The organism is Paraburkholderia sp. CNPSo 3274 (assembly GCF_024206475.1).
Classification (GTDB): domain Bacteria; phylum Pseudomonadota; class Gammaproteobacteria; order Burkholderiales; family Burkholderiaceae; genus Paraburkholderia.
On the sequence record NZ_JAMBPR010000072.1, the window covers coordinates 1 to 45,431 of the forward strand.

The 45,431-nt window shown below is 57.0% G+C and carries 38 protein-coding genes and 6 pseudogenes; 29 read left to right on the top strand and 15 right to left on the bottom strand.

Features of this window, described 5'->3' with window-relative positions; translation table 11 throughout:
- From M3I54_RS34765 to nifB, 5 genes and pseudogenes are all read right to left on the bottom strand, one after another.
- Window positions 1-205, bottom strand: a pseudogene (locus tag M3I54_RS34765) (IS630 family transposase); the annotation flags it as partial.
- Between the two features lie 23 nt (window positions 206-228).
- A complete protein-coding gene (locus tag M3I54_RS34770; protein WP_254344000.1) occupies window positions 229-678 on the bottom strand; it encodes a nitrogen fixation protein NifZ in 450 nt (149 codons plus the stop codon).
- A complete protein-coding gene (locus tag M3I54_RS34775) occupies window positions 675-1,079 on the bottom strand; it encodes an iron-sulfur cluster assembly accessory protein (protein WP_254344002.1) in 405 nt (134 codons plus the stop codon). The genes M3I54_RS34770 and M3I54_RS34775 overlap by 4 nt, the downstream gene beginning before the upstream one ends.
- A 64-nt stretch (window positions 1,080-1,143) precedes the next feature.
- Window positions 1,144-1,338: a 4Fe-4S binding protein gene (locus tag M3I54_RS34780; protein ID WP_133189644.1), complete on the bottom strand. Its 195-nt coding sequence runs from the start codon at window positions 1,336-1,338 to the stop codon at window positions 1,144-1,146.
- A gap of 67 nt (window positions 1,339-1,405) precedes the next feature.
- Window positions 1,406-3,007, bottom strand: a complete 1,602-nt coding sequence (nifB, locus tag M3I54_RS34785; RefSeq protein WP_375541820.1) for a nitrogenase cofactor biosynthesis protein NifB — start codon at window positions 3,005-3,007, stop codon at window positions 1,406-1,408.
- 407 nt (window positions 3,008-3,414) lie between these two features.
- Between nifB and nifV the strand changes: the two genes are divergently transcribed.
- From nifV to M3I54_RS34815, 7 genes and pseudogenes are all read left to right on the top strand, one after another.
- On the top strand, window positions 3,415-4,551 hold the full coding sequence (nifV, locus tag M3I54_RS34790) for a homocitrate synthase (RefSeq protein WP_254344005.1): 1,137 nt from the start codon (window positions 3,415-3,417) through the stop codon (window positions 4,549-4,551).
- 68 nt (window positions 4,552-4,619) lie between these two features.
- A pseudogene (locus M3I54_RS45485) lies at window positions 4,620-4,841 on the top strand (nitrogenase-stabilizing/protective protein NifW); the annotation flags it as partial.
- Window positions 4,842-4,929: 88 nt separating this feature from the next.
- The gene (locus M3I54_RS34795) at window positions 4,930-5,781 is read left to right on the top strand and encodes an electron transfer flavoprotein subunit beta/FixA family protein (RefSeq protein WP_254344007.1); all 852 of its coding nucleotides are present in this window, start codon (window positions 4,930-4,932) and stop codon (window positions 5,779-5,781) included.
- Entirely contained in the window at window positions 5,778-6,890 is a 1,113-nt protein-coding gene (locus M3I54_RS34800) for an electron transfer flavoprotein subunit alpha/FixB family protein (RefSeq protein ID WP_254344009.1), read from the top strand. Before M3I54_RS34795 ends, M3I54_RS34800 begins: the two co-directional genes overlap by 4 nt.
- Before the next feature lie 11 nt (window positions 6,891-6,901).
- Complete coding sequence (locus M3I54_RS34805; RefSeq protein WP_254344011.1) at window positions 6,902-8,215, top strand: FAD-dependent monooxygenase; 1,314 nt, start codon at window positions 6,902-6,904, stop codon at window positions 8,213-8,215.
- Window positions 8,212-8,511: a ferredoxin family protein gene (locus M3I54_RS34810; RefSeq protein WP_254344013.1), complete on the top strand. Its 300-nt coding sequence runs from the start codon at window positions 8,212-8,214 to the stop codon at window positions 8,509-8,511. The genes M3I54_RS34805 and M3I54_RS34810 overlap by 4 nt, the downstream gene beginning before the upstream one ends.
- A gap of 76 nt (window positions 8,512-8,587) precedes the next feature.
- Window positions 8,588-9,073 (top strand): hypothetical protein, encoded by a 486-nt coding sequence (locus M3I54_RS34815; protein ID WP_254316852.1) that lies wholly within the window; start codon window positions 8,588-8,590, stop codon window positions 9,071-9,073.
- Window positions 9,074-9,185: 112 nt separating this feature from the next.
- Here M3I54_RS34815 and M3I54_RS34820 read toward each other — a convergent pair.
- A pseudogene (locus M3I54_RS34820) lies at window positions 9,186-9,403 on the bottom strand (IS66 family transposase); the annotation flags it as partial.
- A gap of 551 nt (window positions 9,404-9,954) precedes the next feature.
- Between M3I54_RS34820 and M3I54_RS34825 the strand changes: the two are divergent.
- Window positions 9,955-10,143, top strand: a complete 189-nt coding sequence (locus tag M3I54_RS34825) for a hypothetical protein (protein WP_254344037.1) — start codon at window positions 9,955-9,957, stop codon at window positions 10,141-10,143.
- Between the two features lie 340 nt (window positions 10,144-10,483).
- On the opposite strand, the gene M3I54_RS34830 is transcribed toward M3I54_RS34825, so the two are convergent.
- The 8 genes and pseudogenes from M3I54_RS34830 to M3I54_RS34865 form a co-directional block, all read right to left on the bottom strand.
- Window positions 10,484-11,050 carry a nitrogen fixation protein NifQ gene (locus M3I54_RS34830; protein ID WP_254344015.1) on the bottom strand — a complete coding sequence of 189 codons (567 nt, stop codon included), beginning with the start codon at window positions 11,048-11,050 and terminating at the stop codon, window positions 10,484-10,486.
- A gap of 16 nt (window positions 11,051-11,066) precedes the next feature.
- Window positions 11,067-11,372 (bottom strand): ferredoxin III, nif-specific, encoded by a 306-nt coding sequence (gene fdxB / locus M3I54_RS34835; protein ID WP_254344017.1) that lies wholly within the window; start codon window positions 11,370-11,372, stop codon window positions 11,067-11,069.
- Window positions 11,373-11,387: 15 nt separating this feature from the next.
- Entirely contained in the window at window positions 11,388-11,588 is a 201-nt protein-coding gene (locus M3I54_RS34840; RefSeq protein ID WP_254344035.1) for a CCE_0567 family metalloprotein, read from the bottom strand.
- Between the two features lie 75 nt (window positions 11,589-11,663).
- Window positions 11,664-12,077 (bottom strand): annotated as a pseudogene (nifX, locus tag M3I54_RS34845) (nitrogen fixation protein NifX); the annotation flags it as partial.
- 55 nt (window positions 12,078-12,132) lie between these two features.
- Window positions 12,133-13,488 (bottom strand): nitrogenase iron-molybdenum cofactor biosynthesis protein NifN, encoded by a 1,356-nt coding sequence (nifN, locus tag M3I54_RS34850; protein WP_254344019.1) that lies wholly within the window; start codon window positions 13,486-13,488, stop codon window positions 12,133-12,135.
- Between the two features lie 22 nt (window positions 13,489-13,510).
- Window positions 13,511-15,004: a nitrogenase iron-molybdenum cofactor biosynthesis protein NifE gene (nifE, locus tag M3I54_RS34855; RefSeq protein ID WP_254344020.1), complete on the bottom strand. Its 1,494-nt coding sequence runs from the start codon at window positions 15,002-15,004 to the stop codon at window positions 13,511-13,513.
- 229 nt (window positions 15,005-15,233) lie between these two features.
- Window positions 15,234-16,880: a nif-specific transcriptional activator NifA gene (gene nifA, locus M3I54_RS34860; protein ID WP_254344022.1), complete on the bottom strand. Its 1,647-nt coding sequence runs from the start codon at window positions 16,878-16,880 to the stop codon at window positions 15,234-15,236.
- Between the two features lie 439 nt (window positions 16,881-17,319).
- Window positions 17,320-18,252 carry a LysR family transcriptional regulator gene (locus tag M3I54_RS34865; RefSeq protein ID WP_254344024.1) on the bottom strand — a complete coding sequence of 311 codons (933 nt, stop codon included), beginning with the start codon at window positions 18,250-18,252 and terminating at the stop codon, window positions 17,320-17,322.
- A gap of 456 nt (window positions 18,253-18,708) precedes the next feature.
- On the opposite strand from M3I54_RS34865, the gene M3I54_RS34870 reads away from it, so the two are divergent.
- From M3I54_RS34870 to M3I54_RS34890, 5 genes and pseudogenes are all read left to right on the top strand, one after another.
- Window positions 18,709-19,422: a hypothetical protein gene (locus M3I54_RS34870; RefSeq protein ID WP_133189674.1), complete on the top strand. Its 714-nt coding sequence runs from the start codon at window positions 18,709-18,711 to the stop codon at window positions 19,420-19,422.
- Window positions 19,419-19,820: a hypothetical protein gene (locus M3I54_RS34875; RefSeq protein ID WP_254344025.1), complete on the top strand. Its 402-nt coding sequence runs from the start codon at window positions 19,419-19,421 to the stop codon at window positions 19,818-19,820. Before M3I54_RS34870 ends, M3I54_RS34875 begins: the two co-directional genes overlap by 4 nt.
- Window positions 19,821-19,882: 62 nt before the next feature.
- Window positions 19,883-20,641 (top strand): ATP-grasp domain-containing protein, encoded by a 759-nt coding sequence (locus M3I54_RS34880; protein WP_254344026.1) that lies wholly within the window; start codon window positions 19,883-19,885, stop codon window positions 20,639-20,641.
- 14 nt (window positions 20,642-20,655) lie between these two features.
- Window positions 20,656-21,969: an acetyl-CoA carboxylase biotin carboxylase subunit family protein gene (locus M3I54_RS34885; protein ID WP_254344027.1), complete on the top strand. Its 1,314-nt coding sequence runs from the start codon at window positions 20,656-20,658 to the stop codon at window positions 21,967-21,969.
- Window positions 21,970-22,020: 51 nt separating this feature from the next.
- Window positions 22,021-22,791: pseudogene (locus M3I54_RS34890) on the top strand (IS5 family transposase).
- An 8-nt stretch (window positions 22,792-22,799) separates the two neighbouring features.
- Here the strand turns inward: M3I54_RS34890 and M3I54_RS34895 are convergent.
- Window positions 22,800-23,708 carry a LysR family transcriptional regulator gene (locus M3I54_RS34895; RefSeq protein WP_133189678.1) on the bottom strand — a complete coding sequence of 303 codons (909 nt, stop codon included), beginning with the start codon at window positions 23,706-23,708 and terminating at the stop codon, window positions 22,800-22,802.
- 245 nt (window positions 23,709-23,953) lie between these two features.
- On the opposite strand from M3I54_RS34895, the gene nodB reads away from it, so the two are divergent.
- From nodB to M3I54_RS34975, 16 genes and pseudogenes are all read left to right on the top strand, one after another.
- Window positions 23,954-24,619: a chitooligosaccharide deacetylase NodB gene (gene nodB, locus M3I54_RS34900; protein WP_254344028.1), complete on the top strand. Its 666-nt coding sequence runs from the start codon at window positions 23,954-23,956 to the stop codon at window positions 24,617-24,619.
- A 427-nt stretch (window positions 24,620-25,046) separates the two neighbouring features.
- On the top strand, window positions 25,047-26,282 hold the full coding sequence (nodC, locus tag M3I54_RS34905; protein ID WP_133189682.1) for a chitooligosaccharide synthase NodC: 1,236 nt from the start codon (window positions 25,047-25,049) through the stop codon (window positions 26,280-26,282).
- Between the two features lie 64 nt (window positions 26,283-26,346).
- Window positions 26,347-27,261 (top strand): nodulation factor ABC transporter ATP-binding protein NodI, encoded by a 915-nt coding sequence (gene nodI / locus M3I54_RS34910; protein WP_254316860.1) that lies wholly within the window; start codon window positions 26,347-26,349, stop codon window positions 27,259-27,261.
- Between the two features lie 3 nt (window positions 27,262-27,264).
- Complete coding sequence (locus tag M3I54_RS34915) at window positions 27,265-28,053, top strand: ABC transporter permease (protein WP_254316861.1); 789 nt, start codon at window positions 27,265-27,267, stop codon at window positions 28,051-28,053.
- A gap of 107 nt (window positions 28,054-28,160) precedes the next feature.
- On the top strand, window positions 28,161-28,892 hold the full coding sequence (locus M3I54_RS34920; protein WP_254316862.1) for a sulfotransferase: 732 nt from the start codon (window positions 28,161-28,163) through the stop codon (window positions 28,890-28,892).
- 218 nt (window positions 28,893-29,110) lie between these two features.
- A complete protein-coding gene (locus M3I54_RS34925; protein ID WP_254316863.1) occupies window positions 29,111-29,701 on the top strand; it encodes a NodA family N-acyltransferase in 591 nt (196 codons plus the stop codon).
- 85 nt (window positions 29,702-29,786) lie between these two features.
- Window positions 29,787-30,416: a nodulation methyltransferase NodS gene (gene nodS / locus M3I54_RS34930; RefSeq protein WP_254344029.1), complete on the top strand. Its 630-nt coding sequence runs from the start codon at window positions 29,787-29,789 to the stop codon at window positions 30,414-30,416.
- Between the two features lie 13 nt (window positions 30,417-30,429).
- Window positions 30,430-32,148, top strand: a complete 1,719-nt coding sequence (gene nodU, locus M3I54_RS34935) for a nodulation protein NodU (protein ID WP_254316865.1) — start codon at window positions 30,430-30,432, stop codon at window positions 32,146-32,148.
- Between the two features lie 77 nt (window positions 32,149-32,225).
- Window positions 32,226-32,843: an adenylyl-sulfate kinase gene (gene cysC, locus M3I54_RS34940; protein ID WP_254316866.1), complete on the top strand. Its 618-nt coding sequence runs from the start codon at window positions 32,226-32,228 to the stop codon at window positions 32,841-32,843.
- Window positions 32,844-33,029: 186 nt separating this feature from the next.
- The gene (locus tag M3I54_RS34945; protein WP_375541821.1) at window positions 33,030-34,529 is read left to right on the top strand and encodes an efflux transporter outer membrane subunit; all 1,500 of its coding nucleotides are present in this window, start codon (window positions 33,030-33,032) and stop codon (window positions 34,527-34,529) included.
- Between the two features lie 94 nt (window positions 34,530-34,623).
- The gene (locus M3I54_RS34950; RefSeq protein ID WP_254316868.1) at window positions 34,624-35,775 is read left to right on the top strand and encodes an efflux RND transporter periplasmic adaptor subunit; all 1,152 of its coding nucleotides are present in this window, start codon (window positions 34,624-34,626) and stop codon (window positions 35,773-35,775) included.
- An 11-nt stretch (window positions 35,776-35,786) separates the two neighbouring features.
- The gene (locus tag M3I54_RS34955) at window positions 35,787-38,831 is read left to right on the top strand and encodes an efflux RND transporter permease subunit (RefSeq protein ID WP_254344031.1); all 3,045 of its coding nucleotides are present in this window, start codon (window positions 35,787-35,789) and stop codon (window positions 38,829-38,831) included.
- A gap of 661 nt (window positions 38,832-39,492) precedes the next feature.
- Window positions 39,493-41,181: an NAD(P)/FAD-dependent oxidoreductase gene (locus M3I54_RS34960; RefSeq protein ID WP_133189702.1), complete on the top strand. Its 1,689-nt coding sequence runs from the start codon at window positions 39,493-39,495 to the stop codon at window positions 41,179-41,181.
- Window positions 41,182-41,216: 35 nt separating this feature from the next.
- The gene (locus M3I54_RS34965; protein WP_133189704.1) at window positions 41,217-42,557 is read left to right on the top strand and encodes an amidase family protein; all 1,341 of its coding nucleotides are present in this window, start codon (window positions 41,217-41,219) and stop codon (window positions 42,555-42,557) included.
- A 71-nt stretch (window positions 42,558-42,628) separates the two neighbouring features.
- Window positions 42,629-43,975: a carboxyl transferase domain-containing protein gene (locus tag M3I54_RS34970; protein WP_254344033.1), complete on the top strand. Its 1,347-nt coding sequence runs from the start codon at window positions 42,629-42,631 to the stop codon at window positions 43,973-43,975.
- A gap of 558 nt (window positions 43,976-44,533) precedes the next feature.
- A pseudogene (locus tag M3I54_RS34975) lies at window positions 44,534-45,431 on the top strand (IS5 family transposase); the annotation flags it as partial.

The following is a 45,431-nucleotide window of genomic DNA, read 5'->3' on the forward strand; positions in this document are numbered from 1 at the left end:
TGAGGAAGCGCCCCGACCAGCGCGAGATGAAGCGCGAGTCACAGCAAAGTATGCGCATGATGCTGTCGCGCGATTCGCCGTCCTCGAGCATCAGGATCAACTTTGCGCGTCGCACGTCCGCTGCGCGTACCGTCCGGCTGCGCGCAGCAGACAGAAGTTGTTCGCGTTCGGTATCCGTCAGATTCATTTTTCCCATGACCGATATCTGAGCACAGATGGGGTGCCAATTCAATGACGCAATGGACTAGTACGCACGGCGCTTAGCGTCGGCATCTGCACGCAGTTCTCCTTCTCCATATCGGCGTGCCACGAACCGATCCAGCGAAGCGCGTCGGCGCGCCTCCCCAGTTGTGCGAGCACGTCCTGCGGCAGGCGGTCGAGCGTGCAGAGCTCCTTCGCGCGCATTCCGACACGGCGGTCTCCTTCGAAAAAGTGAACCGCATAGACGTAGAACCGCTGCAGAAACGTGCCGATTGCGCTGACATAACCGGCATCGCCTTGGCTCACGAGCAGTTCCCCCATAGCCTTACCGTTGTATGTACCGTCGTTACGAATCACGGCGCGTGAAATCACTCGCTCGCCAACGGCGAACCGCGGTGGAAAAGCGAGTTCGACTGCATCGTCGCTCTCAACGTCCCTCACGCCCAGCTCATTTAAATACAGGGATGCACGCTTCATGACACCTCCCGCGGCAATGAGTTAAGTCCGCGCCCGATCGCACTCGCGTCGATGCGAGAGACGCTCGACTTGCCTGCGCCATCGCGCGCGGCGACGCCAAATGCTTGATTGCCGTTGTTGAATGCAAGACCACACCTGTCTTGTGTTTCGACGAAGTCGACGGTAAAGCCGTCGAGCAACAGCCGACTTTCTGCCGACAAGAAAATCCGCAGTCCATTGATCTCCGTAGTCTCATCACCGGGCTGCGCATCGTCGGCGGCGCTAAGTTCGGCTTCGTATCCGGAGCAACCGCCGGTACTCACACAAATACGGACGCCCGCACCGGATGGCAGCCCGGAAAAGCGCACGATACGGTGCAGGAACTTTTCGGCGGCAGGTGTCACTGCAAAATTTGGCAACATGATTTAGAAATCGTCGAATTGAATAATCGTCGGGAACACTGCGCAAAGCAGCGGAACCGCAGCGCTAGGCCGGCACGATGCACCCGTCCACAGGGCACGCTGCCACGCATTGCGGACTTTCGAATTGCCCTTCGCACACGGTACATTTCCGCGGATCGATTGCGAAGACGCCGCCTTTCTCGATGATGGCGACGTTTGGGCATTGCGGCTCGCACGCCGAGCAGCCAGTGCAGGCGGAGGCAATGATCTTTAGGGCCATACCAGGCACTCCTTGTGATGATTTCCTGTGTAACCGAGCACGTCGTGACGACTACGCTACCTGCCGCTCAAACAGGGGCATCTTCGCCCACCCTAGTCAATCCGATCTGTGGTATTGCCGTGTCGCCGCGGCCCGTGTGGTCAATTTCGCCAGTCGCGAGACGGCCACAATAGTCGGTGAGCCATGCAAGCGCGGCTTTTTCGATTGGTTCGTGGGCGTACATATCCACGGGTTCGATTCCCGCTTCTAATAGCGACTTCCGTGGACACAAGCCAATCTTTGCAACCAGCACAGCATGGCAATCGTTGATCGCGTGTATGATCGGCACCAAGTCATCCTCAGCGCCATCGCCGCCGCGGCAATAAGCGCCCACGCGGCGGTGCGCGACAAACAGGGCTCCAGCGGCGCTGACTTGGAAAATCTGGAACTCGGAAACATGGCCGAAATGTGCGTTGACGAGCCCGCCTCCCTTCGTCGCAACGGCAATCCGCACCTCGACATCGCCTAGCACCCGGGTCGCTCCTGACAAGCCTCGTGTCTTATGTTTCATCTTGCACTCTCCATCGCATTCGGCGTCGACGCGGTGTCGACGTGTACGGCCAAGCTCAAGCGTGTCCACGGCGTCCAGGTGTTCGATGCTTGCGAGCGAAAACTCGTGATGGCGGTCTTCGCCCAGAAGGCCTACGGCATCTGCACGACATTGCCGGCAATGGCGCATTAGGGCCGCGCCGCCCATGCAGGCGTCCTGCACGGCCTTCAACTCGCCAGCGGTAGGCTCGCGCTGGCCACGGCCACCGAAATACGTGCCGTGCATAGGATCCGAGATCAGCGGCATGATGTTGTGCAAAAATGCCCCCCGCCTCTTTACTTCATGATTCACTTCGACCAGGTGCTCGTCGTTGATGCCAGGGATGAGTACCGAGTTGATCTTCGTAAGTACGCCACGCGCGCTCAACATGTCGAGCCCTAGCATCTGACGCTCGTGCAGAATTCGCGCGGCCTCTTCACCCGTGACTCTTCTGTGATCCCAAAAGATCCACGGATAGATCTTTTCGCCGATGACAGGGTCGACCATGTTGATAGTGATCGTCACGTGATCAATGCCGTAATCGCAAATTTCGTTGACATAGTCAGGCAGCGAAAGCCCGTTCGTCGAAAGACATAGCTTAATGTCCGGCGTGAGTTCGCGAAGCATACGAAAGGTGTCGAACGTTTTGTTCGGATTGGCCAGTGCATCCCCCGGGCCCGCGATCCCGACGACAGTCAATTGCGGAATCCTCGAGGCGACGGTCATCACCTTTTTCACGGCCTGATCCGGCGTGAGCTTCTCTGATACCACACCAGGCCGCGACTCGTTCGAACAATCATACTTTCGGTTGCAGTAGTTGCATTGGATATTGCAGGCGGGCGCCACTGCGACATGCATGCGCGCATAATGGCGATGCGCTTCTTCCGAATAACACGGGTGATCTCTAACCTTTTCCCACACCTCCACACTGATGTTTTTTGGTGCGTCGGTCGAACAGCAACTTGACCCGCCTGGTGCGCCATTTGAATCAGAGCGGCCGTATCGGGCAATTGGATCCGCGGCCGACACCGATGGCATGATGTGTGTGACTCTGGCGCCGTCGGCCAAGATCAGAGCGCCGGCATTTGCGCAATCGTGCATGGATATCTCTCCGCAATGAACAGTGTGCGTGCCATCGCTCACAGCGAAATCCATGCCAACGCGAAAACGCACGATGTGCGAGCGGACGATACTTGAAGCCGAGAGCATCGCCGTGCTCCGTCGCCATGACACATGGGTAGTCCAGCTGCGCTGGCGCTGTGTCTCAGTTCTTATTCATTTGAATTACTCGCGATAAAAGCAACCGCTTCTGCGTGCGCCGATAACCCGATCGGCCAGGTTCAAGCGCGACACTGTTGGGAATGGGACATTCCCGACGCGACTTATCACACCACGTACTCAGATTCCCGACATGACGCATTTCAGGGTCAAACAGAACCGCACTCCGGCCGTAGCATCCCATTGGCACGATGTTTGCAGCGCTATCGACATCTCTCGGGAGACTTGACATGCATGTTCCAATTATTAATGATACGACGCTCCGCGATGGTGAGCAGACTGCAGGTGTTGCATTTCGCGTCGAGGAAAAATGCGCGATCGCGAGCGCCCTGTCTCAGGCCGGCGTGCCGGAACTCGAAGTCGGGGTTCCCGCAATGGGCGACGAGGAAATGGCGTGCATAGCGGAAATTGCCGGGTTAAATCTCGACTCCCGTATAATCGTTTGGGGACGCCTCACCGAAGGCGACCTCGCGGCGGCATTGCGTTGCAATGCCGACATCGTTCACCTCTCCATCCCTGTTTCGGATATTCATCTGCGCCACAAGCTGCAGCAGTCGCGTACGTGGGTTCTGAGTCAAATTGCGCGAGTTGTCAACATAGCAATCGGAAGTCGCGCAACGATTTCTCTCGGCATGGAAGACGCCTCGCGCGCGGATCCTTCATTTGTCATCGAAGTGGCTCAATGCGCACAGCAGCACGGGGTTCAGCGCTTGCGTTTCGCAGACACGGTTGGCGTGCTGGATCCGTTTGAGACATACCACGCGATTGCGGCGCTGCGCGTTGCCGTGGACCTCGAGATCGAAATCCATGCGCACGACGATCTCGGGCTGGCCACAGCCAACACGTTAGCGGCCCTTGCGGCAGGCGCAACACATGCCAGCACCACAGTCAACGGTCTTGGCGAGCGAGCCGGCAACGCGGCGCTAGAGGAAGTCGTGATGGGAGCACGTCATCTTCTGCGACGAGATACGGGGGTCGACACTCAAGCGCTGCCCGCTATTTCGTCGCTGGTCGAACATGCGTCGGGCCGAGCCGTCTCCTTTGGAAAAAGCATCGTCGGTAGAGGCGTTTTTACTCACGAAGCGGGAATTCACACGGACGGCCTTTCCAAACACGTCGCAACCTACGCAGGATTCGATCCCGCAGAGGTGGGCCGGCAACGGTCTACGGTGCTCGGCGAACATTCTGGGTCTCAAGGCGTGCGTGACGCATATGACGCTTTGGGCCTGAAGGTATCGGAGCGGCTTGTGCCGCTACTGCTACCGCGCATCCGCGCCTTCGCCACGCAACATAAGCAGCCGCCTAGCGCAATCGATCTCCGCCGCTTTTTAAGTGAGTCACGGAGCACGCTAGTCAGAGCGTCCTGAAGGCCGCTCATAGCGAAAAACGGACTTAGGAGGAGCAAACCCATGGAAGAGCTTATTCGAAACTTCGTCCACTTTCATCTATGGAGGATTTCCGAGTCTTTTGCATTGCCCTCGACGAAAGAATAGTGAAGTTGAACCGCCTGCACATCATGAAACGCTTCCTTCGGTACATCAAATATCAGAACGACACGCCGCCCCCGCGACGGCTTACCTATCACGGCTTGCTGCGGAAGGCCTGCGACGACTTCGTTGTATCCAGGCCCCCTGAACAACGAGTGTTTAAAGTCGTTAGAAGGCCGCAGACCGGCATGTCGTCTTCCTCAAAAGCCTGTGCGCGTTGCTGTCGGCACGCAGCGGCCTCTGATCAGGAGAGCCTCAATGCATATTGTCGTTTGCATCAAACAAGTACCGGATTCTGCTCAGATTCGGGTTCACCCTGTGACCAACACCATCATGCGGCAAGGCGTGCCGGCAATCGTCAACCCTTACGATCTCTTCTCGCTAGAAGAAGCGTTGCGGCTAAAAGACCGCTTCGGCGCATGGGTCACGATACTTTCTATGGGACCACCACAGGCCGAGGACGCACTGCGTAGATGCATCAGCTACGGTGCAGACGACGCCGTGCTCATCACCGACCGGTCGTTCGCCGGCGCCGACACGCTCGCCACTTCTTATGCGTTGGCCGCCGCGACACGCCAGATCGCGAGTGAACGCTCAGTGGATATGATCTTTACGGGCAAACAAACGATCGACGGTGATACAGCCCAGGTCGGCCCGGGCATCGCGACGCGCATGGGCATCCAACTGCTTACCTACGTGTCGAGAATCCTCGAGATCGACCTCGTCAGACGCACGATCATGGTCGAACGCCGTGCTGAAGGGGGCGTTCAGGTACTCGAGACTGCGTTGCCGTGCCTTGTTACGATGCTTGAAAACACGAACGATCTGCGTTTCGCAACACTGCCCAGAGTAATCCATGCCGCTCGCTTCCCCGTACGCAAGTGGAACCGCGAGCAGGCCGGGATCAATGACGTCAGCAAGATCGGGCTGAAGGGTTCACATACCGTCGTACGTAAGGTGTTCGGCGCAACGCCGCGTGAAGAAGATGCCGAGATGATCGAATTCGACGAGTCGAGTCTCCACGACGCGGCGGCTCAACTCGTGCATAAGATCTTCACTCGCCATCCGACGCTGGAGGCGGACCTGCGGCTCACGGAGAGGAATGCATGAATTCGCTTGTTGCTTGGAAAAAAAAACCGGGTGCGCCGATCGCACAGGCTAACGGCTGCAACGTGGAACTTCCCGACCGTATGAAAGACTATCGGGGCGTGTGGGTCTTCATCGAGCACGACCGTGGCCGAGCGCACAGCGTATCGTGGGAACTGATCGGTGAGGCTCGCAAGCTCGCCGACAAACTAGGCAGCAACGTCGCTGTAGCGGTACTCGGCGGTACTGAAGAGCCACTCGAGCAGTTTGCCGCTGAGGCGTTCACCCTGGGCGCGGACAAAGCGTATGTCATCCACGATCCGGTGTTGCGCGGTTATCGCAATGAACCGTTCACGAAAGGCCTGTCAGATCTGGTTAGCAAGTATTGCCCCGAGATACTGTTGCTCGGTGCGACTTCAATGGGCCGAGATCTCGCGGGCTCTGTCGCAACACGGCTTCTGACTGGCCTTACAGCCGACTGCACCGAGTTGAATATCGATCCCGCCTCGCGTGCACTAGCTGCGACGCGGCCGACCTTCGGCGGCTCTCTGCTATGTACGATCATGACGCTCGAATCTCGCCCTCAGATGGCGACTGTGCGCCCACGAGTCATGTCCATGCCGCCGGCGCAGCAAGGCCGCAGTGGCGAGATCGTGCAGGAAACGCTCGGGATGATCGAGGCCAATATAGTAACTAAATTGCTTGACTTCATCCCCGACGAAACGAGCGATCAAATCAACCTCGCCTACGCGGACGTGATCGTGAGCGGCGGCAAGGGACTCAAGAATCGCGAGAACTTCAAGCTGCTATTCGAGCTGGCGCAGGTGCTCGGTGGCGAAGTCGGCGCCAGCCGCCCATGCGTTCAGGCGGGTTGGGTCCGAGCCGAACGCCAGATCGGACAAACCGGCAAAACTGTCAGGCCCAAGCTTTATCTCGCCGCGGGAATCTCTGGTGCGATCCAGCATCGGGTCGGAATGGAAAGCTCTGACGTCATCGTCGCAATCAACACCGACCCAAACGCCCCGATTTTTGACTACGCACACTACGGGGTTGTGGGGGACGCAATGCGCGTACTACCAGAACTAACACAGGCCTTTAAGCAGCACCTGACACCGCAGCGGCTAGACTCGTAAGGAAAACAAACATGATAACCTCCCCAAAATTCGATGCCATTGTGGTCGGAGCTGGACCATCAGGCAACGCCGCAGCCTACGTTATGGCGAAAGGCGGGCTGAAAGTGCTTCAGATTGAACGCGGCGAGTATCCCGGAAGCAAAAACGTTCAGGGCGCGATTCTTTACGCCAATGCACTGGAAGAGATCATTCCAGACTTCCGCGACGATGCCCCTCTCGAGCGCCACATCATCGAGCAGCGCCTGTGGATGCTCGATGATACCTCGTTTGTCGGCACGCACGCGCGCAGCGAAGACTACAACAATCCCCCATATAACCGCTACACGATCATACGGGCACAGTTCGACAAGTGGTTTTCATCGAAAGTACGTGAAGCAGGCGCTTTGCTGATCTGCGAGACCACGGTAAATCGCCTGATTGTGGACGGAGACCAGGTTGTCGGTGTGCAATGCGACCGCGAACACGGCGAAGTCTATGCGGACATCGTGGTCCTCGCGGACGGCGTCAATTCGACATTGGCGCGTAAGGCAGGCTTTCACGGCGAAATCAAGGCGGGCAATGTCGCGCTGGCTGTGAAGGAGATTCTCTTTATGCCTGAGGAAATAATTTGCCAGCGTTTTAACGTTGCCGATAACGAGGGCGTTGTCATTGAGATGGTCGGCCGAATCACCGACGGCATGGCTGGAACCGGCTTCTTGTACACTAACAAGGAGTCGCTGACAATCGGCGTCGGCTGTATGCTGAGCGACTTCAAAAACAACTCGAACCGTACAAGCCCGTATGTGTTGCTCGAAAAAATGAAGCGTCATCCGTCCATCGCCCCGCTCATCGCCGGCGGTGAAATGAAGGAGTACTGTGCGCATCTGATCCCCGAAGGGGGCTTCAATGCAATCCCGGAAGTGTACGGCAATGGCTGGATGATCGTCGGCGATTCCGGTGGCTTCGTCAATTCCGCACATCGCGAAGGTTCTAATCTTGCCATGACGACAGGACGTCTCGCCGCGGAGACCGCGATAGCCGCAAAAGCCAGCGGAGGCCACAGCTATCGGGCTTGCGCCCTCTCCGGGTACAAGGCCGCGCTCGACAAGAGTTTCGTGATGAAGGACCTGTTCAAGTACCGAGACATGCCGAAGATCTTGCATCGCAATCCGCATTTTTTCACCACATATCCTGATCTCGTCGCCAAAGCGGCTCGGACAATGATTACGGTCGACGGCGTGGACAAGCAGACCAAGAAGGGTGAGGTCATGGCGAGTTTCCGCAAAAGTCGCTCACTAACAGGCTTGGTGGGCGACGCGTACAAACTCTGGAGGGCCTTCCGATGACCAGACTTACTGTGAACATCGACGAGAAGCTATTCCAAAACCGTTACCGCGTTGACGTCGGCCGACCACACGTCCAAATAAAAAATCCCGAGACCTGCATTAATGAATGTAGCGAAAAAAGCTGTACGTTCGTCTGCCCCGCTTCTTGTTATCGGAACGAGAACAACGGCGCCGTGACACTAATTACCGACGGCTGCCTTGAGTGCGGCAGTTGTCGCATTCTATGCAGGGAACACCACAACCTTTCTTGGGAGTACCCGAGGGGTGGCCACGGAATCCAGTTCAAGTTTGGATAGACGAATACGACCTCGGCATTTCGGCTTCCGCCTATCACAGGAAGGGTCAGAAGCCTTATCGTTTCGGAGCAAGTCAATGAATCTCCTTACTGGCATTGAGTCGACAGATCTGTTTGGCGGCGCCGTGCCTCCTTCCGTACTGCACCTAATCGAGGACACACGTGGCGGCCGCTGTGACGATGTTACCGCTGCATTGTGGACCGCCGTTATTTGTCACCCGCGCTGCCTGCCACCCTACTATCTGCTATACAAGTTTCACGCGAACCGGGGCGAGCTTGGCGAGGCGAAGGAAGTTGCAACCAAGGCTTTGACAGCTGCAGCGCGGGAAGCGTCAATTGACATTGACTGGTGTGCGGTACAGCCAGGCGACACAGATTTCACGATTCCTGGACCGGCACGCTTTTGGCTCTTCACGCTGAAGGCGCTGGCCTTTATCAGCGTTCGCCGCCGCGAACGCGCGGTTGCCCTAAAGCTCCTTGCCAAGCTGCGCCGGCTGGACCCGGCCGACTGCGTCGGCTTCAACGTGGTGGAAGCCCTTCTCGCGCAGTCCGGGCGCCGATAAGCCCTACCGGCAGGCCAGCCGCCTACCTCGCGTGAAGTCCCTCCAATACATCAGGCCGGCAATCTGGCGACGAATCCTCGACCCCTGCTCAATCCGGCCGGGCAAGCTACATTGACTTGCGCCCGAATTGCATGCGCTGAAGCTTCGCGATCCACAGCTTCAGGTGCTCGATTTCAAGCGCCCGGTCCGAGAGCGACTTCTGGAGCGTCGTCACAGTATCGCGCAGATCCGCAGATCACCTTCGCGCTCACGTAACGCCGCCTCACGTGCAAGCACGAGAGCCTTCACGGCCTCGATGTCGTCCGGAAGCGTAGCGTCGCTGGATGCCATGCAGGCAGTTTACGCGCGTGCGTTGTCACATACGTTCACGAAGCGCTGCAGGGTCTGGCCGCATCGACCGGCTGTCGCCAGTCCGCCTCGGGTCACCCAGATCCAGTGTTTCAAATTCCTCGTCCACCCACGCTCCCGGCTCATTACGAATCTGCATTCGAAAAGTCGAGAGTAAATTGCGAAACGCGAAAATCCGCCCGTTAACACCCATCACGCAGGTGCATCGCTCAATGCGCTTTCGGACAAACGGCTGCTACTGCGCCACTTCTGTATAACCTTTTCATGATTTAATTCGGCATCGCCCCCAAGCATGAAAGCTCCGCAAGGCACAGAATCCTCAGTGGCGCACAGCACACCAAAGACCGCAATCTCAATGGTGGCCCGACCCCGTGTATAACCAGGCCTACCCGAACTGGCTCGCACCCCCAACAGTTGCGCGGCTTGTCGCCGCAGCACAAACGGTAAAGAGACCCGGACTGACTGAGTCCGAGGCGTTTTCCAGTTCATCGATGCCCTGTGCGTCACTTTCATTCTAGCCCCAGGAGAGTGACATGGAAGGACTGTCTCCACTCTACCGACGCGTTGCCGGCATCGATGTCCATAAGATGCTGCACGTTGTCACCGCCGTCATTGAGCACCCTGACGGCACCATCGCACTGGCACGGCGCCGCTGCGACGTCCTGTTCGCTATGCTGCGAGACGGCACCTTTTACGAACCCAAGTCAGCCCCAACCGCTTGACGAACCACATAGGGGCACCCCCCGCCGGGCCACCAGTAAACGGTAAAACTCTCTAAAGGGCTCTCCGCGTTTAGCCACGCGCATTCCTTTTCCGAGGCAGCAGAAGCCAGCGCCGCCGCCGCCGCCAGCGCAGCGACCATCAGAGCACCACAGAGCACCCTCTTTAACTTCTTCATAACTGTTCCCCGCCGACTAACGTTAATATTCCTAATCGTTTTGGATTCATATCACTCGCCGTACTGTGCACCACATCACATACATTACGTGACTCATCCTGCAACCGTCAGAAGAAGGCATCAAATATATCTATACTAATCCGAGTCGCCACTGATCCGCAAAATCATTCCGGCCCGAAGCAACTAGAATATTCCGCACACTCCCCACAGCTTGAGGCCCGGCACACGTTCAACGCCTCGCTCCTGCAAAGCTCCTTGTAGATAAACTTCTTCCACTTCATGCCGTGAACGTTCTTTTCAGCAAGCGACGGAAACCAGTACTCGATAAGCGCCGACAATTCGCCGCGCGAAGAAAGGCGCAGCTCCTGCCACAAATGTTTTTTGCCTGCGCAAGCGCAGGCCAGTGCGTGAGAAATGCAATGGATCTCGGTTGTTGTGCCTGCCACCGGATTGGCGTATGTCTTTAACAACGTTACAAGATCGATGTCGTCATAAGACGGTCCTGGTTGTGAATCTGCAGCCGGCGCGCCAAAGTAAAGGCCCAGTGAACTCTCAGCATCGGGGAACCAGCGAGCAAGCAGCCAGTGTGTCTCCTCGGCATCCAGTCCGGGGATAGGCAATCTTTCCGTACCGCCTTCGTCGACCGCGGCTGCGAGCACACCGGCGACCGCAAGCACCGTCAAGTCGTCCGGGTTTCTCGCATAGCGCATTAACGCCGCGTAGTAATCCATAGGAATCCTCGCTTGCTCACACTTGAGCCGCAGCATGTGTGTAGCATCCTTTCGGGCATATCTTCGCACATGCCGTGCAGCCAACGCAGAGACCTCGATACGCAATTGTCATGACTTTCTTTTCATGCTCGTCCTCGTCTTCATCGTCATCCAGTGGAACATGATCCCCCGCTTCATCGATGCCTAACAGTTGAAGTACGCCGCGAGAACACACCCGGAAACATCGCCCGCAACCGATGCATTTTTGTTCATCGAGTGAATCTACAAAGCGAGGTATCCAGACCTCTCCGCTTGGGAGTATCACGCTAAAAAGATGGCTCATTTGGAGATCCGGAGTTTAATCGGAAGCCGAAACTGCGGTCTGACGTGCCTGCATCAGCGCGTCATGCGCGTCGTGACAGCGTTGCGCGACTACCATTATCTGCTCCCAACCCGTTGGAAGTTCTTCTGACAGATCGTGCAGATCCATCTTCGCCTGCGTGGCCAACGAGTTGAGTCTTTTCAGGCGCGTCTTAAGTTCCCGCGAATCGTTACTCATCATGCCCTCCTTATCGGACGACGCACTACAGGCGTCACTGGCAACATGAACCGCCATACTCGAAGATCGGTTTTGGCCAGTTGGCAACTCATCGTCCCCTGCAAAATCGTACGATCTGCCACGTTCCCTGGTGAGCTTCTTGCGCAACCACGGAGGCGGCGTGCCTTTCAGAACCCTGCTCAGCTTGATTAGAATTTCTTCGATCGGCAACGGCTGCGGCACTTTCACTGGATGGACATTAAGTGCTACTACGCGCGCAGCCGCAGTACCGCCTATGGCCGCGACATACAAGATCGCGCAGTCGCGGATCACTTCGAGCTTCGGCGCAAGTTTCTCATCATCGCCGTCCTGCACCAGCTTGTCGCCGAAATCAAAAATCTGTAAAAGTGTATGCTCTTCCGTCGTCACGTCGTAGACCGCAATGCTTTTCGCCCAGCCAAAATGAGCGTCGACGTGCACTTTGTCCTGTGTCGCAAATGCGATCTTCATGCGCTGGTCTCCTCATAAAGTTCAAGTTACGGCATGTAACACCCTTCTCTTAAACCTAACCCGGAACCGAAACATCAAGACCGCCCAATGATTGCGGCAGTTTCCAGTCGCCCGGATGAGATTGCGAGATCCTCTCGACCATGAGATTGGCAATCTCGAAAATAAGATTCATTGTGCCGCGATAACCTATCTGGCAACGATGGGCGTTGCCGACGCGGTCAAACACCGGCAAGCCCGCGCGCATCAGCGGCTTTCCGAGGCGACCGGCCATCTGCCTGCCGTGCGAATGCGTGATCAGCAGGTCGCAATTATTCGCGCCTCGTTCCATGTCCTCCAGGTCCCCCAATATGACTTGGCTTGCCGGCAACAGCGCATGCGATGCCGAAGCAGTGGTACTGATGCAAACAGATAGTTCCGCACCCATTTCACGGAGCAGCGAACCGATCGAAAGCAGCAGGTCCGGCTCCGCACCGATCGCCACTTTGAGACCGCCAGTATAAAAATGGCTGTCGAGCATCGCATCCAGTAGCTGGCTGCGCTGCCGGCGATACCGGGTCGGGACTGCACGCCCCGAAAGTTGTGCAAGGCGATGCAAGAACCGGTCGTTCGGCTCCAGCCCCGTAAGCCGCTCGAGGATCTCGAACGGCACGCCGGCAATTGCTTCGAGCGTCTTGGCGGCGTCGCGCGTTTGCTCACCCACGCCAATTGTGAACGACGAAGCCCCCGCGGCACGGATCTGATCAATCGTCGTTCCGCCCAGCGTCGTGCCACGCCACGCAGAATCAAGGTGGCCGTCGAGGGAGCCGGAAACATCTGGAAGCACAATCGGCTCCAGTCCGAATGCGCAAATAATCTCGCGAAGCTCGTCGATGTCGCCAGGCGATAGATGACTTCCCGGCACCAGATTGATCTGCTGAGGCACCGTCGGCAACGGCTTCACCAGTGTCTCGACGATCGCGGTCACAGCGCGCCTGTAGCCGTCCTCAAAGGCACCAATATAGTCCGGTGTCGATACGAGGATGAGTTCAGTATCGTCCAGTTCGCGCTTGCGTTTTCGCACCATCGCAAGGTGCCCCTCCACATCTTCGCCGTTCGTCTCAGTCAGGCCCGTCGTGCAGAGCAAAATGATCTTAGGCGCCGCGCGCTTGCGAATGTTCAGCAGCGCTGTCTCTACGTTCTCGTATCCGCCGAGAATCGTGGTGACCTCGCTCATCGCCGTTGTTTGCAGCGGAATGGCTTCTTTGAAATGGCGCACCAGTAGTACGAGCGCGAAGGACGTACAGCCCTGCGAGCCGTGCATTACCGGCATGCATGCATCAAGACCCATGGCTGCATACGTCGCGCCGAGCGGTTGACTCATTCTTAGGGGATTAACGGTACAGGCTTTTCCAGACTCGACGACTATCGCCATGATATGTGCCCCACTCTGAAACTCAACTCGATACCGCCGCGCGGAAGTTCCAATCGTAGGCCTCACCGTCTGCGCCCCGCGGAATCGGATTGATGTGCGCGGAAGACTTACGAATCCCCTCGCGATGCACTAGCCCTTCGTCGTCCCACGGCGCAGGAATACGCACCTGCTGCCAGACTGGGTTCTGGATTGCACGGTCGATCTCCTGCACCAATTTAACAATGCCCTCGTAGCCAGCGTATGGATGGTGTCGCTCCTGATTCACGTCGAGCCACGGCACGCGCGCCTTAAGTGCGACAAACTGCGAGCGCCCGCCAGACAGCATGATGTCGGCCTTCGCATCCCGGAGCATGTTGTACATCTCGAGCGCCGTCAAATTGTCGACCATGCGCGTCTCATCGCCCATGATCTCCTTGATTCTTTCCTTATCCCCCTCCGTGCTTTTCTTCACACTCGTGCCGACGATCTCGAGCCCGGCCTCCTGCAGCGCCGCGACCACCGACCATGACTTCACGCCCCCCGTGATGAGCAGCACACGTTTGCCATCGAGCCGCTGCCTGTACGGAGCAATGCGCCCCCATACGCGCGCCTCTTCTGCCTTGACAAGGTGCTCGGTGCGCACGATAAGATCGTCCGGCGCACCCCGCTCCACCAGTAGCCTCGCGACCCCGCGCAGCGCGTCGCTCATGTCGCCAATTCCATAGAATGAACCCTCGATGTATGGAATACCGTAGCGCTTCTGCATTTTTGTCGCAACGTTGAGCATGGACTTGGAGCACACCACCATGTTGACCTTCGCGCAGTGTGCGCTCGCGATCTCGCTGTAGCGGCCGTCTCCCGAGATGCAGGACAGAATCCGGATGCCGAGCGCCTCGAACAACGGCTTTATCTGCCACAACTCGCCCGAGAGGTTATATTCACCGATAAGATTGATATCGAATGGTGTCTTGTACGCCGGCTCGCACGTGCCGATGACGTAATCGAGGATCGTCTCCCCTGCGAGCTTGTTGCCGAAGTTTTTGGATCCTGCGAAACCGGGCGCATTCACCGGTATGATGGGTTTACCGAACTTTTCCGACGCGTGCTTGCATACGGCGTCTATGTCATCGCCGATCAATGCGGTCACGCACGTCTGATAGACGAACACGGCGGGCGGATCGTACTTTTCGAAAATTTCACGCAGACTCCTGAAGAGCCGCCTCTCGCCACCGTAAATTACATCGAGTTCGTTAATATCGGTTGTGAACGCGGTGCGGTAGAGAGTCGGCCCAGACGATGCCGAATGGCGGTTGTCCCAAGAGTTTCCTTCACATGCAATAGGCCCGTGCACCAAGTGTGCAACGTCGACCACGGGCTGCAATGCGATCCGCGCGCCGTCGAATGCGCATCCGCCGGCGGCCGCCCCCGGCGAAACCTGCTTCGAACAGCCTTGCTTGCGCTCCTTTTCGCTCTTCGCCAGGTTCTTTGCGCAACCCGGTTCGTTGAAGATCTCGACAGCGCTCGTCTTTAGCCACATCGTAGAGTCCTGACGATAGAAGTCCACGACTGCAGGCAAATTGCGTACCACCATCGCAGCCCAAGTTAGCGGTCATAGCGGCGCTATGCCGAAGCCAGATTTGTCGTTCTTGTTACCTGCGTTGAAGAAGTTCAACCAATCACTACAGTGATCCGACAGGCAAGAGCCTGCCTGCCGGTAGTCTTCTCGCCCAGTCTCTCCAAGTGCATGCGCGCAACCGCCGCGGCCGTCAGAAGCGGCGCAGCTTGATCCCGTGTTTACGCAGTGCGTAGCCGATCTGCCGCGGCGTGATATGTAGGAGTCGTGCGGCCTTCGCTTGTACCCATCCACAGCGCTCCATTGCCCACACAAGCTGTTCCCGCTCGCTCCCCGGCATGTCGCTACCGCTTCGCGTCTCGAAGCTACCCTCATTCCAATCACCGGCACTTACGCTCGACAGGGCATTCGGCACTTCACTGTTTGTAGCGTCCAATGTGCGGGCAGGACGCACAGCGTCTTCTCGTTCGATGTAATGCAGTTCTTTGGTGAGGCAACGGCCTCTCTCGCACAGAAAGGAAAATCGATCTATCGTGTCGTGATCCGCCATGGTCGCGGTACGCTCAACGCAATTTTCCAGCTCGCGCACATTGCCAGGCCAGTAGCAGCTGGACAGAACCCGAAACGCTTGTTCATTGAAATGCAAAGATCGACGATTGTCGCGGTTAAAGCGGTCCAGAAAGTGCTGCGCCATTGCCGGAATTTCCTCACGGCGTTCGCGCAGCGGCGGCAAAAGGATACTCACGACGTTGATGCGGTAGTAGAGATCCGCACGAAATTCCCCCGCCTTCACCATTTGTTCGAGGTTGCGGTTCGTGGCGACGATCAGCCTAACGTCGACTCTTACCAGGGTGGTGCCACCCACCCGTTCGAACTCTCGCTCCTGCAAAACCCGCAACAATTTGGCTTGGAACGAAGGCGAAATGTCGCCGATCTCGTCGAGGAAAAGTGTCCCGCCGTGTGCCACTTCAAAACGCCCTTTGCGTTGATATTGCGCACCGGTAAACGCTCCCTTCTCATGGCCGAACAATTCGCTTTCTAGCAGTGTTTCAGTGAGCGCCGCACAGTTCACTGAGATGAACGGCTGGTCCTTGCGGGGCGATAACCCATAAATCGCGCGCGCGATCAGCTCCTTTCCAGTTCCGCTCTCGCCGCGCAAAAGCACCGTCGTCCGCGTAGGCGCTACTTGATGAACCTGCGAAAAGACGCGTTGCATAGGGGCAGATTCTCCGAGCACATTGTCGATACGATACGAAGTCTGGTCAGCATAGACCGCTCGTCTCATCTCCTGTCGCGCGGTTTGGTGCATCTGCCCCGACGCACCATCAAGCAGAAGTGCCTGGCCCATCGACGCCGCGACGACCTTCATGAGTTGGAGGTCGCTAGCAAAGACGCGCTGTCCGTCCGTATTCTCGCAGAACGCAACAAGTACGCCGAGCGGACGCCCTTCATACCTGATCGACGCCCCGAGCAGTGCCACATGCTCACCTTCCAATCCGTCAAACATCTCGATGCTGTCCACGAAGAGTGGTTCATCACGCAGTCTCGCCACCACCACAGCCGAGTCGTTGGTGTGTATTCGCCCCAATACCCCCTCATTGGGCAGGAAACGCAGACGTTCACGCCAGCCCGCTGACAACCCCGTGCCACACAGGCCGCCCAGATGGCCGTCTGGCTCAGCGACCGCAATAAACGCGGAGCGCCATCCGCACGCATATGAGAGGTAACGCAAAGATGTCTCCAACGTCCTTTCGGTATCTCGTGACGAGGTCAACGTCTTTACTACTTCGTAGACCACATCAAAATTGAGATGACTCTCATTGACATCGAGATGCGACATAAATCTGAACTCCGGAAATTGCACGTTAGCGCCGCGGGACCCGGGTCCCAACACAATGAATGGCGGCGCTACATTTGCGCAAGCCACGGTGAATTCTTGCCGCAACGGGCACGAAATCCGACAAAAGCAGACAGAGACGACACAATCGCAGTCGCGGCGTCAGAAATGTGACAAAGAACACGAGGTATCTTTGTGCGCAGATGGGATACTACCGAAAAAAAACGTAGGTTTTGCGACAAAATTAGATCTGTGCGGCAGTCTATGTTTAAATGTATGAGTCGCGCACTTGATTTGTGAGGAAATAGCAGGACTGCGCGTGAATTAGAGAATACGCGTCACTTTGCGTTAATGCTGGATTCAAAAAACAGGACGTTATCGTCTGCACCTCCATTTGGCGCGCCGAAGTTCGGCCCTTCGACGCGTTTGTCTCAGAGGCTCATCAGTTTGAAGCACGCGGTGGCAAGCCTGCTGACGCTCCGTCGTGTGCACTGTCTCCAAGAGTACTCAGTTGCAGCGAACGGAAAAGAAAACGCTGAAGTGCGTTGGCCGCAGACGAGCGGTCTTCTAAGCGCCCAGGACTAAAGAGACCGAATTCCGCCACCGGCGGCAGCGGCAACCCCACTGCACGGTGATCGATCGCACGCATCGTATCGCGGCGCACCTGCCAGTCCAGAAGCAGCGCAACGCCGAGCCCAGCCTCAACGGCCGACTGAACCGCAGAGAGGCTCGTGCTTTTGCAGGCCACGCGCCAAGCGATACCTGCTTCAAGCAACGTGGCAAAATAGCTCTCCTGCCACCGGCATGCACCGCCGAATGCAACAATCGGCAGCGGACCGTCTCCGAGATTATCGTTGCGCGTGCGCGCAACCGCCCAGCGAAGGGGATGTCGCCAGGTGACGAGCGGTTCCGCGGGGATCAGAGCTGGATCACCAATCGCGAAATCGAGTGTGTTGCTCATGAGCCGCTGCGATAAGGCCGGACTCGCATCAACGACGATCTCCAGGGCTACATCAGGAAACAATGTCGAAAATTGCCGCAGTGCATGGCGGAGGTGACTCATTGCGATGTCCTCGGGAATTCCGATTTTCACGGTGCCCGCAACTTCACCCGAAGTAAGGGCGGAACGGGCCGCAAGGCCAATTTCGAGCAGCTTGTGTGCATACGGCAACAGAACGTTGCCCGCAGAGGTCGGCTTCACGCCGCGCGGGGAACGTTCAAGGAGGCGCTGGCCGACTGCGTCTTCGAGCCGCCGAAGGGCCATGCTGACGGCAGCCTGTGTACGATGTAGCTCCATGGCAGCATTGCTCACACTGCCGGCTTCCACTACCGTCACGAACGTACGCAGTAGCGTGCTGTCTAGATCGCGAATCATCAATTTCCCTCATTCAAACATAAACATTATCAGCTTATACCACGCATACCGCTGCAGTTAGTATCCTTCCGTCGCCCACGTAGAGAGCATGGGTGAGCAAAAAACGAATGAGAATGATGCCTAGATACGTGTTGCAAAAAGTATTCGCTGTGTTTAAGGAGACGATTGGGCCAGTTGTCGGTTGACAGAAATCATTTCGATGCGATGGCGTTTGCCAAAGCAGACCGCTCTGCAAAGAGCGACCCAATTTGGGGCCGCCCGAGAGCGGTCGGCCTTCAACGCCTTCTCGTCGCACAACGACCGGTGCGCAGCTTCGAGGCCAGGCGTGGCGACTTTCGCAATCCGAGGGAGTCACCATTGCTTCGTGCGACGAGAATTCGTGTCTCCGGTTCATGCGCCGCCGACCCGCAACCCAGCGCGCCGCGTTCGCTCCTTCTCATCTTATCTGGAGATCACATGAATACACCCAACGATCGGGTTCGCTTCGAGGCGCTTGCCAAGCACGCCATGGACCAGATACTCGCGATTTCGCCGGAAACCGTTGCGTTCCACCGCGGCGACTGGATCGACAGTGAGTACTATCGCCGCCATCTCGTCGAAACCGTGTTACGCATCCGGCTCAACAACGAAGTAGGCGCGTTCGCGCTTTACAAAATCGGCCGCGAGGATAACTCGCTCGCGCAGATGCTCGCGCAGCACCTCGCACAAGAATATGGGCAAGAATGCCATCTTCTGCATGACCTCGAGCGGTTCGGCCTGACCGCAGCAAGCGTGGACAGCATTAGACCATTCAATAGTACAGACAAGCTAATCGGATATCTCTACTTCAGCATCGTCCGCGATGGCCCCCTCCCTACGATGCTCTGGAGCTGGTTGCAGGCATGGTATTCGGGCCGCTACAACAAGGTCATCGCGGAATCAGCCGCGCGCGCATTCGGGCACGACTACGTAAAAGGTACGCTCAGCCACATTGAGTACGCCGAATCGCGCAGCTTGGAAGACTCCACATGGATCGCTCTGAAGCTCGCGATCGGCGGCTGGGGCGGAATGGGGAAAGCAGAGATCTATTTGAACAACTTTGTCGGAATGATTCACGAGTATTTCGAAGAGTTGCGTGTCGCGACCCTACCCCGGCCGGAACCCGGCACAGAACAGGCAGCATTCAAATGACCGCCATCATCGTGATTGAGCCGCGTTCGTCCGGGACCGCGCTTGTCGCCTCAGCTGTGCGCCTTGGCGTGGCCACCCACGTGTTTTCGGCCAACTGCGATGAGCCCCCCCTGTCACGCAAACTGCAGGCCGCTACGGTGCCGTACACGATGGTAGACACTGCCTCGCCGAACGCCGTGGCGGTCGCCGCATGCGCCATCGGCGTCGATGCGATCGTACCCGGTTGCGAATACGCAACAGGCGTAGCAGCTGAATCAGCGGCGCTCCACGGTCTTCCACATTTGCAGCCGGAAGCGGCAGCACTCACGCGCGATAAACACTCAGCCGCATGCATCTCGCCGCCGCCGCACTGGCGGTTCCTGTGTTCGCCCTCATCGCACATCACCGCGACGTCATGACAGCCGCTTTACACGTAGGTTTTCCAGCCGTCCTCAAGCCTGTCCGCGGCGGAGGCATGCATGTGACGTACGTCGATTCTCTTTCCCAGTTGCAACTTGCGGTCGATTGCGCAATGCATCACGGCGTTGTCGATATCGACCATAAGACCGGCAACGTGTTGCTCCTTGAACAGTATCTGGAAGGCCCAGAGTACTGCGTCGAAGGCTACGTCGGCAGCCAGCACGGACCCCGCGTCGTCGCAGTAACCGAAAATCTCTTGGGCGCAGAGCAGAATTTCACAAAATTGGGCCACTTTGTCGAAGCCTCTTTGACCGCGGACCAAGGAGCCGCGCTCGTCAATTACGTCGAGCACGCCGCGGCGCAGATTGGACTGACCGTCGGTGTTTTCCACGCCAAAGTGCGCATAACACGTGACGGTCCGGTGCTGATCAAGATCGCGGCCTGCCTCGGAGGTGATCGCATCTATCGGCTGATCGAACTCAGCAGGTCAATCTCTCTGCCGGAAATAGCGATACGCAGCCACCTCGGCGATCCCGAGCCAGCCCCCGACGCCGATGCAAAACCTGCCGTGTGTGTTAGCGGCGTACGGTTCTTCACACCTGTAGGCGACGCGGCCGCCGTCGAACGCGTTCGCGCCATACCAGGTTTCCAGGAGGTGGAGGTCCATTCTCATATCGGCGGCACAGTGCCACTGCGAGTGGCGATGAGCGGCCGTGTCGGCCATGTGCTGTTCATCGCGCCAGATCGCCCGACCCTTGATTTGCGCCTTGCCGAAGCGCTGAGAACGCTCGGATCCCGCCGGGCCTGTAAAGATATCTGAACGGTTTGCCCTTCATGACAACCAACAACCCCGCCCCGCGTAGCCGCATAGTCGTGCTTAACCGCTGGTCTGACGGCTTTGCAGCTTACCATCGCTACATCGATCATGCGGCGAATAACGTCGCTTATATCTGCACGCCGAACGGCGCGGCTGCGCTCGACACCTCTCAAACCGCGCACGTCGAAGAGCTATCCGACATCCTCGATGAAGACGCGCTGCATAAGGCGATGACCTCCTGTCAAGCGGCGCTCGGCGGCATCGACAGGCTGATCGCATTGTCCGAATTCGACCTTCTGAAGGCCGCGCGACTGCGCAATTCGTTCAATATACCTGGCGACCTTCACGATACCGTCGTCCGCTTTCGTGACAAGGCCGTTATGAAGCATACCGTTGCTGCCGCGGGCCTGCGTGTGCCACGCGTTGCAGCGTTGGAAGATGTGGCCTTTGCGAAAGCAAATTCGTCCCCTGTAATGCGCTTTCCGATCATTGTAAAGCCACGTACCGCAGCCGCAAGCCTAGACGTACGGCTCATCGACACCCGTACGCGCTTGGATATGTTGTGGCCGACACTACCGCTGGTTGAGTATGAGTGCGAGGAGTACATCGAAGGGCCCGTCTATCACGTTGACGGTTTCGTGCGAGACAACACATGGGTAATTGCGCGCGCGTCCCGCTACATCAACACCCGTCTTCAGTTTGCACAAGGAAAACCCCTAGGCTCGGTGATGCTCGACCCGGGGCCGCTCAATGATGCTGTGCTTGAATTTGCGACGGCATGCCTGAAAGCGCTCGCCTTGAGTAATGGACCGTTTCATCTCGAGATAATCGGAGCTTGCGACGGATTCTATTTTCTGGAAGTCGGTGCCCGTGTCGGCAGCGGGGAAATCCCCTTTCTTTTCCATGAATTGTACGGCGTCGACCTCTTCGACCTCTGGGTCACCCACCAATCAGGTGACGAGGCGCGGTTCGCCGCACGGGCGCAGGCGGCGTCAGTCGCGTCAACCTCGCCCACACGCGGTGGATTCTTGATGCTGCCAGAGCCCGTCGGCAAGATATTCGTCGACGCACAATTGCCGAACGCTATCCCGGGGCTTTACGAAGCTATCTTCCCGGTGAGACGTCACTTATTCAACGGTTCCCGCCGCTCTAGCAACATCCTCGCACGCTTCCGCTATCGCGGCGCATCGGAGGAAGAAATCGACAGGGCAATTCGCGCGACGTTGCGCGATTTCCGATACACGCTGGCCGAAAGCGTGGGCTCGCCGAATAGCAGTACACATGACATCACCCTAAGAGACGGTTTCAAAAGAGTTCATAGGGGCTGTTAACTCGTAACGTAACCCGTTGACCTCGATCGTCGTATCAACAGGATCGAGGAGATGGGCAAACCAATCATCGACGACGAACTGTGGGCACTGATCGAGCCACTGCTACCACCAGCGAAGCCACGGCGCTTCAAGCATCCGGGCCCGCAAACCGGTACCGGATCGGGCTGTGCTGACCGGCATCTTGTTCGTGCTGAAGACCGGTATCCGCTTGCGAGATTTGCCAGCCGAGATGGGGGGCGGCTCCGGCGTCAGTTGTTGGCGCAGGCTACGCATCCTGGCGAAGTTGAGGGCGGTCGACAAGATCGATTTCTCGCGCGTGGTCGTCGACTCGTCGTCGATTCGCGCAGTTGGGGCCGGCGAAAACTGGCCCGAATCCCACTGATCGAGCGCGATCAGGATCCAAGCACCACCTCGCCACCGACGCCCACGGAACACCGATCGCGGCAATCCTGACTGGCGCCAATCGTAACGACGCCACCCAACTTGTTCCGCTGATTGAGGCCATCGTACCGATTAGCGGCGTGCGTGGGAGGCCTTTGAGCCGTCCCGGCCGCGCCTACGCTGACCGGGGTTATGACCACGACAAATACCGACGCATTCTTCACGGGCGCAGCATTCCCACCAGCATCGCGCGACGCGGCCTCCCCCACGGCAGTGGCCGTGGAAAGATCCGTCGTCGAACGTACACATGCCTGGTTGCACAACTTCCGCCGTCTACGTATTTGCTTCGAACGTCGCGCCGACATTCATGAAACGTTTCTCAAACTCGGCTGTTGCCTGATCTGCTGGAACATCCTTCAGCGGGCTCAACAGTCTTTATGAAACCGCCTCTAAACAAGACTTTGCGCCTCCTCCAGCAATAGCTCGCGCATCCAGATACTTGCAGGATCACCGCTATGCAGCGCAGGCCATTGGATAGCCTCAGTAAAAGTGGATAGCGGGAGCGGTACTTCGGCGATCCGCAGAGGAGAGGCCTCCCCGAGATGCCTGGCAAGCCTTAATGGGATCGTCGCAATGCGACGGGTACCCGATAGCACCGCCGGAATGAGGTGAAAGGTCGGGACGACGACCTCTTCGCGCCGTTTGAGACCGAGATCTAGTAGGAAAAACTCTTCGATCGTAGGCCTGCGTGCCCGCCCGAACCTCACCGTCACGTGTCCCATGGACATATACCGGTCAAGCGGAAGCTGCTCCGACAACTGCTTGTTGGCGGGACAGCCTACACACACGAGCTTCTCGTCGAAGAGCGGCGCTTTCGGGTGAGTATCCGGCAGGAATAGATCGGGCAGAATCAAAAAATCGGCGTCGCCACGCCGCAGCAAATCCCCAGGCTCGTCGTCTGGGAAAATCAATTCGAAACTGACCGCGGGAGCCTCGCGTGCAACGCGCTTAATGACCTTCTGGAAATAGACGAGCGTCATGAAATCAGAGAGGCAGACCCTGAACCGGCGATCCGACTTGGCCGGCTGGAAAACGTCGCGCGAGATGATGGAAAGCTGGATATGCGATAGAGCCTCCCGCACCGGTCCGGCAAGCTCTATCGCTCGTGACGTGGGCACAAACTCTCGGCCTCTCATCACGAAGAGGTCGTCGCGAAAATAGTCTCGTAACCGCGACACCGCAGCGCTCATGGCAGGTTGACTCAAATTGATATCGCGTGCAGCAAGCGTGACGTTACGCTTCGCCATCAATGCGTCCAACGCGACGAGAAGATTCAGATCGAGGCCTTTGAAGCGCATTTTTAATAATCCGCGTTATGGATGAAGCACATCGACAGAATCGATTGTACAAATTAACTGAGGTACCGCAAAGTTACGGCAATTCAGCTTGACATGCAAGTCATTGATATGAGTATTCATGTCGTTGTACTGAACAACTCTCGACATCCACTCCCAGATATTGAGCTACCACGCGGCATTTCGCGATTGCGACTGTGGCTGGTTCCAAGGCAGACGGCGACTCATCCAAAGATAAGTGGAAGACCATGAGAAGACTGAGCGATTGTGAAATGCTGCAATCTATTGCGGAAGTGCCAAACGAGCGCGAACGTAACGGTTTGCGTAAGGTTTACCTTACCTTTGACGACGGACCACACCCGATATGGACCCCGAAAATACTAGATCTGCTTGCGCGGCAACGGGTACCGGCAACCTTCTGTGTACTCGGTGCCTACGCGGCTGAGTATCCGGAACTGATCCGGCGCATGGTCTCGGAAGGCCACGATGTCGCGAATCACAGCCTCTCCCATCGGGATTTGTCGAAATGTGAGCCAGGTCAAATACGGCACGAGATAGCAGAAGCGAACGCGCTTATCCAGCGTGCTTGCCCAGCGGCAGCGGTGCGATATATGCGCGCGCCGTATGGCAAATGGACGAACGACGTTACCTCCGAATCCATGAAAGCGGGATTAATGTCACTCCACTGGTCGGTAGATCCACGAGATTGGTCCCGTCCGGGTGCCGAGGCGATTGTCGATTCTGTACTGACATCCGTTCTGCCCGGCTCGATAGTACTGCTGCACGACGGGGCTCCTCCCGAAGAGTGCGACTTGCATCATCGCGATGCTTCGCGCGTGCAGACTGTCATAGCACTATCGCGCCTGATTCTAGGATTGAAGGAAAGGGGCTTCGTCATCAGTTCACTTCCGTAAGTTCAATGGAAAATCTCGCTTTACGAGCATCTCTGACCCCAAACTGCTCGACAAGTGGACGATATACTCCATTAGAAACGTCTTACCAATAGATAAGTATGCGCGTGGTCTGCGCGCTGACGATCATGGCTAGAACTAAGGAAATACTGACCCCGAAGAAGGCGTAGGCTGATCTGACTTTCAGCCGACGCCGATGGAAGCGTTTTGTCGACCTCGCTACCATGAGGTACGTTACTGGACATTTTTCTCGCACGCTATAACAGCGTCTTTCCTGCTCCATGAAGAAACGCCAACTCTACATGCACGAGAATAATTGCCCCTCGAATCGCGCGTGAACCTAGATGGTATTACCGTGCCTGACTCCCGCGCCATCGCTCCCGGCAGGCCTGTACTGAGAATCCCAACGTCTCCTAGCACACCGACCCCGATGAACATTCCTGCCGCAATCAACACGACATCTGTCCTATTATACGCGTCACTTTCGGCCATCTATAAAAGCGCGCAGGTTCTTCACACTCTGCCGACTAGCGGCCCACCTGCATGCATCAAGATATCCGACACCGAGTATTTGCCGGACATCGACATCATCGTCCCGTGCTATAACGAAAACCCAGAAACGCTACGGGCGTGTCTCGACTCGATTGGCGCCCAGGATTACGCGGGCGCCATCAGGGTTCACGTGGTCGATGATGGATCCGCCAACCGCGATGCGTTGAACGTGGTGTATCGGGAGCACGAGCATGATCCGCGATTCAATGTCCTGCTTCTTCCACAGAATGTGGGAAAGCGCAAAGCGCAAATCGCCGCGATACGTTCTTCGACCTCAGAGCTCATACTTAACGTAGACTCGGACACCACTCTGGCGCCGGACGCAGTAAAGAAACTCGTGCTGACAATGAGCGACCCATCGGTCGGTGCAGCCATGGGTCAATTGGTAGCCAGCAATCGCCGCGACACGTGGCTGACCCGCCTGATCGATATGGAATACTGGCTTGCGTGCAACGAGGAGCGCGCGGCTCAAGCGCGCTTTGGCGCTGTGATGTGCTGCTGCGGACCGTGTGCAATATACCGGCGCACAGCGCTTCTTCTGCTGCTGGACCAGTACGAAACGCAAATGTTCCGGGGCAAGCGCAGCGATTTCGGCGAAGATCGCCATCTGACAATTCTCATGCTCGCGGCGGGCTATCGGACGGAGTACGTTCGAGATGCAGTCGCCGCGACCGTGGTTCCAGATAAGCTGCGACCGTACCTGCGCCAGCAATTGCGCTGGGCGCGCAGCACCTATCGTGACACCCTGCTCGCCCTTCGCCTTTTGCCTCGTCTTGACCGCTACCTAACTCTTGATGTGGTAGCGCAGAACATTGGCTCTCTGCTGCTCGCCATTTCAATGATCTCCGGCTTTCTGCAGATCGTGCTCACAGCCACAGCTCCTTGGCAGGCAGGCTTCGTTATTGCTTCAATGACGATGGTCCGCTGCTCCGTTGCTGCCATTCGCGCCCAGGAGCTTCGATTTCTTGGATTTTCAGTGCACACACTCATCAATCTTTTGCTGCTGCTTCCTGTAAAGGCATACGCTCTATGTACCTTGGACAACAGTGACTGGCTTTCCCGCAGTTCTGCCGTCAAAGACCGCGGCGAGCACCGTGTTCCCAAGAGCGAGTAATGCGTAGCGTCGCGCGCGCTGCGGAATCTTCCTTAAACAGTGGTCTGTATACAGTTCTGGCTCCATGTCTAATGCAACGATCACCTTCTCGAGTGTAAGGAAATCCTACGGCGGTAAGCTTGCTGTCGATGGATTGTCCTTCCGTGTGGAACCCGGCGAGTGCTTCGGTCTGCTCGGGCCTAATGGTGCCGGCAAAAGCACTACCACGCGAATGGTGCTGGGTATGGCGCTGCCTGACGCAGGCGTGATTACCGTCCTCGGAGAACCGGTGCCAGCGCGGGCACGCCTGGCGCGCAGGCGCATAGGTGTCGTTCCGCAATTCGACAACCTGGAGCCAGGTTTTAGTGTGAGCGAGAACCTGCAGCTCTTCGGGCGCTACTTTGGGATGAGCACAGGCGAAATCGAGGCGGTGGTTCCATCCTTGCTGCAGTTCGCACGCCTCGAGGACAGGGCTCACGCACGCGTCACCGAGTTATCGGGCGGGATGAAGCGCCGCCTAACCATTGCACGCGCGCTCATCAACGATCCGCAACTTATTGTCATGGACGAACCGACGACTGGGCTAGATCCGCATGCGCGCCACCTCATCTGGGATCGATTGCGCTGTTTACTCGCACGCGGCAAAACAATTCTTCTCACTACTCATTTCATGGAAGAGGCAGAGCGATTGTGCGATCGGCTATGTGTAATCGACAGAGGACGCACCATTGCTGAGGGGGCACCTGATGCATTAATCCACGAGCAGATTGGAAGTCACGTTCTCGAGATATATGGCGGCAACCCACATGAACTCAAAACGCTGCTGATGCCGTTTGCGCAGCGTACAGAGGTAAGCGGTGATGCACTGTTCTGCTACACGGCCGATCCACAACAGGTGTGCACGCAACTGCGCGAGCGCACAGGTCTGCGTATTGTGCAACGTCCCGCGAACCTGGAGGACGTTTTTCTTCGGCTGACCGGACGAGAAATGAAGGATTGAATAATGCGCGAAGAGTTTATGATTGCCCTACCCGGCAACGCTTGGAACTGGCGCACTGTATGGCGGCGCAATTATCTGGCGTGGAGAAAAGCGGCACTTATCTCCCTTCTCGGCAACCTGGCGGACCCGATGATGTACCTGTTTGGTCTCGGCTTCGGCGTCGGAATAATGATAGGTCACATCGACGGCGCTCCTTACATTGCGTTCCTAGCGGCTGGAATGGTTGCGACAAGCGCCATGACCTCAGCGACTTTTGAAACGATTTACGCTGCCTTCGCTCGCATGCAAGTTCAGCGCATGTGGGAAGCCGTGCTCTGCACCCAACTGACAATTGGCGATGTTATTCTTGGCGAATTGGCATGGGCCGCTACAAAAGCCCTTCTCGCGGGCTCCGCCGTGATGGTGGTTGCGGCGACGCTCGGTTACGCGGCGTTTTCGAGCATCGTATCTGTGATCCCTGTCGTTTTTCTCACTGGCCTCGCTTTCGCGAGCGTGGCAATGGTACTCGTCGCAATCGCGCCGAGTTATGACTATTTCGTTTTCTACCAGACGCTTGTGCTTACGCCCATGTTGTTCCTGAGTGGTGTCGTCTTCCCTGTGCGCCAACTGCCTGCCGCGCTTCAATACCTTGCACAGTTCCTGCCGCTTGCCCACTCCGTTGAATTGATCCGTCCGGCGATGCTTGCACGTCCGGTCGGCGACATGGGGCTGCATCTTTGCGTGCTTTGTGTCTACACAATACTGCCGTTCTTCCTGTCTGCGACACTGGTCCGCCGCCGCCTGATGTCTTGACGCTGACGGCGTTGCGCCTCAGAAGCAGTCTTGTGATAAGCGTCGGACTGGGGCTACATCCGAACCACCGCTTTCAACCTAATTAAATGCACGCCATGACCCACTTCATGCCGAAAACTCAGCCATTCGTGATTCTCGGGATGCCCAGAACCGGCACTCACTATCTGGAAGAACTGCTGAATGCTCATCCGAACGTTTTGAGCAATGGCGAGTTGCTCAACACCCACGACACCAATTGGCCTGACACCAACCGGTTTAGGTGCAGCAATCGGGAACTTCTCGAACTTGCCTATCTTCGCTATCCGGTCCAAAAGGGAAAGGCGTACGCCACGCATATCGGTTGCAAGATCAATCAGCCGCAATTTCTGGAACGCCCCGGGTTCTTTGAAGAATTGGCACGGTGGCCATGCCTGAAGGCGATGCTTGTAGTCCGCAGGAATACGCTGGAATCTCTGCGATCCCTGGTGCAAGCGAGACAAAGTGGTGAATGGCTGAAGTACGGTTCGGACAATGGATCAGCTCCGCCTCCGCAGGTCGCGTTGACTATTGAATTATGCGAAGCCTACTTCAAAGCTGCAGACGATTTTCATCGTCAAGTCGTCGACTCTTTTGCGCCAGAGAATCTGCTTTCAATAGACTATGAAAACCTCCTCGATGACCCCGCCCGATGCATGGAAGCGGTGCAGACGTTCCTTGGGACTTCCGTGCATCCCTGCTCTCACAGGACGGCGCTTCAAAGGCAGGAAGTACGGCCTCTGGAGCAAACCGTACTCAACTTCGACGAGTTGAAAGGTCACTTCAGTCGCGGGCACTATGAGAGATTTTTTGAAACAGCGTGAGATGGACTTTCTCGTGATCGCATGACCCATGTTCGCCCATGTTCATTTCCATAGAAACAGCACCAAATCTATCCTTCTAACAAGTCTGCTATCTAAAGATTCATTTTACGATCTTTGCGTTTCCTACTGGCGCAAAATCCAGAATGCGATGCTTCCGCCTTCTGGGCAATCGCACGCCACGGGTTGCGCGTAAACGCAACTGAACAAGGTAACTTTCCATGTCCTCAAAGGTGCAGTGGAAACTGTGCTGGGAGAATGAGCTCCAGCTTTCCGATCATCTCGAATTGGCCCAGTTTTTCCGGATAACGTATGGTCCAACCGGACCGTTCAATGCAAAGCCGTTCGACGGCGGTCGAAGTTGGGCCGGGGCGAGGCCCGAACTCCGCGCCATTGCCTACGATTCGCAAGGTGTGGCGGCGCACATGGGTTCGTTGCGCCGCTTCATCAAGGTTGGCGCAACCGACGTGCTGGTGGCGGAACTGGGTCTGTATGGAGTGCGGCCAGACCTAGAGGGGCTCGGAATCAGCCAATCCATTCGCGCGATGTATCCTGTATTGCAGGAGCTTCGCGTGCCATTCGCATTCGGCACCGTCCGCCATGCTTTGAAGAACCACTTCACCAGGTTATGTCGACATGGAATGGGAACGATCATCTCGGGGGTTCGCGTCCGTTCAACGCTTCCCAACGTTCACCTCGATTTGCCGGCAACACGTGTTGAAGATGTACTGGCGGTGATTATGCCGATTGATAGGGGTATGAGTGAGTGGCCGCACGGGACTGAAATCGAACGCAATGGCCCTGAGCTATGACTCGCCTGCATCTGACCGGACATGCGGTCAGCGCCTCGATCTGTCCTGCAACGAGATTTGAACGCACACTCTCAGGTAAGCTAAATTGAAAAACGTAACGCATTTTGACTTGTTGCGTCGGGAGTTGGACGCGGACGATCCGTGGCAACTGGACAGTAATCCGTTCGAGCATGAGCGTCATATGCACATGCTTCGATTATCGCTCTCTAAAGGTCCCGTTGCCCATGCTCTTGAGGTCGGATGTGCCGGCGGCGCGTTCACAGAGAAATTGGCGCCATACTGTCAGCGGCTCACCGTGATGGATGTGATGCCGCAAGCGCTTGCGAGGACACGCAAGCGGCTAAATTACCCGCCAAACGTGAACTGGATCGTTGCAGACGTCCAGCACTTTTCCAGCGCAGAGCGGTTCGAACTGATCGTAGTCGCGGAGGTTTTCTACTATCTCGCCGACATCGCCGAAGTGCGGGATGCTATCCGCAAACTGGCATGCGTACTCGCGCCTGACGGCCAGTTGATATTCGGTTCAGCGCGTGACGCCAATTGTCGACGCTGGGGACATATTGCTGGTGCTGAAACGGTGCTGAAGATGCTAAACGAACGGTTCACCGAGATTGAGCGAGTCGAGTGCGTCGGCCAGTCGTCCAATGAGGATTGCCTGCTCGCACGCTTCCAGAACGCAGTGCATTTTTCCCATCAATCAGATTTCCCTTGCTAGGGTGAAAGATACCATGCGCATCTGTGGCCTCAAGCTGACACACGACGCAGCAATCGCCGTTGTCGAAGATGGAAAGCTCGTTTTTTGCATCGAACAGGAGAAGCGGGACAACAATCCGAGATATCACGATATACGGAACCTCGATGCAATTGAGACCGCATTAGCCGAGCACGGTCTACGGACTGACGACATCGACGAATTTGTGATCGACGGCTGGGACGGCGAAGTGACGTCGCAGTTTCAGGTGCTGAGCGGCCCCACCCCAATCGTCCTTGAGGGTGCCCCCTATACGGAACGAAAAAACGGCGATCTTCTGGCTTCGGTCGACGGCACCGGGCTGCTGATCGGTGGCAAGTCATATCGGTACACGAGCTACCCTCACGTGTCCGGCCATGTCGCCGCCGCATACTGCACGAGTCCGTTCGCACAACTTGGGCAACCTGCGTTATGCCTGGTGTGGGATGGCGGCATGGTGCCACGGTTGTACCATGTAGGACGCGACGACGTGCGGCTCATTGACCAGCTGTTCCCCATCATCGGTCAAATGTATGCGGCGGCCGGACATCATTTCGGGCCGTACGCAAAGGCGGCGGGTGCGGAGTGGGACCTGGGAGTGGCCGGAAAGCTAATGGCATACATCGCCTTGGGGTCAGTCGACGAAGAAATCGTTGCTATATTTCGCCATCTTTACCTTGAACGCTTTGCAGGCGACACAGAACTTGCGCGAAACTATCGCCAGAATCTCCACCTTCCGAGTACATCGCTCGCAGCGATACGCAATTTCTTCCGCGCATGCGTGCCGGAGCTGCAGGCTAAACCTCCCGAAGACGTACTCGCCTCTTTCCATACTTTCCTCGAGCGCCTACTCGTCCGCGAAATGGAAAAGGCTCTGCGGCGCCATTGTATTCCTGGGCCGCGCAACCTGTGCATATCCGGCGGATGCGGACTCAATATCAAATGGAACAGTGCATTACGCGCAAGTGGCTTGTTCGATGCTACCTGGATTCCGCCCTTTCCGAACGACAGCGGTTCGGCGATCGGCACCGCATGCTGCGCAATAGCCGCGAACGAGGGCTTCATGCCGTTAGAGTGGTCGGTATATAGCGGCCCCGCAATGAAAACGGGCAACCGAGCGGCCGGCTGGTCGGCGTCACCTTGTTCCCTAGCTGAACTTGCACATATTCTCGCCGAAAATAGGCCCGTCGTTTTCCTTGCCGGACGCGCCGAGCTGGGCCCCCGAGCACTTGGGGCGAGAAGTATTCTCGCCGCTGCGACTTCGCCGAGCATGAAGGCTCTTCTCAACGATGTCAAGCATCGGGAATATTTCCGTCCTGTGGCGCCCATATGTCTTGAAGACCGGGCGCCTGCTGTATTTCTCCCAGGCACTCCAGATCCCTACATGCTGTTCGATCATCAAACACGCGACGAATGGCGGGACAGGATACCTGCCGTCGTGCATCTCGATGGTTCTGCGCGATTGCAGACCATTGCAAGGTCATCCGAACACCCTGTAGCGCAGTTGCTAATCGAATACGAGAAGCTCACAGGCCTTCCCTTGCTGTGCAACACCAGCGCCAACCACCTGGGACGAGGCTTTTTCCCCGATGCTGCGTCGGCGTGTGAATGGGGAGGTGTCGAACACGTTTGGTGCAATGGTCTTCTATTCACCAAGACATGCAGAAACGAGATATCGGCGTCAGTCGACGAGCCGAAATCTTTTCGGGTTGCATGAATTGGGATCTTCACCGCAATGCCGCAACAAGTGAGCGCAAGCTCATACCCCGACCGCACCGATCTAAGTAGGCAAGTATGGCGAATGAGCCTTCGACTTCAGAGTTGTATGCGCACGGCTTCCGGGTTCCCCCGGAGGCAAGAGCACGCTTGCTTCGGCAAACACCGGCCATTCTCTGGTTTACCGGCCTATCAGCCGCGGGAAAGTCGGCTATTGCTGACACCGTGGAGGCGCGTCTCCATACAGCCGGCCGACTCACCTACATTCTTGACGGCGACTCCGTCAGGCTTGGTCTATGCAAAGACCTTGGCTTTACCGATGCAGACCGTCACGAGAACGTACGGCGCGTCGCGGAGGTCGCAAAATTATTGGCCGACGCCGGCATCGTAGTGTTGGTATGCCTCATCTCGCCGTTCCGCCGCGATAGGGAACTCGCCCGGTCTACGGCGGGCAGCCATAATTTCGCCGAAATCCATGTTCACGCGAGTTTAGCCGCGGCGGAGGCCCGTGACCCTAAAGGGTTGTATCGGCTGGCAAGGCGCGGCGCAATCCAGCGCTTCACTGGCATCGACTCCCCGTATGAGGAGCCGACAGATCCAGACGTCTTGATTGACACATGTTGTAAGTCCGTCGACGAAGGTGCCGATATGGTCCTGAATTGGCTCCACAGTTCTGACCGTTGCCATCATTCGTGATTGCATACACGCTTCGCAGCAACACCGTTGAACCAGGGGGAGTTCTGCATCCAAATATTGACAACACTCATCGCTCACAAGCCAGGTAGATAGATGAATGACGAGGTCCATTGCAGCTCCGGTCGTGCACGTTTGCGTCCGCAATCTTGCGCGGCAGCTTTTCACTGCACAACAGGCCCGGTTGTCATGCGTGCCGCAGTAATCGCTGGAGTGTTTCCACTGCTCGGCTCGCTGGCCAGCTGCACGGTCGGCCCCGAATACCACCCTCCAGCGCCACCCACGATTCAGCGTTACACACCGACGCCTTTACCTGATCGCACGGCATCGTCGCAGGGCGAAGCGGGACTTGAGCAGCGGTTCGCGGCCGGCGGCGACCTGCCTGCTCAATGGTGGACGCTCTATCGCTGCGAGCCGCTCAACACGCTGATAAGCGAAGCACTTAAACACAGCCCAACGATCGCAGCAGCCAGTGCCGCGCTACGCCGAGCCGCCGAGGATCTGCGCGCACAAGCAGGGAGCGCACTCTACCCATCTGTCGATGCCAAGCCCAACGCTCTACGTGAAAAGCTGAACGGCGCGACGTTGGGGCAGCCCAACGTCAACAAAATACTGACTCTATACAACGCATCAGTAAGTGTTTCGTATGATCTGGATCTGTTTGGTGGTGTTCGGCGCGAGCTCGAATCGCTGGGCGCACAGGTCGATTTTGAGCGCTTTCAGCTGCAAGGCGCCTACCTCGCACTGTCGGCAAACATCGTCACGACTGCCGTCAAGGAAGCGTCGCTGCGTGAGCAGATCAGCGCGACCGAGAACATTGTGGCCGACGAGGAGACGCAGCTTGGCGTTCTGCGCAAGCAATTCGAGTTCGGCGGTGTGGACCGGATTGCCGTGCTCGCGCAAGAGACGCTAGTCGCGCAAACACGGGCGACGCTACCGCTGCTGCGGCAGTCGCTTGATCGGACTCGACACCAGCTTGCCGCGCTTTCGGGCAGATTACCGAGCGAAACAGGTGTGCCCGAATTCACGATGTCGATGTTCACGCTGCCGCAAACCTTGCCGGTCAGTCTGCCTTCCTCGCTGGTCCGGCAGCGGCCGGATATTTTGGCCGCCGATGCCGTGCTGCACCAGGCGAGCGCCGAGGTCGGAGTCGCCACGGCAAACCTCTATCCACAACTCATGCTCTCCGCGAATTACGGCCCGCAGTCTTTAACGCCGGCCGGCATGCTGAAGTATGCCGACATGATCTGGAACATCGGCGCGGGACTCACCCAACCAATATTCCATGGTGGGCAGTTGACCGCAAAGAAAAGGGCGGCGGAAGCCGCATTTGACGAGGCCAACGCGCGATATCGGCAAGTCGTGCTGCTCGCATTCGAAGATGTGGCGGATACATTGCGCGCACTCGATCACGACGCGGCTGCTCTTGCCGCGCAAACCGAAGCCTCGCGCGCGGCTAGCAGTTCACTGGATGTGACGCGCGGACAGTTTCGAGTCGGCGGACTCAGCTATCTGTCGCTGCTCGACGCACAGCGCCAATATCAGCAGGCCGTCGTGAATCTCGCGCAGGCGCAAGCAGCTCGCTATGCAGATACAGCCGCGTTATTCCAGGCACTGGGTGGTAGTTGGTGGAATGACACGGCGTATGACGAGAAGGGGCATGCCAACGCCGGTCTCCGCTCCCAGTGAATGCTCATGACGATTGCTGCGCGCTGCATACGTTTCCCGGGCAGCGCGCTAAAGACGCTCGTGCCTCGAGAGTTTGCCGTGCAAGGACACTACGATGACGACGAAAAGACCAACAGGAAAACGGATGATCATCATGCTGATCTGCGTGGGCAGTCTGCTCGGCACGCTGATCGGCTTCAATCTTTACAAAGCGCATACCATTAAAAAATTCATGATGCGCGATGGCATGGCCGCCGCCACGGTCACGTCAGCTGTGGTCAGCTATCAGACTTGGCAGCCACAGCTTTCCGCCACGGGCAGCCTGCGCGCAGTGCGCGGCGTCGACGTGACGACAGAAGTGGCAGGCCTCGTGCGCGAGATCGAATTCAGTTCCGGAGAGGAGGTGAAAGCTGGACAGGTCCTCCTGCGCCTCAACGACGACTCTGATCGCGCACAGCTCGCATCGCTACAAGCTGCCGCGGACCTTTCGCAAACGGTTTACACGCGCGACAAGGCACAGTATGAGATTCAGGCCATCTCAAAAGCGCAGTTGGATGCCGACACTGCCGAACTGAAGAGCAAACGGGCGCAAGTCGAACAGCAAGCTGCCCTCGTCGCCAAGAAAACCATTCGCGCACCTTTCGCAGGACGCGTGGGGATCACCACCGTTAATCCCGGCCAGTACATCAGCCCGGGGGACGCAATTGTTACCCTGCAAGCCGTCGATCCCATTTACGTCGACTTTCATCTACCCCAGGAGCAACTGGGGCATCTCGAGGCCGGACAGCAAGTCGCCGTAAATACGAGCACATTTGCGAGCCTCAGCTTCGGCGGCCAAGTCCGCGCGATAAATCCGCGCGTGGACAGCACGACGCGCAACGTGCAGATCGAAGCCGTCCTGGACAACCGCGAGCGCAAGCTGTTGCCCGGCATGTACGCGAACGTGAAGATCGATGTAGGTAGCGAGCAGCGCTATCTGACCTTGCCGCAAACCGCGATCGCGCACAATGCGTACGGTGCAACGGTATTCGTCATTAGACCGAGCGAGCACAAAAACGCGCACGGTGAAACGATGCCGGTGGCGCAACAGGTATTCGTGACGCCGGGGCCCACGCGCGGCGATCAGGTGGCGATCCTGAAGGGTCTCGACGAGGGCGCGCAGGTCGTCACGAGCGGTCAGCTCAAGCTACAGAACGGCACACCGCTCGTCATCAATAATCGTGTGCTACCTGCGGACAGCCCTGCTCCGACGCCTCAGGAGCAGTGAGAGGCCGCCCGATGAAATTCACCGACATTTTTCTTAACCGGCCGGTCCTCGCTTCAGTGCTGAGCCTGCTGATCCTCGTACTAGGCTTGCGTTCGCTCTCCACGCTGAAGGTCAGTGAATATCCCCAAACCCAGACGGGCGTAGTCACGCTTACCACTTCCTATTACGGGGCGAGCGCCGACACAATGGCTGGGTTTATCACGCAGCCGCTGGAGGCGGCCATCGCTCAGGTGCAGGGCATTGACTACATGTCGTCGAAAAGCAGCACGGGCGTGTCGACGATCAACGCGACGCTACGCATGAGTTATGATCCGAACCGCGCACTCACCCAGATCAATACACAGTTAGCGTCAGTGCGTAACCAGTTGCCACGCGAGGCCCAGCAGCCGGTGCTGACGATGCAGGTGGGTCAGACCACCGACGCGATGTATATGGGCTTCTACAGCGACGTGCTGCCGCCCAACAATGTCACCGACTATCTGCTGCGCGTCGTGAAGCCGAAGCTCGACTCCATTCAGGGCGTGCAGACCGCGGAGATACTGGGCGGTCGCCAGTTCGCATTGCGCGCATGGCTCGATTCAACCAAGCTCGCAGCGCATAGTGTCACTGCTTCTGATGTCTACACAGCACTCGGCAACAATAACTACCTCGCGACACTCGGCACAACGAAAGGCCAGATGACCAGCGTTAGTCTAAACGCGCGTACCGATGTCCATTCGGTGGAGGACTTTCAGAAACTGGCTGTCAAACAGAAGAACGGAGTGATAGTGCGTCTCGAGGACGTTGCCAATGTCGTGCTAGGCGCGGACAATTACGATTCCAGCGTCGCATTCGGCGGCAAGCGTTCTGTGTTTATCGGAATCAAGGTAGCGCCTGACGCAAACGTGCTCGATGTGGCCAGACGCGTTAAAGCGGTGTTTCCCGATCTGCAAAAGCGGTTCCCGACGGGGATGGCTGGTGATATCGTCTACGACGCGACAGACTTCATCAACAGCGCGATTGATGAAGTAGTGAAGACGCTCGTCGAGGCGTTACTGATTGTCACGGCCGTTATCTTCCTCTTCTTCGGCCGTTTGCGCGCCGTCATCGTACCCGTGGTCGCGATGCCGCTTTCGCTGATTGGCACGTTCTTCATGATGCAGTTGCTCGGTTACTCGATCAATCTGTTGACGTTACTCGCGATGGTGCTCGCGATTGGGCTCGTGGTCGACGATGCGATCATCGTCGTTGAGAATGTCGACCGCCACATGAATGAAGGCAAGCCTCCCATGGAAGCCGCGCTAGCCGCCGCGCGCGAGCTTGGCGGCCCGATTCTGGCAATGACCGCCGTGCTGATCGCCGCATATCTGCCTATCGGCTTTCAGGGCGGCCTGACAGGCGCCCTGTTCACTGAATTTGCGTTCACCCTTGCGAGCGCCGTCGCGGTGTCAGGCGTGATTGCGCTAACCCTGTCGCCGATGATGTGCTCGCGCATTTTCCGGAACGTGCACGAGTCCGGGCGTTTCGCCGTTTTCGTCAATCGACAGCTAGATCGTGTGCATGCCGGCTATGCCCGGCTCTTGCATGCGGCCCTCGACACATCTTCCGTGTTCGTCGTCATGGGAGTTATGCTGCTTTGCGGAACCGTGTATCTCTTTTCGACATCGCAAGCAGAGCTTGCGCCGCAGGAGGACCAAGGCATCGTGCTATCGCTGATCCAGGGGCCGCCTAATGCCACAGTCCAGCAAATGCAGACATACGCCGATCAGGTATTAGAAATGTCAAGGCGCTTGCCCGAGTATGCCCAGATGTTTCAGTTGACCGGCCTGCCGACATTGAATCAGGGCTTCGGCGGCGTGCTCTTCAAGACGTGGGACAAGCGGAAACGAGGCGCAACCGACCTACAACAGGACCTTCAGCAGAGGTGGAATAGCGTTGCTGGTGCTCGTGTCGCCGCGTTCCAGTTCCCGCCTTTGCCGGGCGCACAGGGTTTCCCCGTGCAATTCGTGATCAGCACGACAGAGCCCTTCGAGAATCTCGACGAGGTGACGAAAGCCGTGCTTCAGAAAGCGCGTGAAAGTGGCATGTTTCTCTTTGTCGATAGCGATCTAAGGATCGACGAGCCTGAAGCCGTCGTCACGGTTGACCGCGACAAGATCGCGTCGCTCGGCCTCACGCAAAGCGATGTGGGACAGGCGCTAGGCGCTGCACTCGGCGGTAACTACGCAAACTACTTCTCGATCGCTGGCCACTCATACAAGGTGATTCCGCAAGTCCAGCAAATAGATCGACTGAATCCGTCACAGGTACTCGACTATTACTTGCGCACGCCGGACGACAACATGATTCCGGCGGCGACGGTTGCGTACCTGAAGCAAACGGTCGTCCCCGAATCGATCAATCGGTTCCAGCAACTCAATGCGGCAACGATCTCCGCTGTGATCTCACCTAGCGTCTCCCAGGGCGAAGTTCTCGACTTCCTTCGTAAATCCACGACCGACGCAGCTCCGGCAGGTTACAACACCGACTACGCAGGGCTATCGCGCCAGTTCATGCAAGATTCTGGTAACTTCCTGGTCACGCTCACGTTCGCAACGATTATCGTGTTCCTTGTGCTTTCAGCGCAGTTCGAAAGCTTCCGCGATGCGCTAGTCATTTTGGTATCCGTCCCAATGGCGCTCTTCGGTGCTCTCGTCTTCATCAATACCGGCTTTTCGACGCTCAACATCTATACGCAGGTCGGACTTGTCACGCTCATGGGGCTCGTCAGCAAACATGGGATTCTTATCGTGCAGTTCGCGAACCAGCTTCAGCGCATGGGCCGCGGTAAGCGAGAAGCCTTGGAGGAAGCCGCAGGTGCACGCCTGCGCCCGATCCTCATGACGACGGTCGCCATGGTGCTCGGCGTACTGCCCTTAGTCGTCGCCTCGGGCGCGGGCGCAGCAGGCCGGAACGCAATGGGCCTGGTGATCTTCACCGGACTGTCGATCGGCACTGCGTTCACACTATTCGTCGTACCGGCAATGTATATGTTGCTGGGTGCAAATCATCAAGGGACGCCAAAAGACCAGTCATGAACTGGTTGTCCATCTGTGCAGTAGCGATGTCTTCGCCTATTCCAAATACGCACTCCCCGGCACCCGTGCGTCAGCGTAATTGCCGTGTGAGGACGAGCGATGCGTTGCTTGGCTTTGGATTTCGTGGAGCACGCCTAACCCACCCTTCTGCAGTTAGGGAAGCCAATGCTGGAAGGTCCACTGGTCGTGCTCGTCGAGCGCTATTGAGCTCACAGGCAATGAGATGGAAAAGAGAACAATGAAGCGTCACACGCTTGCAATGGCACATGGATCAAGGTGCTGGCGTCGTGACCCGACGCAAACGCGCGGGCGCGACGAGGTTTCTGACCCGATGAAAAGTCCATCGTTGTCACCGCCCTTAAGGTTGACCCAGAGCACATTGTCGGATCTCAGGTATAGCACCTCCATTTTCACACTATCGACACAACTATCCATAGCCCGCGTCAGATTGCTAAAGACATCAATTTTACTTGCTTGATTCCGCTACAGGAGATTGCTATCGTCGATTGCATAGACATTCCGGCGCGGCATTTTCTACTGACGAGCAACACGTTATCGGCAACGAATTATAGGATCTCGACTTGTTCTATCGAGATGCGTGCGTCATTCCCGCCATCATCGTCTTTCGCCTCGATGCATTGCCATTACAGGAGAGGAATCCATGAAAAACTACGTCACATCTTCGAAAGTTCCATCGCCGACCGTCGATCTACTGTATGACTATGCTCCGTTTTTGGAGCGGGGCGCATCTGTTGGGGCAATCGGAACGCTTTCCTCGGATATCGCAAGTCCACGCGTTGCTATCGTGGGGGCAGGCGTCAGCGGCCTTGTGGCCGCGAACGAACTGATGCGAGCAGGTGTAGGCGACGTCACTGTGTTTGAAGCTCGCGATCGCATTGGCGGCAGGTTGTGGTCACAGCCGTTTGATTCAGAGCACCCAGATCTCATCGCCGAAATGGGCGCAATGCGGTTTCCTCCAAGTGCGACCGGTCTTTTTCATTACCTTGACCGGTACGATATTCCCACCACAGCATCGTTCCCCGATCCTGGAGTCGTTGATACGGAACTACATTATCGCGGCGTTCGCCATATCTGGCCGGCCGGAAATCCCCCACCGCCTCTATTCAGGCGTGTACACGAAGGCTGGAGAGCTCTCTTGCAGGATGGATGCGTGATCAATGGCACATCTCTCGTCGCGCCGGCCGAAATTACGGCCATGTTGAAATCGCAGCGCTTTAATGAGGCATGCGCCGCGTGGCAAACATGGCTGGATTTATTTCGCGACAGTTCGTTCTATGCCGCCATCGTCACCATTTTCACGGGTCCTTGCCCGCCTGGAGGTACTGCTTGGGAAAGGCCGTACGACTTCGAGCTATTTGGATCTCTTGGGATTGGCTCGGGTGGTTTTCTCTCCGTCTATCAGGCCGGATTCACCGAAATTTTGCGTCTCGTCATTAACGGTTACATGGACGATCAACGCCTCATCTCGTGCGGAATTTCAACGTTGGCTGAACGTATTGCAAACGAGAATATTTATGGAAGCACCGTCGCCGAACGGGTTCGCTTCAGCGGCGTCGGTCGCATCTACAAAGAAGGTGCAGAGATCAAGCTCGTGACCGACAATAACGAAATTGCGACCTTTGACCGGGTGATCGTCACCAGCAACAACAGGGCGATGCAGATGGTTCATTGCTTGACAGATGACGAAACGTTTCTCAGCCGCGACGTTTCCAGAGCAGTCAGAGAAACTCACCTGACTGGATCGTCAAAGCTCTTCATGCTCACCCGAGACAAGTTCTGGATAAACAAGAAACTGCCCGTCACCATCCAGTCTGACAGCTTCGCACGAGGCGTATACTGCCTTGATTACGAACCTCACAATCCAGATGGTCGGGGTGTGGTTTTGCTCAGCTACACTTGGGAGGACGACGCTCACAAGTTGCTGAGTGTTTCAGACAAAAAGGAGCGGTGCGAGTGCTTCGTCGACGACCTGTCTACCTTCCATCCAGAACTTGCGCGTCACCTCGTCCCTGCAGATGAGGACTATGAACGCTGCGTCCTCCATCATGACTGGCTGACAGATCCGCATTCGTCCGGCGCCTTCAAGCTCAACTACCCAGGTGAGGATGTCTATTCGCAGCGTCTGTTTTTTCAATTCCAGACGGCAAACGATCCAGCAAGCGATACAGGGCTCTACTTGGCAGGATGCGGCTGTTCTTTCACCGGTGGGTGGATTGAGGGAGCCGTGCAGACAGCGATCAACAGCGCATGCGCCGTTATACGTAGCGTCGGGGGTGATCTTTTACCTGGCAACCCTCTTGACGATATACGCAGTGCCTACTGCTACTAATATCGCACTCCCCGACCTCCCACGTGCAAAATTTCATGCATTTTCAAAACACTCTTGAATCGCTTTGCGACGTCATAATGTCTGGAACAGTTACAGCGGAAGAGATCCGGGATCGCGCACTGAACGCCGAAGCTAACCAGACACATCTAAACTGTTTCATACGTGCTCGCAGCCCGGAGGCGCACTTCGCGAGAGCGAGGGACAATCTGAGAGGCGCGCCACTCTACGGCATTCCTTTTTCTACAAAGGACAATATCTGCGTCAAGGGACTCCCTGTAACCGCCGGGACACCGGGCATGGAAGATTGTATAGCCACACGCGACGCACTTGTGGTCAGAAAGCTCAAATCCCTCGGCGCCGTCGTCGCCGGCAAGAACAACATGCATGAACTGAGCTTTGGAATCACGTCCGTCAATCCCCATTGGGGAACCGTGGGCAATCCGGCGGCTCCGGGCCATTTGGCCGGCGGAAGCAGCGGCGGCTGCGCCGCAGCTGTGGCAGCGGGTATTGTCCCGATGGCGATTGGAACCGACACTGGCGGCTCGGTGAGGATACCTGCGGCCTTTTGCGGCATAGCGGGTTTCAGACCAACAAGTGGCCGTTGGTCTTCAGCCGGAATCATTCCGGTTTCACGCACGAAGGATTCACCGGGCCTCCTGACGCGAACGGCAAAAGACGCTTTGTTTCTATACGACTTGCTGAGCTCCGATAGCCAAATCCCGTCAAAACAAACAAATACTCGCTGTCGAATCGGTCTTCCACGCTCCATGTGGGACGACTTGGATGATGATGTTCGGATGCATTGCTGGCAGGCGATCAGGCGTCTCACTCGCGCAGGCTTTCAGTGCGTCGACCTCGATGACGCGGTTGTTTCCGAATTAAATAAGTTCGGCACTTTTACTATTCCAGTCTACGAATTTTTTACGGACTTTCCGCGCGCACTGCTCTCGTTTGGATGGGGAAGTAGGGTTAATGCTGTGTTCGACAACATCCATGACAAGTGCGTGAGGAGCATCATTCACCAACACCTTGACGGAAGTCTGATCTCCGCGAAAGACTATACCGCCGCAGTACAGAACATTAACGCTTTGCGGCTACAAATGAATGCACTGCTCAACGCCCAAGGGATCGATTTTCTCGCTTATCCCACTGTCCCGCGCAGCACTCCTCACGTTAGCGATGCACAGCGTCCAGGACTGTTCGCAGACGTAATACGCAACACCGACCTCGCCAGCAATGTCGCAATGCCCTCCATTACCTTGCCTGTGGCGCCGAACGATGCATTACCCGTGGGAATAAGCCTTGATGCCGCACGCGGCCAAGACCGCCGGCTCCTCCTGATGGCAGCCGCTGTGGAAGAGATTCTTGCTTCGTAGCGTACGCGACTTTCAGCCGCGCTGGCGCTGGACTTCCAAACGCTCACGCACTGCTCGGAGGTAAGCAATCCATGCAGATTTCGTCGCAAAGAATAAGCATGCTTTTTGACGCGGGTAGCTTTGTGGACCATTATCCAAGAGCGGACGCCCACTTCCTCTGCGGCGAGGGACTAATCAATTCGGTCAAGTCGTTTCTGGTCATGAATCGTGGACAAGACTGTATGTTCAAGGGAGCCGGACAATGGCGTACCGCCGAGCAAATCATAAGCACAGTGAATCACGCCCGGGACCAGCGGGCTCCGTTGATCTACATTCAGGATCATCCGGGAGAGGTGGGCAGTTTCGATACAACGAAAGTAATCTCGTCGGATATGTCGAGATTGCTTTTGTCTCCAGCAGGCATGGGCAGGGTCAGCGCGTCGCTTGCAGACTTCGCAGAAGCCAATCTGCTGATCTCAGCAATACTAGGACCGACGTCAGGCCCGTTGGCTCTTCCGATTATGCTCGCCGATCTGGTGTTGATGACTGAGAAAGGGGCTCTATGTATGGGCCGTCCGGATATGGTGAAGGCGATGCTGGCTGAGCAGTCAGATCTGTATTCGCTTGGCGGAACAGACGTTCACTGCAGGGGCTCGGGGTCAGTTCAGCTCGCGTTCAAAGATGAACGCCGTTTATTTGAATGCGTAAGAGATTTTCTACGCTGCCTCGTCAAAGACACAGCGCTTGAATATGAGGAACCCGACGCAGTCGATTTTGAAAATCTGATTCCATCCAATCACCGCACCCCCTACGACATGCATCATTTGCTGCTCTCTTTTGTCGACAAAGGCAGCTTCACTGAAACAAACGCCGAATACGCGCGAGAAGCACTGACGGGCTATGCGCGCATTAAGGGACATTTCGCGGCAATCGTGGCAAACAACCCGCGATTCAACAGCGGCGCCATCCACCGGAAATCCGCGGCCAAGATGGCAAAGATGATAAACATTGCTGCAAAGACCAGCATGCCAATCATCTTCCTTGCCGACGTTCCCGGGTTCATGATAGGCAGGGAAGCTGAAAATAGCGGCATATTTTTGGCAGCAGCGGAGTTGTTCAGAGCACATGTCAGATGCAACGTACCTAAGCTACTCCTTGTCGTCCGAAAAGCCTACACCGGCGGCGTGTATGCGATGAGCGGCCCCGGATTCGATCCAATAGCCGTGCTGGCGTATCCCCAGGCGCACATCGGCGTTTTTAGCGCGGACACGATGAGCAAAGTGATGTCTGGTGCTGAAGGCGCTATTAAAGACACTATGCGAAAGCTATCGGACGAGATCCAGAATCCAAATCTCTTGAAGGCTGATGGCCTGATTACAGACGTAATAGAAATCCAAGAAACTAGACAACAGGTTGTCAGATATCTGTTTCCGACGTGACACGGTCTGTTCCTCACGGAAGATTTGAGCGTACGGCCGCGCGCAATGGCGCCTCGAAGAGGACCATTTTGCACCATCAAAAGCCCTCAGGAAGTTTGAGCAAAATCGAGGCTCTGACGATGCGCAATCAGCCATACCTGATCGTTTACCTCTACATAGAACCGGACTGCCGCCGCAGAATTTGGAAGAAGGTCGCAGAAACTCAGGTGCTCACGTGAAGTTGCGCGCCTGCGCCTTACTGCCATCGCGACGTTCCACGTACGTTGCCATGCCCGAGTTCCTGCATCGTGTCGGTAATTTGCGCGCATGTCCCTGTTTCACCCGATCGTCTGTCGGGGACAACGTGGCGAAGACCGTCGCGCGTGCCAGCGAATTTGCTATCAGCCGCTAATCGTCGGCGTTGTCAGTCCAGCACCGGGACTTCTGACATTACCGCCTCGAGTGGCGTTGTTGCATAAATCTGGCCGCGACATGCTGACGTTTACGCGCAACACCGTACGGGCGTGGCTCTGATAACAGTTCGGTTTCCTGCGTACATTCTCGATTTTTGCCGAGAAGATGCGCAAGGACACGACCAGCAAGCAATCGAGTTCGAAAGCCGAATACCGCGTCAAGAACTGGGCGCAGTACAACGCTGGCCTCATTGCTCGAGGGGACGTGACGGTTTAGATCGACCCAAGCCTGTTCGCGGCGCCCCCCCGAGCTGGACGTACGTGCCCGTGGCCGCCCCTGCGTCTACCCGGATGCGCTCGTGCAGATGTTGCTCGGCCTCAAGCAGGTCTTTCGCCTGCCACTGCGCGCACTCCAAGGGTTCGCGCTCAGCCTGGGCAGCTTGCCTTCGCCGGCTTGCCGGTGCCGCCGCGCGCAGACCCTGAAGGTCGCGCTGCCAGTGCTGCACACCGGCGAGCCGTTGCACCTCGTCGTCGATAGTACTGGACCGAAGGTCTACGGCGAAGGCGAGTGGAAGGTCCGTAAACACGGCTGGTCCAAGCGCCGCACCTGGCGCAAGGTCCATCTGACGATGGACGCGAACACCGGCCAGATTTGCGCCGCGCTGATGACGCATCAGGACGAGGGAGATGGCGAAGTGCTGCCCGATCTGCTCGACCAGATTCCCGCTGACGTGGCGATCGACACCGCTGGTGGCGACGGCGCCTACAACACCAGGCCGTGCCACGCGCAGATTGCCGCGCGCGCCGCTACGCCGTCTATTCCACCACGCGAGGGCGCAATGCCCTGGCCTGACAGCACGCCCGGTGCGGCGTGGCGCAATGCGGCCATCGATGCAATCGCCCAGAGCAGCAGGAGCGAATGGAAGCAAGAGAGCGGCTACCACCGGCGCTCGCTTGCAGAGACCCTGATGTACCGCCTCAAGATACTCACGGGCCCCTGCCTGTGGGCGCGCGCGATCGGCTCCCAGGCGACCGAGGTATCGATTCGTGCAGGCGTGCTCAAC

Coding starts and splice junctions, on each gene's coding strand:
- M3I54_RS34770 (WP_254344000.1), bottom strand. CDS start 678: ATGAAGCGTGCATCCCTGTATTTAAATGAGCTGGGCGTGAGGGACGTT.
- M3I54_RS34775 (WP_254344002.1), bottom strand. CDS start 1,079: ATGTTGCCAAATTTTGCAGTGACACCTGCCGCCGAAAAGTTCCTGCAC.
- M3I54_RS34780 (WP_133189644.1), bottom strand. CDS start 1,338: ATGGCCCTAAAGATCATTGCCTCCGCCTGCACTGGCTGCTCGGCGTGC.
- nifB (WP_375541820.1), bottom strand. CDS start 3,007: ATGCACGATTGCGCAAATGCCGGCGCTCTGATCTTGGCCGACGGCGCC.
- nifV (WP_254344005.1), top strand. CDS start 3,415: ATGCATGTTCCAATTATTAATGATACGACGCTCCGCGATGGTGAGCAG.
- M3I54_RS34795 (WP_254344007.1), top strand. CDS start 4,930: ATGCATATTGTCGTTTGCATCAAACAAGTACCGGATTCTGCTCAGATT.
- M3I54_RS34800 (WP_254344009.1), top strand. CDS start 5,778: ATGAATTCGCTTGTTGCTTGGAAAAAAAAACCGGGTGCGCCGATCGCA.
- M3I54_RS34805 (WP_254344011.1), top strand. CDS start 6,902: ATGATAACCTCCCCAAAATTCGATGCCATTGTGGTCGGAGCTGGACCA.
- M3I54_RS34810 (WP_254344013.1), top strand. CDS start 8,212: ATGACCAGACTTACTGTGAACATCGACGAGAAGCTATTCCAAAACCGT.
- M3I54_RS34815 (WP_254316852.1), top strand. CDS start 8,588: ATGAATCTCCTTACTGGCATTGAGTCGACAGATCTGTTTGGCGGCGCC.
- M3I54_RS34825 (WP_254344037.1), top strand. CDS start 9,955: ATGGAAGGACTGTCTCCACTCTACCGACGCGTTGCCGGCATCGATGTC.
- M3I54_RS34830 (WP_254344015.1), bottom strand. CDS start 11,050: ATGGATTACTACGCGGCGTTAATGCGCTATGCGAGAAACCCGGACGAC.
- fdxB (WP_254344017.1), bottom strand. CDS start 11,372: ATGAGCCATCTTTTTAGCGTGATACTCCCAAGCGGAGAGGTCTGGATA.
- M3I54_RS34840 (WP_254344035.1), bottom strand. CDS start 11,588: ATGAGTAACGATTCGCGGGAACTTAAGACGCGCCTGAAAAGACTCAAC.
- nifN (WP_254344019.1), bottom strand. CDS start 13,488: ATGGCGATAGTCGTCGAGTCTGGAAAAGCCTGTACCGTTAATCCCCTA.
- nifE (WP_254344020.1), bottom strand. CDS start 15,004: ATGTGGCTAAAGACGAGCGCTGTCGAGATCTTCAACGAACCGGGTTGC.
- nifA (WP_254344022.1), bottom strand. CDS start 16,880: ATGTCGCATCTCGATGTCAATGAGAGTCATCTCAATTTTGATGTGGTC.
- M3I54_RS34865 (WP_254344024.1), bottom strand. CDS start 18,252: ATGATTCGCGATCTAGACAGCACGCTACTGCGTACGTTCGTGACGGTA.
- M3I54_RS34870 (WP_133189674.1), top strand. CDS start 18,709: ATGAATACACCCAACGATCGGGTTCGCTTCGAGGCGCTTGCCAAGCAC.
- M3I54_RS34875 (WP_254344025.1), top strand. CDS start 19,419: ATGACCGCCATCATCGTGATTGAGCCGCGTTCGTCCGGGACCGCGCTT.
- M3I54_RS34885 (WP_254344027.1), top strand. CDS start 20,656: ATGACAACCAACAACCCCGCCCCGCGTAGCCGCATAGTCGTGCTTAAC.
- M3I54_RS34895 (WP_133189678.1), bottom strand. CDS start 23,708: ATGCGCTTCAAAGGCCTCGATCTGAATCTTCTCGTCGCGTTGGACGCA.
- nodB (WP_254344028.1), top strand. CDS start 23,954: ATGAGAAGACTGAGCGATTGTGAAATGCTGCAATCTATTGCGGAAGTG.
- nodC (WP_133189682.1), top strand. CDS start 25,047: ATGAACATTCCTGCCGCAATCAACACGACATCTGTCCTATTATACGCG.
- nodI (WP_254316860.1), top strand. CDS start 26,347: ATGTCTAATGCAACGATCACCTTCTCGAGTGTAAGGAAATCCTACGGC.
- M3I54_RS34915 (WP_254316861.1), top strand. CDS start 27,265: ATGCGCGAAGAGTTTATGATTGCCCTACCCGGCAACGCTTGGAACTGG.
- M3I54_RS34920 (WP_254316862.1), top strand. CDS start 28,161: ATGCCGAAAACTCAGCCATTCGTGATTCTCGGGATGCCCAGAACCGGC.
- M3I54_RS34925 (WP_254316863.1), top strand. CDS start 29,111: ATGTCCTCAAAGGTGCAGTGGAAACTGTGCTGGGAGAATGAGCTCCAG.
- nodU (WP_254316865.1), top strand. CDS start 30,430: ATGCGCATCTGTGGCCTCAAGCTGACACACGACGCAGCAATCGCCGTT.
- cysC (WP_254316866.1), top strand. CDS start 32,226: ATGGCGAATGAGCCTTCGACTTCAGAGTTGTATGCGCACGGCTTCCGG.
- M3I54_RS34945 (WP_375541821.1), top strand. CDS start 33,030: ATGCGTGCCGCAGTAATCGCTGGAGTGTTTCCACTGCTCGGCTCGCTG.
- M3I54_RS34950 (WP_254316868.1), top strand. CDS start 34,624: ATGACGACGAAAAGACCAACAGGAAAACGGATGATCATCATGCTGATC.
- M3I54_RS34955 (WP_254344031.1), top strand. CDS start 35,787: ATGAAATTCACCGACATTTTTCTTAACCGGCCGGTCCTCGCTTCAGTG.
- M3I54_RS34960 (WP_133189702.1), top strand. CDS start 39,493: ATGAAAAACTACGTCACATCTTCGAAAGTTCCATCGCCGACCGTCGAT.
- M3I54_RS34965 (WP_133189704.1), top strand. CDS start 41,217: ATGCATTTTCAAAACACTCTTGAATCGCTTTGCGACGTCATAATGTCT.
- M3I54_RS34970 (WP_254344033.1), top strand. CDS start 42,629: ATGCAGATTTCGTCGCAAAGAATAAGCATGCTTTTTGACGCGGGTAGC.